The organism is Enterococcus sp. UD-01 (genome assembly GCF_044909655.1).
Taxonomy (GTDB): Bacteria; Bacillota; Bacilli; order Lactobacillales; family Enterococcaceae; genus Enterococcus_L.
The window spans coordinates 1-57,671 of sequence record NZ_JBIYEU010000002.1; the positions used below are offsets into that span (position 1 = coordinate 1).

Sequence of the window (57,671 nt, forward strand, 5' to 3'; positions counted from 1 at the left end):
GCGAATGACACCATGAAAGTTTTTGGAAGCCTAGGAACTCATGTACTAGGAGGAGCCGGCAATGATACACTGACGGGAAATAGTGGTGACGATGTGCTGGAAGGTGGTACTGGAAATGACAACTTGACTGGTAACGCAGGGAATGATGTCTTAGATGGAGGAACAGGAAATGATTATCTGTACGGTGAGGCTGGAGATGATCACTTGTTAGGAGGAGCCGGAGACGACTACCTATCTGGCGGAGCCGGCAATGACATCATAGACGGAGGAAGCGGAAGCGACCGACTGTATGGAGGAGCTGGAGATGATATCTATATCTTTGGAAAAGGGTATGGAAAAGATACAATCAGTGACTATGAAGGGTTAAACACCATTCGCTTTATGAATGGAATTAGTGCAGAGGATATCGAAGTAAGCTACACGGGCACGTTCGATGTCACCCTAACGATCAAAGGAACCAACGATCAGTTGGTGCTAAGTAATTTCAGATACAATGCCAGTTACCGAAACTTCAATTTGAAATTTACAGATGGAAGTACGATGAATCTGTATGACAAAGAAAGTCCGTTTAAAAAAATCATAGGAACAGAAGCGAATGACACCATGGAAGTTTTTGGAAGCCTAGGAACTCATGTACTAGGAGGAGCCGGCAATGATACACTGACGGGAAATAGTGGTGACGATGTGCTGGAAGGTGGTACTGGAAATGACAACTTGACTGGTAACGCAGGGAATGATGTCTTAGATGGAGGAACAGGAAATGATTATCTGTACGGTGAGGCTGGAGATGATCACTTGTTAGGAGGAGCCGGAGACGACTACCTATCTGGCGGAGCCGGCAATGACATCATAGACGGAGGAAGTGGAAGCGACCGACTGTATGGAGGAGCTGGAGATGATATCTATATCTTTGGAAAAGGGTATGGAAAAGATACAATCAGTGACTATGAAGGGTTAAACACCATTCGCTTTATGAATGGAATTAGTGCAGAGGATATCGAAGTAAGCTACACGGGCACGTTCGATGTCACCCTAACGATCAAAGGAACCAACGATCAGTTGGTGCTAAGTAATTTCAGATACAATGCCAGTTACCAAAATTTCAATTTAGAATTTCCTAGTGGAGAAAAGCTGTTTGTAGACGAATTAATCAATCCGTCAAGCTCTTCTAGAAGTGTTTTTCAATCATTATCTCTAGTAAATGAATATAGTTTGAAAACAGAAAATAGTACTATTTTTTCTGATGCAGTTATTGCGAATCAAACAAGTCAAATTATTCAAGCAATGGCAACCTTTGCCCCAAGTGAAGGTGTATCTAATTCACAAAGAATATCTATTGTAGATGAAGAAGCAGCATACAAAGAGAGTATGATGCAAAATTGGGTAAGCTAATGCAACCGAACAATTAAAAAAAGAAGGAAATATCTATTTGCCAAATGTATGCATCCTATTGTTGAAATTTTATAGGGAGCTTACAAAAAAATAGAGCATATCTTTTTCAAGAACGTAAAAAATCTGTTAGCATATATGAGTACTTATTCTTAATACAATTTTGTAAAGGAGATCTTATTATGCATTGGTTATGGGTTTTAATTGTCGGCGGCGTAATTGGCGCGATCGGCGGAGCAATCACAAGTAAAGGGAAATCTATGGGAATTGTTTTCAACATCATCGCAGGACTTGTTGGTTCAGCGATTGGGGAAGCGATTCTAGGTGACTGGGGTCCTCAAGTTGCGGATATGGCTATTATTCCTTCTGTGATTGGTGCTGTTATTTTAATCGCAGTAGTATCATTCTTTTTTGGAAAAAAATAAGCAGCTGTTATAGCAAAGACTAAGGAAGTACTTTTTCAAGTGCTTTCTTAGTCTTTTTTTATTTAAATAATTCTTCAATAAATTCGGTATAGGTTTGTATTTTTAAAAGTCGTTTTAAGATGGAACGATCTGAAAAGGTTTCAATCATAAAATCAAATAAGTGCCGAAATTCTTTGATATCTGCCTGGTTTACGACAATCATGATAATTACCTGCACGGAATGCTTATCCCATTGAACAGGGTGGTCATTCAAAATGATTGAGATGCCGGTTTTTTTGGCGCTCATTTCAACTGCATGCGGCAAAGCAACTGCATTATTAAAGGACGTTGCCGACATTTTTTCTCTTTCTTTAATTAGATCAACAAAATGTGTATCAATATAATTCGTTTGAATGAAGGGCTGACTTAAATGTTCAATATACGCTTCAGGTGAATCCAAATAAATATTTTTTTCAAACCTTTCGGCGTTCAAATAAACTTGGACGCTTTCTTTTAGATTTTCCCGATTCTTTTTTTGTTTTGCCTGAGTGACAGCCTCTTGAATTTTTTCAAAATCCTTTTCAGAACCAAAAGGTGAAATTTGTGTAGCAGGCAATGCTGTTTTTAAATCAATCGTTGATAATACAAGGTCCGCCTGTCGCATTTTTGCCAAGGTTGCTGCATCTAAGCGATAAAAGGTACCGCTAATTGTTAGACTGGATTTAAATGCATCACTGATTTTATAAATGAGGCGCTGGTGCATATCATAGTATTCAGGGGTGTAAATCACACAGGAAAGTTTGTACTCTGTTTCAAATTTTTCCTCGAAATAAGCGCCAATATGTAAAGCAATAAAGGTAATTTCATCATCTGTAATTGGAATGGCGATCTGCTGCTGAATTTGTTTGGCAATGAAAACGGCAATTTCATAAATAAAAGGATAGGACTGTTTAATTTCTTCCGCCAGTGGATTATGTACCTGTTTTCCATTTTGGGCACGAGAAATCAGATTGGATACATGCAATGCTAGGTTTAAAACCAGTTCATCTGAAATATGACTGATAAAGTATTTTTCTGCGACCACTTGTAGCATTTCAGCAACAAAGCTGTAAATGGAAGAACTCATATAATCCCGAATAAATGATTCATTTGCCGGTGAAACTTTGGTCATTAAAAGCAGGGTTAAATTATTAATCTCATACAAGTCCATTTCTACCGCAAAGGCTGATTGAATGTCCTGACCAATCAACAGAGCAATTTGATATTCTACTTGTTCTTTTGAAAAAAGCGAAAAGGAATCTAGCTCGGAGCGCTGTTGATGAAGTAGTCGGTTGACCGCAATTACGATATGTAAAAGTAAGCTGTTAATCGCATAGCCATTCACATAAATATGCTGGCTGCTTAGTCGATCCACGACAATCTTTTGAATTTTATCAACAGGAATTTCTGGAAAAATAGATTGGATATAGTCAGTGGACTGAACGTTTTGTAGGGCCTCATCCTCCAACATCGAGCTGGCCAGCTTTCTAAAACTTGCTTCATCCCCACTTATATGCAAAAGCTGACCTTGCTTGATAATTTTCAAATGATAATCAGCCAGCTTTTTTCGCAGCCGAATAATGTCTTTTTCAATAGTCGGAATACTAACAAAGAGATTTTCAGCTACCTCAAAATAATCGACACTCTGATTTTGAATGAGCAGATTCATCAGATAATTCAGGCGATCCTTCGGTGTGGCCACTTCCGGTTTTATTTGTGCCAAAATATCTTCCAGCTGTAACGTCTCGACGATTTTATAGCCAGAGCGGGAGGATTGAATAATTTCGTGCGTGCAGGATTGATTGATGCGGGTAATATAATTGCGCACAGTTCGTGTTGAAATAGATAACGCTTCAGCCAAATAATTAGCAGCCAGCCATTCCGGCCGTTGAAGCAATAATTTAATGAGACGGATTTCTTTTTTATTTAAAGACACAATCGTTGCTCCTTCCACTACTTAATACCTTCTATTATTCTTTTTTCCTAAAACGATTTCAAGTATAGTTCTTTCCGCTGAAATAGCCGGATCAGGAAAGAAACGTATTTGTGATGAACGGCAAAAAAAGCGATGATAAAGGCAGCAAAAGAAATGGAGGAAAAAGCAATGGAATTGAATGTATTATTGGTTTGCGGTTCAGGTGCCAGCAGTGGTTTTATGGCGGCAAATATGCGTAAAGCAGTGAAGGAGCAGGGACTGGATATAAAAATAACGGCGCGCAGCGAAGCGGAAATTGAAAATTATATTGAAGAAATTGATGCGTTAATGGTTGGTCCGCATTTGGAGTATTTACTGGATGAAATTGATGAACTGATTCACGGACTGCCGGTAAAAGTGATTTTGATGAAAAAAGAGTACTACGCGACCTTGGATGGTCAGGCAGCAGTAGCGCATTTATTAGCTGAACTCGATCATGAATAGCTGGAAAAGGAGGAAGTAAAAATGAATCGGATGATCTATTGGCTGGAGCACAGCTTCTCACCAAAAATGAATAAGGTCAACAATAACCCTTGGATTGTCAGCATTAAAGACTCGATTATGCAGACACTGCCGTTTATCTTTTTAGGCTCAGTCTTTTCCATGTTGGCAATTTTAAATGATTATTTTCCGGGCTTACCTAGTTTTTGGGTGCCGTTTGGCTGGACGATGGGCAAAATTTCGTTGTTTGTCGCGTTTTTGATTCCGTTTAATTTAATGGAAAAAAAGCGGCTGCGTAAGCAGCGGATTGTCGCCGGTATGAGTGGCTTAGTATTGTTTTTGATGATTATTTCACCGCAAATTGAAAAGGATCAGACCATTGGCTTTGGGCATGATGCGCTGGGTGCCGGGGGCATGTTTGTGGCAATCGTTGCTGGTTTAATCGCGGGCTTTGTCTTAGTGATGCTGGGAAAATTCTCCTTCTTTAAAGAAGAATCCGTGATTCCGGATTTCGTTCGAGCTTGGTTTGATTCGATGTTGCCGATTGGAATCATTATTATTTTTGGCTGGATCATTGTTTTAATTATGAAAGTCGATTTGTACAATCTTGTTTTGAGTATTTTTATGCCGCTGTCCAGCTTTATGGAATCGCCAATTGGTTTTGTGGGCATGATGTTTATTATTTGTTTCCTATATTCCATGGGGATTTCCACTTGGGTATTAACGCCGGTTGTTCAGCCGGTATTGTTGAAAGCGATTGCTGAAAATATTGCATTGGTTCAAAATGGTACAGCCAGTGTGGAAACCTTAAATCTGGTAACCAGCAGCACCTTGTATTCTGCGTATCTGTGGATTGGAGGGATAGGCTGTACCATGCCGCTAGTGCTCATGATGATGCGAGCGCGTTCGAAAAAAATCAGTGCTCTGGGCAAGGCTTGCATTGCTCCATCAATCTTTAACATTAATGAGCCGGTGATTTTTGGCGCGGTAGCGTGGAACCCTTTATTGATGATTCCAATGTGGCTGCAAGGGATTATTTTACCCATTGTGATTTATCTATTTACGAAGGTGATCCCTTTTGCCCCGATTCCTAAGGTTCAGTTTGAGCTTTGGTATTGTCCGTTTCCATTTGCCACTTGGTTTACCACTGGGTCGATTACAGGACTGATTCTAATGATTGTCATCTTTTTACTTTCAGCGGCCATCTGGTATCCCTTCTTTAAGGCTTACGATGATCAGGAAACCAAAGCAGAAAATCAAGCAGTGAAAGGAGCCGCTTAAATGGACGACTTTTTAGCACAGCAGGCCATGCAGATTATTTTATTTGCCGGCGATGCCAGAGTCAATTGTAAAAATGCTCTTACGGCAGTGGAAACAACTGATTTCAACGCAGCCACCGCTGAAATGGCAAAGGCTAAACAAAATATTACGGAAGCACACAAAATTCAAACAAACACCATTCAAGGCGAAATGGCCGAGAATAATCCTGTATATCCACATTCATTACTATTTACCCATGCACAGGATACCTTAATGACGATTTACAGTGAAATCAATATTGCGAATCATTTAATCAAAATTGCTCAACAATTAAATGAACGTATTCAGCTGCTTGAAAAACAGCAAGAAAAGAGGGACTAAAATGAAGCAGGTACCAAAAGGCTTTCCAAAGGACTTTTTGTGGGGCGGTGCAGTGGCCGCCAATCAATGTGAAGGTGCGTATAATTATCAGGGCAAAGGACTAAGCGTAGCTGATATCAATGAATTTCGGGCTGATTTGCCCTTAGAAAAGCGCTCAAACGCAGAAATTACCACTAAGTATATTGAAGAGGCTTTAGCAAGTAAAACCGGGATTTTTCCAAAACGTTGGGGCATTAATTTTAAAGAAACCTATCCCGAAGATTTAAAGCTGCTGGGTGACATGGGCTTGAAGCTGTTTCGAACCTCAATTGACTGGTCGCGAATTTTTCCCAATGGGGATGAGTTGGAGCCAAACGAAGCGGGCTTACGTTTTTATGACCAGTTAATTGATGAAATTATCGCAAACGGTATGGAACCGATGATTACGCTCTCTCATTATGAGATGCCGCTGAATTTAACCTTGACTGATACAGGCTGGTATTCCAGAGCGGTGATGGAGCATTTTGTCCGTTATTGTAAAGTGATTTTGAAACGTTATCAAGGCAAAGTGAACTATTGGATTGTGATTAATCAGATTAATTTAATTGGTCACGAATCCTTCAATCATTTAGGAATTGCAGAGGATAAGGTATCTAATTTACTGGAAGCTAAATATCAGGGCATTCATCATATGCTGGTGGCTTCGGCTTTGGTCACAGAATATGCTCATCAAATAGACCCAAGCTATCAGGTAGGGATGATGCTTTGCGGCGGTCCGGAATACGCGGCGACTTGTCAGCCGGAGGATGTTTTAGCAACGTTGAAAATCAATCAGATGCAATACTTCTTTGCGGATGTTTTGCTGAGAGGCTATTATCCGGGCTATGCTTGGCGCTATTTTGCAGAACATAATATTCAGCTTGAATTTGGTGAAGGAGATGAAGCAGCCTTAAAGCATACAGCTGACTACTTGTCATTCTCTTATTACTATACACAAATTTGTGATGCCCAGCATTCTGAGCCTTATAGAAATAAAGAATTGCCGGCGAATCCATGGGGCTGGACGATTGATCCTTTAGGATTGCGTACTTTGTTGAATTCCTTTTATGACCGTTATCAATGTCCGATTTTTATCACTGAAAACGGCATCGGCTGTTACGATCAATTAACAGAAGACGGCAAAATTCATGATGATTATCGCATTGATTATTACAGAGCCCATATTGAACAAATGAAAGAAGCTATTAAAGACGGTGTAGATTTAAGAGGCTATTGTGCTTGGGGACCGATCGATATTATCAGCTGTTCCTCTTCGGAAATGAGTAAACGCTACGGCTTTATTTATGTCGATCAGGACAATTACGGTAAGGGGAGTCAAAAACGTTTCTTAAAGGATAGTTATCACTGGATGAAGCAGGTTATTGCCAGTAATGGCGAGGTTTTATGAAGAGTTTGGGGATGAAAACTATAGAGATTAACTCTGAGAAATAAGAAGGAGTTGCTGCCTCTGCGATTACTTGAGACAAAATATATGTAACTTATTCGTTTTTCTACTTCCGCCGTTTATTTGCATTTACAGTGAGGCTGGGACAGAAGCGTTATGCTCCGAGAAATAAGAAGGAATTCACGAAAATTGCTCTTCAAATTTTTGTTAATTTCGGCTTATTTCCGAAGGAGGTGCTTTTGATCCCGCCGTTTATACGTGTTTAGAGCGTGGAATAAAAGTATTATTTACTTTTGTTTCACACTCATTTACTTTACATAGCAAAATCTTGAGTAAATTTATAGAAAAAAGGATAAAGACAGTCTCACATATGATAAACTAGTTTATGTAGAAAAGTGTTGACGGTGGCGACTTCCGAAAGGTGGTGGTGCTTATGAAAATGAGCGCTAAATCTATGAAAGGAGTAAGCCTTTTGTCTGCATACGAGATATTTCAGACGATTCTAGGATTTGGTATGTTTACCATTGCCTTGATTGGTTTGATTGTTACTATGCTGAAAAACGACAAAAAGAAATGACCGCTCATTAACTTTGGCAAGTTAGCGATCATTTCTAATGATATTAACAAATGCCGCCGTCTTTAACGGCTCTGCATCAGAGAGGTATGTTAGCGCATATCTCTCTCTTCCTTTTTAGTGTACCATGTTCTCTTCGGTTTTACTAGTACATGCATTACTGTAATTTTACATAACAAACAACATTAACGTACAAATAATTCACTGTCGAAAAAAATGGAGAACCTAATAGAATTATAGGTTCATTCACAATATCTTATTTTCTCGTCAGCTTTACCACCACTTCACAGCGGGCGGTTTGAGGAAACATATCCACGGATTGTAAATATTCAACCTGAAAGACTTTGGCTAAATCGACAAGATCCTTCGCTAAAGTCGAAACGTTGCATGAGATATAAACCATTTTTTTCGGTGGTTGTTTTAAAATAGCCTTTAATAATTTTTGATCCAAACCGGTTCTTGGCGGATCGACAATAAGCGCATCCGGCTTAAAACCGTTTTGCAGCCATTTCGGTAACAATTCTTCGGCGCTTCCCACTTCATAATGAGTGTTGGTGACACCTAAACGTTCAGCGTTTAGCTTAGCATCTTCAATAGCTTGAGGAATAATATCCATACCGCGCACTTCCTTCGCTTGCTTAGCAACACTTAAACCAATCGTTCCCACACCGCAATATGCATCTACCACGGTTTCGTTCGGCTGTAGCGCTAAGGCTTTCAACCCTTCATTATACAAAACAGCAGTTTGCTCCGGATTAAGCTGAAAGAAGGCTCGCGGTGAAAGATCGAAGGTTACTTCATTAATTCTTTCTTCGATGCTTTCCTTTCCCCATAAATGAATCGTTTGATCTCCCATAACCAAAGAGGTGCGTTTGTTTTGAACATTTTGCATGATCGAAACAACCTCCGGCAAGAGCTGATTAATTTCGCTAATTAGCGCCATTTTTTGTGGGAATTTTTGTGATTGAGTAATAAACACAACTTGCACTTCGCCAGTTTGTACCCCTACACGGACCATTAACGTTCTGAAAATGCCGCTGTTTTTGCGTTCATTGTAAATGGGCAGCTGGTATTTGTTTAAAAGCTCAACTAACGCATTCATGACTTTGGTCGTTGCCGGCTGCTGTACCAGACAGTCCACAATTGGAACTAAATGATGAGAATCTGCCTGATAAAGACCAGCTTCAATCTCGCCGTCGATTTTGCGCAGCTGGAATTGGGCTTTGTTGCGGTAATTCCACGGATTTTCCATACCGATCGTTTTACGTAATTGATAATGTTCATAATTTTGGGGCTTAAACTTCGTTAAGGCTTGCTTAAGTAAATCTCTTTTGTATTCCAGTTGGCTGGGATACGCTAAATGCTGCAGCTGGCAGCCGCCGCAGGTCTCATAGACTGGACAAGGCGGAATGACGCGCTCTGCTGCCGGCTTGATAATTTTTAGCAGCTGTCCTTCTAAAAAGCGTGGGGATACTTTCGTAATTTCTGCCGAAACCTCTTCTTTTGGTAATGCGCCGGGAATAAAAACAATCGTCTTTTTATAGTAGCCGATTCCTTCGCCGTTGATGCCCAGGCGTTTAATTTTAAGTGAGATTTTTTGTCCTTGTTTTACCGATTGTGTGGTCATGGTCCCATCCTCTTTATTTAAATTAAATATACGGTCTTTGTTCGTCAATCTTTCTTATTTTAGCACATTTTGCTTAGTTTAGCTTCTGTGATTTATATGTTATAGTAGAATATATGTTCTTACTAGAAAGGCGGGGAAGTATGGAAACCATCACGAAGATTACAAAAGATAAAGGTCAATTTTACCTCGTTTGGTTGTCCTCTGGTGAAAAATTACGTGTGTCGGAAGATACTTTAGTTCATCAGCGCTTGTTAAAAGGGCAAGAATTATCTACAGAAATGATTGAGAAAATCAAACAAGCCGGCTCCTATGATGTAGGTTTACAATTGGCGTTAAATTATTTAAGTTATCAGCTGCGGACGAAAAAGGAAATTTTTACATATTTAAAAGAAAAGGAAATCCTGCCGGAAGACCGCAAAAAAATTGTCGCGCGCTTAGAAGAAATGACTCTTTTAGATGATAAAACCTATAGTGAAAGCTATGTCCGCACCTTAATTAGAACCAGTGATAAAGGACCGAAAACGATCGAACAGCAGCTAAAGCAAAAAGGCGTGAGCGAGGAAGATATTCAGTATGGCTTAACCTTTTACAAGCTGGATGATCAACTGGAGGTAGCAAAAGCCACCGCTGCAAAAGCCATGAAACGCTACCGTACCAAGAGCTTCAAAGAAGCCCTGCAAAAGGTGCAACTGCATTTAATGCAAAAGGGTTTTAATCGCGAGGTCATTGATCTCGTGTTTGAGGAGCTGTCCTTTGAAAAGGATGAGGAACAGGAGCTAGAGGTTATTAAAAAAGAAGGAGATAAGCTGTGGGAACGGCATCGCCGCTTAGAGCCCGCCAAGCGCTTTATGAAGGTTAAACAAAGCTTGTACCAAAAGCGTTTTGATTTGGACTTGATCCAGCAATATCTTAGTGAAAAGGAATTGGAAGATGAAGAATGAACAACCTTGGGAAGCCTGGAGTACTGAAACACTTCAGTCGTTTCAAACAGATTTTATTGCGTGGTATGAGCAGGAAAAAAGAAACCTACCTTGGCGTGTTAATTTAGATCCGTATCGGATTTGGATTTCTGAGATTATGCTGCAGCAGACCCGTGTAGATACGGTGATTGATTATTATTATCGTTTTATGGAATGGTTTCCAACAATCAAGGCTTTAGCGGAAGCGCCGGATGATAAGCTATTGAAGGCTTGGGAAGGCTTAGGCTATTATTCAAGAGCGCGCAATTTAAAAATTGCCGCACAGCAAATCATGACAGAGTTTAACGGTCAAATGCCGCAGACAATTGATGAAATTCGCCAGCTAAAAGGGATCGGTCCTTATACGGCAGGTGCGATCGGAAGTATTGCTTTTCAACTACCAGAGCCTGCGATTGACGGCAATGTGATGCGCGTGGTCAGCCGTTTGTTTGAAATCGATGCAGATATTGCCAAAGCCAGTAGCCGTAAAGTATTTGAAGCAGCCATGTACAAGATCATTGATCGCGCTAGACCAGGTGATTTTAACCAAGCAATGATGGATTTAGGCTCAGCAATTTGTACACCCACTTCACCCAAATGCGAGGAGTGTCCCATTCAAAGCTACTGCTTAAGCTACCAGCACAATACAATGAACAATTATCCGGTAAAAACAAAGAAATTAAAGCCAAAAGATGTTTATTACATCGGCGGCATTATTGAAAATAAAGCACAGGAGTTTTTATTAGAACAGCGTGGTACCGCCGGTTTATTGGCTAATATGTGGCTTTTCCCCATTGAAGAAGTAACCAAGGAACAGTTTGAGCTTCTGCAAAAAAACTGGGAAAAAGAAAATCAGCAGCTGATGCTTGATTTTAACGAAGAACCGCTTGTAGCAGAGGAAACCCCAGACCTCTTTGAGGAATTCGAGCAAGTAGTTTGGCAAAAGCGTTCTTTAGGTGAGGTTACCCATATTTTCAGCCATCTGAAATGGCACATTTTAGTCTTTTACGGTCGCCAAACCGGCGTAGAGCAAACCGCTGAAAATCAACGCTGGATCAAGCCGGCTGATTTTGCTAATTTCGTTTTTCCGAAACCGCAGCAAAAAATGCTGGATTTGTTAAAAAAAGAGCAACAAAAACGCTAAATTGCCCATTAATTCAATTTGATCTGCCAAAACAAAACTCCCTAGTATGCAAAGTTGAAAATTATGCTATAATTAAAATGATATCGATGTAATGAAAACCCAAGCGAAAAAGCTGAAACTGATTTTTCGTACGAGGGAAAGTTGGGGGACTATGGCAATTCCAAAAGAAGGTGAATTTGTAACGATTCAAAGTTACAAACACGATGGGCATTTACATCGAACATGGCGTGATACTATGGTATTGAAAACAAGCGAGTATTCCCTGATCGGCGTTAACGATCATACTTTGGTAACAGAGTCTGACGGACGGCGCTGGGTGACTCGCGAACCAGCGATTGTTTATTTCCATAAAAAATACTGGTTCAACATAATAGCGATGATTAGAGAAAAGGGGGTTTCTTATTACTGCAATCTAGCATCTCCATACCTTTTGGATGAGGAAGCACTGAAGTATATTGATTATGATTTGGACATTAAGGTTTTTCCAGACGGCGAAAAACGATTGCTTGATGTTGATGAGTATGAATTTCACAGTAAGCTGATGAATTATCCGGAAGACATTGACTTTATTTTAAAAGAAAATGTGAAGACGCTGGTAGATTGGATTAATAATGAAAAAGGCCCGTTCTCTGATGCTTACGTAGATATCTGGTATCAACGTTATTTGGAGCTATCGAAGAAGTAGCCGATGTAAGATGTTTCTGAAAGAAGATCGGGATAAAAGAATTGCGCTTCATAAGAAATGACGCAGTGCGCTCAAAGCAGCAGCTTTTGTCTTACGATTAAAAAAAAAGTGTACAGCATAACTAAAAGCGAGTTATGTGTACACTTTTTTTGTCAATGAGCAGCTTACAACGCTTTATCCATATGATAATGTTCAATAGCGGCATCAAGAAATTTTTCGCCATGCTTGACGTAGCCCATTTTTTCATAAAAGCCAAGAGCGGTGATTTGTGCGCCTAAGGTAATCGTTTGATAGCCTTGCTCTTTCGCAAATAATTCAGCATTTTCAACAATTTTTTTCCCAAAATCATGACCTCTGTAAGCTTTTTGCACCGCCATTCTTTGTATTTTTACTATTTGATCATCCAACGGCAGCAAGCGACAAGTCGCTACAGCTTGATTATCATCTGTATATAAAACGAAATGAATGCAGGCGGCTTCGTATTGATCGATTTCAATTTCCTTGGGAACTCCTTGCTCCTGCATAAATACTTGATGACGAATGCTTAATGCATCTAAATAAATCGAACTCATGGTATCTTTAGTATGAACAATTTTCATTTTACACCTCAACATCATTTTTTTATCATTATACCTTAAAAATCAAGTTGACAGAAGACAGGATAAAAGTGAAATTTTTTTAGTAAATGGTATAAGGTGCTATCTTATTTTAGATGGCTTGTGCTAAAATCAATAAATAAGTTTTGTTTTATGATAAAGGAGGAGGAAACATCTTTGTTTGAAAAATTACGACAGTCAAAATTATTTTTTTGGTCGGTAGAATTATTAGTGATTGCCACGTTAATTCTAGTATCATCCAAAATTAATTTTCTTTTTGAACCAATCGGCACTTTTTTTTCAACCCTTTTTGCGCCGGTACTGGTAGCGGGATTTTTGTATTATCTTTTAAATCCGATAGTCAATTTACTGATGAAAACGAAAATGAAACGGACAATTGCAGTCTTGATTGTGTTGCTCATTTTAGTTCTGGCGCTTGTTTTACTGCTGGTGACAGTTTTACCTAAGCTGGCTTCTCAGCTTGGCAGTTTAGCGTCCAATATGCCGACCGTTTTTAATAATATAGAAGACAGTGTTTATAAAATGTCCAAGCTGCCAATCTTTAAAGAGGCCGATTTAACCGGCTATATTGAAAAGCTGGATATTTCTTACGGCAATATTATTCAACAATTTTTAAGCGGGCTATCCAGTAGCTTAGGCTCCATTGTTTCAACCGTAGCTTCGACGACTATTGTGATTTTTACGGCGCCGTTTATTTTATTTTATATGTTAAAAGACGGGGAGCGTCTGGTACCGAGTATTGAGCAGTTTTTACCGGAAAAACGTCGTAAAAGTATTTCTGAATTACTTGAAAAAATTAATAAAACCTTAGCCAATTATATTAGTGGTCAAGCGATCGAGTGCTTATTTGTCGGAACCTTTACGGCAATTGGCTATGCGCTGATCGGTGTACGTTATGCCTTTTTATTTGGTGTGATTGCCGGATTTACTAATTTGATTCCATACCTGGGTCCTTACTTAGGTCTGGCGCCGGCTGTCTTTGTGACAGTGTTTGATGAACCGATTAAAGCGGTCTTTTGTTGTGTTGTTGTATTAATTGTTCAGCAAATTGACGGCAACATTATTTATCCTAATGTTATCGGCAAATCTTTACAAATTCATCCGCTGACTATTATCATCGTCCTACTGGTGGCAGGGAATATTGCCGGTCTGTTGGGGATCTTCCTGGGCGTGCCGTTTTATGCGATTGTCAAAACCATTGTCTTTCATGTAATGGGGATGGTTCGGGAAAGCAGGAGTGAAAAGATTGTACTGACGGGCACGAATGAGGGTAGCGAAAATTCAGTGAGTGAAAAATGATAACCAATATTGAAATTCACAGCTGTTTGTGATACGATTTTAACGTGACTACAAAAAGTGGTCACGTTTTTTCTCAATTTTGCAAGCAACTATTTTTTACTAAATGAACATTGAAGACAGTTTTTCCTGTGTTCAGACTAATGATTAAGAGGAGAGATACACATTATGAATGCTGACCCCGATAGTCAGTCGCTTATAGCGCAAATTTTATTATTAATCGTATTAACGTTGATTAACGCCTTTTTGGCTGCATCCGAGATTGCAGTGGTTTCAATTAACAAGAACCGGGTGGAACAAAAGGCAGAAGACGGAGACGCCAAAGCGAAAAAGCTTTTAAAGCTTTTAAATGATCCTACCAACTTTTTATCTACTATTCAAGTAGGGATTACGTTAGTTAATATCTTATCCGGTGCTTCTTTAGCGGATACCTTAGCTTCTCGTTTAGCACCTGTCTTAGGTGGCGGTGCCGCAGCTAAAAGTCTTGCCAACATTATTATATTAGCAATGCTGACCTATGTTTCAATTGTTTTTGGCGAATTGTATCCCAAACGTATTGCGATGAATAAATCAGAAGAAGTTGCGCAAATCACTTCTGGATTTGTTCGGATTTTAGGCTTAATTGCCAGACCTTTCGTTTGGCTGTTGTCAGCCTCAACAGATCTATTGTCTAGAATTACACCAATGAAATTTGATGATGCGGATTCTAAAATGACGCGTGATGAAATGCGTTACATGCTAGAATCAGAAGGTGTTTTGGATAATGATGAATTGGAAATGCTTCAGGGTGTCTTTTCATTGGATACAAAGGTTGCACGTGAAGTAATGGTGCCGAGAACAGATGCGTTTATGATTAATATTGTTGACGATATCGGTGAAAATATTGAGACAATTTTATCTGAGAACTTTTCAAGAATTCCAGTCTACAATGACGATAAAGACAAGGTTATCGGCATTTTGCACACGAAGAATTTATTGAAAGCAGCCCATAAGCAAGGCTTTGACAACCTTGATTTAAAGACTATTATTCAAGAGCCACTGTTTGTTCCGGAAACAATTTTTATTGACGATTTACTGTATGAACTAAAAAGAACACAGAATCAAATGGCTATTTTGCTGGATGAATATGGCGGCGTGGTTGGTTTAGCTACATTGGAAGATTTGCTGGAGGAAATCGTCGGCGAAATTGATGATGAAAGTGATGAAGTCGAAAATCTGTATTCTAAGATTAACGAACACGAATATTTGGTTCAAGGCCGGATGCTGATTGATGAGTTTAACGAAGCTTTCGAAACGGATCTGCACATGAGTGATGTAGATACGATGGCGGGCTATTTAATTACAGCTTTAGGAACGATACCGGATGAAGGTGAAAAGCTGTCCTTTGATATTGGCAATATCACCTTAACCTCAGAGGAAATGGAAGGCACCCGTGTTTTAGTTCTAAAAGTGGTTTTTCATGATGAAGAAACTGTCGATGAAGAGCCGGAAGAAAATCGTCGCTTTTTCCGTAAAGAAATGGAAGACGACGAACCTAGAAGATAAACAAATTAAAAGGATTGAGCCTATTTAGGTTCAATCCTTTTTTTGTTGTGGGCACGTCGCAAAGCTTGATAGAGTCCGATATATTGTTCATCGTTATCTGCAGAGAGACGGAAGATAAACACGGGTAATGGATTTTCTTCTGGCAATAAAAAAGATGAGGTGGATACCATAAAATCAAAAGATGAAAAATCATCATGCTTGTAAGGAACTAATTTGACAAAGTTCAATTCTTCAATAAATTTAGCCAACGGCTGCACTAGTAAATAATTCGACTCTGAAATCAACGCGACACGCACGAAATGATTGCCTTGATAGGTTTCATACACTGGGAAAAGCAAGGAGGCCAGCATATCGGCTAAAGGTACAATTAAGGCTTTTAACCAGCTATAGTCTTTCCGTTTGGCAATTTTTTGGAATAACTTTTTAAATTGGCTAAATAACTGATGATAATAATCACTTTTAGCATAAGGCGAGTGATTAATTAAATGAAATAGCCCCGGATAAGGTTCTTTTATAAGAACTCTGGAGAAAATTAGATTTGCCGTGTTGCCCCACAAAATTTGTTCATTCTCCCATGAAAATTCGGGTCCCATAATTTCTTCACTGAAAAAAGCACAGAATTCTTTAAAGATTTTAGTTGCAGCGTTATTTTCTTTCTGCAAATATATCCGTAATAGTGACAGACGATAATCATTGCTTCTAAAGTAATTCGGTGCACTGATTAACAAAAACGTTGCAAATTGACATTCGGCAGTTAAGCGTTTTTTATCTTGAATCGTTTGTTCCAAAAAATTGCCCAGATAATTAATGTAATCAGGAATATAAGGTTCGATTTCAGCCTTTTTAGTTAAGCCGTAACCAGCTGTGACGCGCAGATAAATAATATCCAGAACTAATGTCAGCTGGCGATTAACCGCATAACTGTAGCTATCGGGAAAATAAGAATCAATCGCTTGGAAAAAACGATCATAATCAATAGTGTTTTTCTCAATTGTCGGCAGCTTAGCACCATATGAAGTGGACCAGATCAGCGCATATAAGGTCATGCGGATCACTCGCTCATTTCCATTTAAGGTGAGCTGCGAAATGTTCCACTTAATTTGATACTGCTTGAAGTACTCATTTAACAGCTTGGACTTACGAACAACCGTTGCTCGGCTATGAAAATTCTTTTCACAAAACTTTTCTAAATCATCTTCAGGATAATAAAGAATTGAAATCAAAAGTTGATAAGGAATACTTTGCGTAATTAAATATTGATAGTATCTGTCATACGAGATCGTTTCAAGATAACAAACGCCATGAGTCTGCAAGAGCTGAAGCTCCTTATTGAGCATCTCAGATAAATCCTGTTGAATGAGTTCCAGAAGATAAACCACGCGACTATAGGAATAATCCGTTTTAGTTTCGTAAAATTTAACACTATGTGTTTCTGTGCCATATGTATTTAAAAGCTTGAACAAGGTTAATTTACGTTTGGCTGTGTCTTCAAGCATGATTTTTTCAATCACTTCAATCGCTCCTTTAAGAAAAATAATCAATAGTGTAAAACGAACAGACCTAAATTGGATATTTTTATTACATAAAAATTATTTAATAACGAATAATCGGTAAAAAACGATGGGAATAAAGAATTTTAGGTAAGTTAAATAACTAAAAATAAATCAAATAAAAAGTAATATTTTATTAGTTTAATATTTGCACATTTTAAGAGCTGACTTTATACTTAAATTAACGAACAAATATTGTTCTTAATAAGCTGTTATCGAACAGGAGCTTATTAAGACAAACATCTTCCCCAATAAAAGAGGTCAAAGCGAAATTATTTTATTTTGTTTTGATCTCTTTGTTTTTATGAAAACAAGGCGAAAGACTTTGAAAATCATAGTGATTCCATGATATACTACATTAGTTGAAGAATAAAGAGCAAGTCGCATTTTCTGATGCATTGCTTTTAGTAGATAAAGAAATAAAAGATTTTTTTCAAGAGAAAGAATAGATTGGAGCAGTAAATGAATAATCCACATTTAAAAGAACAAGTCGATAGTCGTAAGACCTTTGCGATCATTTCCCATCCGGATGCTGGTAAAACGACCATTACAGAGCAGCTATTACTTTTCGGCGGAGCGATCCGTCAAGCGGGTACGGTTAAAGGTAAGAAAACCGGGAACTTCGCGAAATCCGACTGGATGGAAATTGAAAAGCAGAGAGGGATTTCGGTAACCAGCTCTGTGATGCAGTTTGATTATCAAGGCAAGCGTGTCAATATTTTGGACACACCAGGACATGAGGACTTTTCCGAGGATACTTACCGAACCTTAATGGCAGTGGATAGTGCCGTGATGGTCATTGACAGTGCCAAAGGGATTGAAGCACAGACAAAGAAATTATTTAAAGTTGTTAAAAAACGCGGAATTCCGATTTTTACGTTTATTAATAAATTAGACCGCGATGGTCGCGAACCTTTAGAGCTTTTGGAAGAGCTGGAGGAGCTTTTGGATATTGAATCTTATCCGATGAACTGGCCGATTGGCATGGGGAAAGGCTTGGAAGGACTGTACGATATTTACAATAAGCGCGTAGAAATGTATCGTCCGGAGACAAATAATGGCGAACGTTTTATTCCATTAGTAGATGGCGATATTCCAAGTGATTTACCACTGCATAGTCAAAGCGTTTATCAGCAAGTGCTGGAAGAAGTTGAGCTGTTGGTGGAAGCAGGGGATGAATTTGATCCTGAAAAAATCGCTTCTGGTAATCAGACACCGGTTTTCTTTGGTTCTGCGTTAACGAATTTCGGGGTTCAAACCTTTTTAGAAACCTTTTTACAGTTTGCACCATCACCTTACAGTCACAAAACTGAAACAGGCGAAGAAGTTAGTCCGTATGAGGAAGAATTTTCCGGCTTTGTCTTTAAAATTCAAGCCAATATGAATCCTGCACATCGTGACCGAATTGCTTTTGTGCGTATCTGTTCCGGTACTTTTGAACGAGGAATGGATGTGACTTTAGGGCGTACCGGTAAAAAGGTGAAGCTAAGCAATGTAACCCAATTTATGGCGGATGCCAGAGAAAATGTAGAAGAAGCCGTGGCAGGAGATATTATTGGAATTTATGATACCGGCAATTATCAAATTGGCGATACTTTGTATGAAGGAAAATTAAAAGTTCAATATGAAGAGCTGCCTTCTTTCACACCTGAATTATTTATGAAGGTTAGCGCTAAAAATGTGATGAAGCAAAAATCATTCCATAAAGGCATTTATCAGCTTGTACAGGAAGGGGCTATTCAGCTATATAAAACCTATTTAACAGAGGAATATATTATCGGTGCAGTCGGTCAGCTGCAGTTTGAAGTATTCCAGTATCGCATGCTGAATGAATACAATGCTGAAGTGGTTATGACTCCGATGGGCACCAAAATTGCCCGCTGGATCAAACCTGAAGATCTAGATGAACGCATGAGCTCAAGCCGGAATATCTTGGCGAAAGACCGTTTCGATCAACCATTATTCTTATTTGAAAACCAATTTGCGGAACGCTGGTTTGCGGATAAATATCCAGATGTAGAATTGAAGAGCTTGTTGTAAGAAGCTAGGTTCATTGCACTTAATTAAGTGGACAATGTAAAAAAGGTATGAAACAAAAGTGATCTTTGCTTTTGTCTCATGCCTTTCTTTATTTCCCGCTTTGTACAAATATAAGTTATGTGCTATGCTTTTTTTTATTTAATAAATCTATTTAATAAATCTATGAATTTACGCAAAAGAGGGTGACATATATGCTGTTAACCAAAAAATTAATTCACCGTTTATCTGAGCCTTATATTGAAGGGCAAATGACTGCTGGTTATGTTGAATCACAAAGTATGGACAGTATTAGCAGTAAAGCGATTTTATTAGTAAATGACACAACGTTGATGGTTCTATTTCTAAATTTTTTTCAAACGAAGGTGATTCATCAAATGGTCTTTAGCCGCAAGGAAATAGAAAACGAGCAATTAAAAGAAGGTATTACCGGCTTGGATGTTGTTTGGCGCTTTACAATAAAAGATAAAAAATGGCGCTTTCGGATCGTGAAAAATATTCTTACATTAGGAAAAATGCAGCAGCAGTTTATTGAGGAGATACGCAATAGTTAATAGGTTATGTTTGCTCTTACTTTTATTGAAGAAACTATTTTATTGAATAAAAAATAATTCAAAAAGAATGTTTTATATTTGCTATAATAGACATAGAAAATATATTTTTATGATTGTTGGTGATAGAATGTTTAGACCGAAAATTAAAATTTTTGAAAGAGAACAAGCAACGATTTTTCATTTGTTTCAGGAACAGGATTCTGTAGTTATTGAACTTTTTAAAGGGAAAAATGAATTAAAGATACAGAATATCAATAATTATTTCCACAGTACAAAAGAAGATGCACAATATTTTATTGATTTAGTATTTTCATATAAAGATAACTTGATCTATACGGCTACAGATGAAAATTATTGGTGCCCTACTTGTGAGCGGTTAATAAGAAAACACTACGATGCTTTAACAAGTAAGAAAATAAAAGAAATAATGGTAGATTATCGAGAAATAATGTTGTCAGCTGATAGTACGTTTAAAGAAATCATAGCTGCGAATGATCCGATTATTAAGCTACTGCCAAGTGGAAAATATACACTTTCTTTGAGGAAAATATTTCCAACCTTTGGAGAAAGAAAAGTCTTCTCTGACATTGAGGATAGTGTGTTAGAGTCTTCCGTGGATAATTACTTTGACTACATAAAAGGTAGTAATGAGCATATCTCCATTTCTTCATTGACATGTTATATGTTGCCTACCCAAACAGATGATCAATATTCAGAACAGACATTAAATGAATATAGACTAAAGGAATTCTTGGGGCGCGGTTTGGTGATTCATTTTTCAGGATTTTTAGGGTGCTTATTGGATGGACACCATAAAGCAAAAATCGCTTATGAAAGAAATGAACCATTGGAATGTTTAGTGATTGAACCATACATGGAAAATGTTATTTATAAAGGAAGCAATCAACCAGTAGATTCTTATCATATTCCAACGCTTAGCGAACTTTGCCAGATTATAGATTTTAGTGAAGAAAATGATCTGCTGAATTATAACAACTTCAATTTCTTTGTAGAAGCTATTAAATTAAGGGCAAAAGACAATTGAATCTGGTGAAATGGCAAAGTTAATTTCTACATTATTTGTTCTTTATCCTGCAAGATTAGCGGATTTATATGATGTTATTACTAAAATTTATTTGTACAAAGATCTTAAAGAAAAATATTTTATTACTTTATCCTTACTTGAACGTTCCGAAACTATTGAGGAACTGATGCTGGATTTTCTAATTAATGATGATTATGAAAATCAGAAAGTAACCAAAATTTGTGAGGATTATTTTCGCTAATATTGTTTGGTATATTTTAATAAGGAGTACATTATGAAAAATAAAAAAAGAAAGCGACTTTTCAGCTTCTTGTCTATTATTGTGCCACTTGTGTTTTTCACAGCTTGCCAAAAGACAATGGAGCCGGAAGCTGAAAAGGTGGATGAAAAGCTGAATACTACCTTAATTGAAAAATTGGCAGGAACTTGGCAAGCTCAAAATTATGATAACGATACGTACAAAATTGAAGTTTTTAAAACCCATTTACAGCTTAATGGGGAACGACTGCTTTTTCACTATACCCAAGATACAGTACTTTGTACCAAAACAGACGAAGAAAAGGAATTCTATTACGATTTTAAACTTAATGGAGATGAGCTGACCATCTATCGTTGGTTTCCTGATAAGCCGGGAAGTGTCGGCGGAGGCGGTCTTCAGCCGATTGAACTGATCAGAATATCGTAAAAATAAAAAAATGATGCTGCTCATACACAATATGCTGGCAGCATCATTTTTTAGGGATGTTCAACTAAGGTAGATGACAGCGGAATCGAAATTTCAGTGACATCTTTTAGTTCAATAATTGAAATTTGTTTGCGATCGTATTTTTCTTTCGGAATTCGTTTTAAGAAATAACCTAAGACTTCATTTACTTCGGTTTTGCGAACGGCTCTTTTCTTGTTAACGATCAGAATTTCCGCATGAGATGCCGCTTCTGAATAAACAACGGTCGTATTTCCTGCTGAATAAACTTTTACAAAGTATGCATCAGTATTTTCAAGTTGTTTATTAACCAATTGCTTATAGCTGTTGGTTACATTGACTAGTTTCATTCTTTTCACCTCGTTTTCAGTTGGAGTAATTATCACAAACGCACAGAGATGAATTAGCCATTTCTAAGCGTTATTTAAAAAATTTCTTAATTTTATTATAAAATTTTTAAGCGTAAATAAAAAGGAATTTGTTTTGAAAAGACAGAAAAAAGTCAATCAGGCGCACCTGATTGGCTTTTTTACTTATTCTTCTGACGTTGTTTCTGAGGCTTCACTGACTGCAGCGGATTGTCCAGTAACAACGATTTTATCGTTTGCTAATTTCGCTGTTAATTGATGTTCTTGCGGATGATCAAGATAATATTCAGCAATGCCATCCTCGATTTGTTCTTGGATGGTTCTTCTTAGAGGGCGCGCTCCCATGGAAGGATCGTAGCCTAAGTCAACTAATTTTTCTTTTACATCAGTTGGAACGTCAATATGAAGTTTTTGGCGGGCAAGTAATCCGTTGACTTCGTCCAGCATCAAGCTGACGATGTTCATTAGGTTTTCCTTACTTAATGCTTTGAATTCTACTATACCATCGAAACGGTTCAAGAATTCAGGAGTGAAGAAGTTATTTAATTGTCCTAAGACAGAACGAGTAATTCCTTCACGCGCAGCGCCAAAACCAACGTTTGCTTCTATTTTACCTGTACCGGCATTGCTGGTCATGATAATAATCGTATCTTTGAAGCTGACAGTTCGTCCTTGTGCATCGGTTAAACGACCATCATCAAGAATTTGCAGGAACATATGCAAAACATCCGGATGGGCTTTTTCGATTTCATCTAATAGAATTAAACTATATGGATTACGACGCACTTTTTCAGTCAATTGACCCGCTTCTTCATAGCCAACATAGCCTGGAGGTGAACCGATTAATTTAGACACACTGTGTTTTTCCATGTATTCACTCATATCAAAACGAATCATTGAATCTTCCGAACCAAATAGTTCAAAGGCTAATTGTTTTGCCAGCTCTGTTTTACCGACACCTGTTGGGCCAACAAATAGGAAAGAACCAATTGGTCGGTTTTGTTTGCCTAAACCAACCCGATTTCTGCGGATAGCTTTAGCAACCTTATCGACTGCATCATCTTGACCGATTACATGTGCTTTAAGATCGGATGCCAAGTTTTTCAATTGCGTTTGTTCTTTGTCTTTTAGGTCGCCAACTGGAATGCCAGTTTTTTGTTCAACGATCATTTCAATGTTCTTTTCATCAATGACTGGAATTTCTTCATCGCTGATTTGTTTTTCCTTCATTGCTTGTAATTTATTAATTTGGTCGCGATAGTAAGCAGCCTTTTCGAAGTCTTCTTCCGCTGAAGCTTGTTGCTTTTGCTGTTCAGCTTCTGCAAGCTTTGCTTCGATGGTTTTTGGATCAACGATTTGAATGGTTAAATTCATCTTAGAACCAGATTCATCCAAAAGATCGATAGCTTTATCAGGCAAGAAACGATCCTGAATGTAGCGATTAGAAAGAGTCGCTGCTGCTTTAATAGCATCCTCTGTATATTTTACATGATGATAATCTTCATAGCGTTTTTGTAGACCTTTAAGAATTTCAATCGTTTCAGCAACTGTTGGTTCATCCACACGAACCGGCTGCATCCGACGTTCTAAAGCGGCATCTTTTTCAATGATGCGGTACTCATTCAAGGTAGTTGCACCGACCATTTGTAGCTCGCCTCTGGCTAACGCCGGTTTTAAAATATTGCCGGCATCCATGTTGCCGGCACCAGCAGAGCCGGCACCTACAATTTCATGGACTTCATCGATAAAGAGAATCACATTTTCCGCTTGCTTGATTTCTTCAATCAGCTTTTGCATACGTTCTTCAAATTGACCACGAATGCCCGTGCCTTGAACTAAAGAAACGACATCTAAACGAATCACTTCTTTATCTAGAAGCTTTTGCGGCACATCACCGTCAACGATCTTTTGGGCTAAGCCTTCAACAACAGCTGTTTTACCAACACCAGGCTCACCAATTAAGACCGGATTGTTTTTAGTACGACGATTTAGAATTTCAATCACACGCTTAATTTCTTCATCACGACCGACCACAGGATCAACATCGCCTTTGCGTGCTGCTTCTGTAATGTTGATGCCATATTCGCCTAAAAGACCATTCGCTTGACCTGCTCCGCCTCTTGGTGGCATACCGCCGTTAAAGCCGTTGCCGTCGCCAAATTGGGTAGGCGGTACTTGATTGGCCGGATTTTGCTGATCCTGCATTTGACGGGATAATGAGCGGTATAAGTCATCCAAGCTGCCGAAGCCAAATGGATCTTGTTGCGACATCGTGGGTTGATTATCATTTGCTTGTGCTTTTAATTTTTGATAGCAACTTTGGCAATAATCTAATTGCTTTCTTTGACCATTTACATTGGCATATAAATGGATTGTTGCCGGATTTTGTTGACAATTTTGACAAATCATAGGATAAAACACGTCCTTTCAATATAAGACTGATCAATTATCAAAGTCGTTTTTCACTAAAGTCAAAAATCTCTTGACCAATTCTGACCTTTAAAGATATTATAGCATTTTTTTAGTAAGAAGCAAGTATTTGGACTCCTATTTGCCGGATTTTTAAGTACAATAACTTAGTCTTTTTGAATAAATTCTATCGTTGAAATCTGTCAAGCAATATTAAAAAGCTTATTTCTAATTAGACAACTAACCTGATTTGTCATAAAATGAGAACGAATCTGAAAGAAAAGCGGTGAACTACATGAATGAAATCAATTACGAAGAACAACTTAAAGCCTTAAAAGAAGGAACTTTGCCGGAGCTGGTCGTGGACCCGCAAAACTTCATGGCGTTCCGCGAAGTTTGGAAGAATTTACCGGATCGAATGTCAATTGTCGGAGAAGCCGGATTAAATGGACGAATTATTTATCGTTACATAAAGCAAGAGGAATAAAGGTTTGTTTCAATCGACAAAAAATAGGTGAAAAGTGTTGTAAGTACGCACAAAAAATGGTAATCTTAAAAATTGAAAGGGTCTTTTTTGATTGCTGTTTCCAGACGAAACGTGCCGATAAAGGAAAACCCTAACATAAAAAATTATTTTACTTACGAAGGAGACCGATTTATATGGAAAAGAAAGATTTTCACATTGTAGCAGAAACAGGGATTCACGCTCGTCCAGCTACGTTATTGGTACAAACTGCAAGCAAATTTAACTCAGATATCAACTTAGAATACAAAGGTAAATCTGTTAACCTTAAATCAATCATGGGCGTTATGTCTCTAGGTGTTGGCCAAGGTTCAGACGTTACTATTTCAGTTGATGGCGCAGACGAAGCTGATGCTTTAGCAGCAATCGTTGACACAATGAAAAAAGAAGGATTGTCTGAATAATGTCTGAAATGCTAAAAGGAATTGCCGCAAGTGATGGTGTTGCTATCGCTAAAGCTTACCTGTTAGTTCAACCTGATTTGTCTTTTGATAAAAAATCTGTTGAAGATACTTCTGCAGAAGAAAGCCGTTTAGATGATGCTTTAGCAAAATCAACGACTGAATTACAAGCAATCAGAGAAAAAGCAGCGCAAAGTCTTGGCGAAGAAGAAGCGCAAGTATTTGATGCGCATTTGATGGTTTTAGCTGACCCTGAAATGATCGGTCAAATTAAACAAAATATTCAAGATAATAAAGTTAACGCAGAAGCAGCGTTAAAAGAAGTAACAGATATGTATATTGGTATGTTTGAAGCAATGGATGATAATGCTTACATGCAAGAGCGTGCAGCAGATATTCGTGACGTTGCCAAACGTATTTTAGCGCATCTATTAGGTGTAAATCTTCCAAATCCTTCAATGATTAACGAAGAAGTTGTCGTGGTTGCCCATGACTTAACACCAAGTGATACAGCGCAATTAGATCGTACGTATGTTAAAGCCTTTGTAACGGACATTGGCGGACGTACCTCACATTCAGCGATTATGGCTCGTTCTCTTGAAATTCCTGCAATCGTAGGAACGAAAGAAATCACGTCTAAAGTCAAAGAAGGCGATATTTTAGCGGTTAACGGAATTGATGGAGATGTGATTCTTCACCCCACTGACGCTGAAAAAGCTGACTTTGAAGCAAAAGGCAAAGCTTATGCTGACCTTAAAGCTGAATGGGACAAGCTTAAAAATGCTGAAACAGTCACTGCAGACGGCAAGCATATTGAACTAGGCGCAAACATTGGTACACCAAAAGATCTTGAAGGTGTTCACAACAATGGCGCTGAAGCAGTTGGTTTATATCGTACAGAATTCTTATACATGGATTCTTCTGATTTCCCAACTGAAGAAGATCAATATCAAGCATACAAAGCAGTTCTTGAAGGCATGGACGGTAAACCTGTTGTGGTTCGTACAATGGATATCGGTGGCGACAAAGAGTTGCCATATCTACAACTACCACACGAAATGAACCCATTCTTGGGCTACCGTGCGTTACGTATTAGCTTATCTGAATTAGGCGACGACATGTTCCGTACTCAATTACGTGCATTGTTGCGTGCCTCTGTTCACGGTAACTTACGTATCATGTTCCCAATGGTTGCTACTTTGAAAGAATTCAGAGCAGCGAAAAAATTATTCGAAGAAGAAAAAGCAAAATTAGTGGCAGAAGGAACTAAAGTTTCTGATACGATTCAAGTTGGTATCATGATCGAAATTCCTGCAGCAGCAGTTCTTGCTGATCGCTTCGCTAAAGAAGTTGACTTCTTCAGTATTGGAACAAACGACTTGATTCAATACACAATGGCAGCAGACCGTATGAACGAACGCGTTTCTTACCTATACCAACCTTATAACCCATCTATTTTACGTTTAATTAAAAACGTAATTGACTCAGCACACGCTGAAGGCAAATGGGCTGGTATGTGTGGCGAAATGGCCGGCGATCAAACAGCTGTTCCGTTACTAATGGGTCTAGGCTTAGATGAGTTCTCAATGAGCGCAACATCTATTCTTAAAACTCGTAGTTTAATGAAACGTTTAGATACTAAGAAAATGGCTGAACTTGCCAATCGTGCAGTTACAGAGTGCGATACAATGGAAGAAGTCGTTGAATTGGTTGAAGAATATACAAAATAAATTTATACCACTACTATTCAAAAGTTACTTGAATAGTAGTGGTTTTTTATTTTAAAATAAGTAATGTATAAAAGATATAATGGAAATTTTTTAAAACAGACCAAGTTTAGCTAGGGAACTTTAGGTCTTGTTATTAAGAGCTTTTTTCAAATTTTTTTCGATTTATTATATTTAATATAAAGAAATGGAGAGATTTAGATGGTAAGAGAAATTATTTTTCCAAAAATCAGTACAAAAACAGATAAAGGAATAATAACAGCATGGCATCGTGAAGTGGGAGCACAGGTAAAAGCAGGGGAACTTTTATATGAAGTTGAAACTGAAAAGGCTGTTCACGAAGTAGAAAGTCCTATCACAGGTGTTGTATCACAAATACTGGTAACTGTTGGTGATGAGGTGGCAGTCGATGATGTTTTGGCAGAAATAGACGAAAATGAGGTGAAATAATGAAGCAAAACAAACCTCGAGTCCGTTTTAATCATCAGTCGGTTGCTAAAGTTAATCATTTAATGAAGGATTTAAAACTGCATACTGTTTGTGCTGAAGCTACTTGTCCTAATTTAGGAGAATGTTTTGATAGTGGCACAGCAACCTTTATGATTTTAGGGAGTCATTGTTCAAGGAATTGCCGTTTTTGTGATGTGACGTTTGGGAATATGGAAGCGGTTGATCCTGCAGAACCTGAAAACTTAGCTGAAGCGGTACAAAAGATGGGGTTAAAACATGTGGTCATCACTAGCGTGGCTCGAGATGATTTACCTGATGGTGGCGCAGAACAATTTGCTAAGACAATCGCTGCTGTCAGAAAATTGAGCCCGGAAACCACTGTAGAGGTATTAATTCCGGATTTTCAAGGGGATAAGAAAAGTTTAGATTTGGTTATTGCGGCAAAGCCAGAAATCATCAATCATAATATTGAGACGGTTGCAAGATTATCGCCAAAAATTAGACACCGTGCAACTTATCAGCGGTCTTTAGAGATTTTAGCCTATATTAAACAGCAAGCACCCAATATTTTTACTAAAAGTGGCTTGATGCTGGGCTTAGGAGAAAAAGAAGCGGAAGTATCTGAAGCAATGGATGATTGTTTAAACGCGCAGGTTGATTTTCTAACGATCGGTCAATATTTACAACCGTCAAAGCGACATATCAAGCTAGAAGAGTATATTTCAATGAAACAATTTGGTCTATATCGTCAGATGGGGATGAAAAAAGGGTTCAAATTTGTGGCCAGCTCTCCACAAGTACGCAGCTCATATAAAGCACATGAAGCATTACAGGCAGGGGTGACGAAAAAATGATCTATATTGATACTCAATCCACCGATCCTTGCTATAATTTTGCTTTAGAAGAATATTTTTGTACCCAAAACGGACAGGAGGATACTGTATTTTTATTATGGCAAACGCAGCCGACTGTAATGTTAGGCAACTTTCAAAATAGTTATAAAGAATTAAATTTACAGGCGATTAAACGAGATCAGGTTCACGTCGTTCGCCGCAATACTGGTGGCGGAACGATTTATACGGATTTGGGCGGTTTTCAGTTTAGCTTTATCATGAAGGGTGTCACTGAGATGATTGATTTCGGGCAATACATGGATCCGATTATTGCAGCTTTGGCTGAACTAGGTATTGCGGCTGAATACAACAGCCGAAATGACTTAGCGATCGACGGGAAAAAAATCTCCGGCAATGCTCAATGTACAAAAGGAGCATATACCTTGCATCATGGTTCACTGCTTTATGCAACTGACTTTTCTAAAATGGGTGAATACTTAAAGCCGCCAGCCTATAAAATTAAGGCAAAAGGCATCAAATCTGTTAGGGAGCGAACCACGAATATTTCTGAACATTTACCAGAGGCGTGGACTGCCGAAGAATTTAAGCAGCGCTTGATCCAGTCTATTTTAAAACAAGGAGCAGCTACTTATACTTTGAGTACTAAAGACCATCAAGCGATTGAGCAGCTGGCACAAGCAAAATTTCGTTCTTGGGAGTGGACCTTTGGCAAAAACCCTAAGTTTACTTTAGAAAAGGAAAAGCAATGTGTTGGCGGACATATTGAGATTTCGTTAGTGATTGAAGAAGGCCGAATCACGGCTTGTCAAATGAATGGCGATTTTTTTGCTTCTAACGGAGTGAAGAAGTTAGAAGATGTACTTGTGGGTGAACGATTTGAGCGTGCCCGAATTAAAGAACGATTGTTAGAGATTGAAATCGAGAAAATTATTTATCAAGTATCGGCGGAAGAGCTGTTGGCTTGTTTGTTTGAGTAAGTATTTATTTAGGCAAAAGATAAATAACAAGTTATGAATAGATAGTGCTATTAAAAAGCTCTGCGAGGCAGACGGTATAGTCTGTAGAATTAAGATACTAAAAAGTTCTAACGAGCGCACGGAAATATCAAGCAGATAACAAGTTTATAAGGAGCTACCATGAAAAAAATCATTTCTAATCTAAATAAATTTGCCTTGCCGTTACTGTCAGCTAATTTGCTGCAGTTATTAATCGGTCAGTTGGCTCTTTCTTTGGTAGGAAGGCTTGCTGTTGAAAACGTTCCCGTAATTAATACAATTGAAGGGTTGTTATATTCGATTGTTGGTATTCTAGGCGTTTTTTCATTGGCATTTAATATGCTAAGTTCTAAAGCACTTGGCGAAAAAAATCGGGAAAGCTTTGAGCACCTAATTGCATCAGCTTTGCTTGTCAGTGTTTTTGTTGGGGTTATTTTTATGGCCGTTACACTCATTGGAGCAAATTTTTTTCTTCATTCTATTTATCATTTTGAAGGGAAAATTCTTGAAACTGCAAGGGTCTATTTAAACACGATGTCGCCTTATGTATTGCTGATGCTGATAAGTTTTACGTTAACGAATTTAATTAAAGTAGAGAAAAAAACGAATTATATTTTATATGTCTCTTTCGCAGCAGCGTTTCTACAGGTTTTTCTTTCTTATCTGTTTATCAATGGTCTGTTTGGTATTCCGAAGCTCGGTATCTTTGGAGCGGCGTTAGCTACGATACTCTCCTTGCTGTTTACCGTATGCTTTTATTGTTATTTATCAAGGGATTTGCTCTTGAAAAGTTTAAAACAAGCGCCGAATGAGATTCAGAATATTTTAAAGAAAAGTATTCCATTGTTTTTTCAGGAAATACTTGAAGGTATTTTATTTATTGTTATTTTTGAAGCCTTTATATCCAGAATTGGTGTGCTGATCTTAGCCAGCTATTCTATTTTAATGCAGGGATTAAGCTACGCTAAGATGCCGATTGCCGTTTATAGTAACGCAGTGACCGTCTATGCAAGCGAAGCCTACGGAGAACGGAACTTAAAAAAAGTTAGACAATATACAGTTTGGTCTTCTGTGATTATTGCTATTTTATACATAGTCTGTGCCAGTCTATTTTATTTCTTTAATCAATCCTATACTTATTTTTTAACTGAGGATGAACTTGTAGCTGAAAATGTGAAAAAATACGTTGTTTTGGCTATAATGATGATTTTTCCGACAGTTATCTATGAGAATTTTAAATATGCTTTACAGTCACTTGAGAAGGAAAGGCTTGTGCTGGGGCTTACCGGCAGTGTTAATGTGATTGCTATTGGTTTAATGGTGCTCTTATTCAAGCTGAAGTGTTTAAATTTTACCATTCTCTTATCTATTTATGGGATGAATTATTTTATTTTGGGTGTTATTTTTGTGTTTATTTTTTATCGAAGTAGTCTTAGGCAATGGAAGGATTGAGCTTTAAAAGCTGATTAGTTTATAAAAATTTCTTAAAACGGGTATAATTTAACCAATACCTAAAATAATTCGTGTATAGTCAGCAGTAAATCTTTGAGGAGGTTTTTACATGAAGTTTAAGAAAAAAAGTACCTTAGCTTTAGCTCTAATTTTATTTTCAACAAGTATTTACAGCGGTACAGCAGTTTTTGCTGAATCGGACAGCTCGACGGTACAAACCAGTGAAACAGCTACGACGTCGAGCTCCGAGCAGGCGCTCCAAATTAATGCGGTGGCTTTAGGAAATGCCTTAACTAGCGATCAAAAGGACTACACGTTGAATGCTTTAGGAATTAAAGGGGAAACGCCTATTTACACTACGAACGGTGAGGATCTAATGAGCTTTATCCCGGATGGCGGCTTTACAAAGGATTGGGCGGTGTACAGTTCAGTGCGCATGCAGACACAGAAAAAGGGAAGCGGAATTTCAGTCGACATTGCCACACCGGATAAAATTACGAAAATTACAGCGGCACAATATCAAAATGCTGCTTTGACAGCCGGTATTTCTGATGCTAAATTAACCGTTGCTTCGGCTGTGCCCATTGATGGTTCAGGCGCTTTAGCAGGCGTTTATAAAATTGTCGAAGAATCCGGCGGCATTATTAAGCGTGATCGAGTAGAAGTAGCGCAGAATGAAATGGATGTTTTATCCAAGATTACTGAGGAAAACAAAGATAAAGAAGGTTATTCGGATGAAGCCTTGAACGCTGCTCAAGAGCAAGCCAAAACAGAATTGGCGGAAAAAACGGCAGCTGGCGAGAAATTAAGCCAAAGCGACATTCAGCAAACCGTACAAAAAGCCCTGAAAAGTCAAGGAATTGATGACATTATGACCTCTGATCAAGTAAAAGAGCTGACGTCTTTAATGAGTGATATGAAGGATAAAAATATTTTTGAAGACTTTGTTGGTCAATTAGATTTATCAGAAACCAAAAAACAAATTGAAGAAAAATCCAAAGGACTTTGGGAAAACATCAAAAGTTTCTTCAGCGGTTTATGGGATTCAGTGACAGGGAAATAACCAAGAGACAAAAGATAGTAAGAATAGAGACTAGTCAAAACAAACGAAATGTTTTGATATAGTCTCTTTTTTTGCAATGCATTTTGTATATTTGAACATGCTATAGTGAAAGGAAAGAAAGGAGGTGTCTTAACGTGAATTAGCAGTAATTAAATTCGGAGAAAAGTGAATGTTTTTCTTCTGCCTTTGTTTCAAATAAATTGTCCGTAGGTTGCGGACATAACTTGACGTGCAGCTGGTAAAAATTCTAATACACTATAAGCAAGAGGTGAGCAGAATGATTTTTAGTTCAAATGAACATCTAGTTATTAATTTATTGAATTATGAAAGTTTTGTTTCTAGTAACTATTTAGCTGAAAAGCTCTTCGTCTCGACTAAAACGGTTTATCGAATGATTAAAAGAATCAATGAGCTTTCCTATGAGGAATATGATCAAGTTTTGATTATGGCGGAACCGGGGAAAGGATTTAAGTTAACGCCCTTTTTTAGAAAAATGAATATCTATTCCATGATTGATAGTAGTGAAGAAAATAGTTTGCACGATTTAGGATTAACGCTGTTATTTAAATACCCAAAAAGAGTCAAACGAACGATTCTCGATAAAGAATTTTTAAGTGAAAGCTCTAAAGAACGGCGGTTGAACACCTTGCAGGAGCTGTTTAATAAATACACGATAAAATTACGCGCTGATAAAGAATACATTTGGCTGGAAGGAGAAGAACGAACCATTCGCAAAGCCATCAATGCGTTATTTCTCGAAATAAATAAAATCAACAGCTTAAATGAAATCGGTATCAAAATTAATGCGCTCGATCAGTTTTTTATCGATCAGCAAATCACGTTAATTGAGGAAACCTTTCAGGAATACATTAATTATCCCTATGATATCACGATTTACACGCATATTTATATGTTGCTGAAGCGTTATCGGGAAGGCGAGGTGCAATATTTGGACAGTCAGGAGCCGTTGGAAAAGGACGAGCGCTGTCTAATGGAAACGAACGTGAAAATGAAAGCGCTGGCAGAAAAGCTGGTTCATAATCTTGAAGGATATCTTAATCTTACGATGCATCCGCTGGAGATTTATTTTCTGTTTCAAAATATTTATTCATTGAATATTCAAAAAAGAGAAAGCAGCAATGTGGATAAAAAGCTGGCCGAAGAAATAACTAAAAAATATATTGTTGATTTTTTTAACATTACGGATGTATCACTTTTGCCGGCTAGCCGTTCGTTATATGAAGACTTGTATCAGCATGTTTTGCCGATGCTTAGCCGTTTGCGTTTAGGAATCAAAATTGAAAATAATCTGTTGGCGGAAGTGAAGCTGGAATATAAAACGACTTATTTAAAAGTCAAAAAAATTACCCACGCCATTAATAATGAGCTGATGTTTGAAACGAAAGTAAACGAGGCTGAAATCGGTTATCTGACGTTATACTTTGAAAAATACAAGATTGACCGCACGGAGAAAAAGAATTTACTGCTAGTTTGCTCAACAGGAATCGGCACGTCGGAATTATTAAAAATTAGAGTGCAAAACAGCTTTCCTAATTTGACGGTGGTAGCTACGATGAGTCAACGGCAAGCCAAAAAGAATCGTACATTTATTACAAAAAATATTGATTTAATTTTCTCAACCATTCGTTTTCCCTTTGAAGCAGAAGCGATTCCAGTTTTAAATATCAGTCCATTGTTAACTGAAAATGATATCAAAAATATCAATTATATATTGAAGGAGCTTGAAGCCAATGGAAACCATTGAACTAAAAGAAATTATTCATAAAGAACTAATGATTGTGAATTCGACTGCGCGAAATAAGACGGAAGTTCTGACTGAGCTGGGAGCCTTGTTGGCAGAGCAGCAGTATATTAACGATACTGAAAGCTTTTTAGCGGACGTTTATCTGCGAGAAGCGGAAGGTGAAACGGGTATTGGCGAAGGTATCGCGATTCCTCATGGAAAATCAAAGGCAGTTCAGGAAACAACAGTAGCAATTGCAACGTTAAAGCATAGCATTGAATGGGAAACATTGGATGAAAAGGAGGTGGAGGTTGTCATTTTATTTGCAGTCAAAGATTCAGATACGAATACAACCCATATTTTGCTTTTACAAAAGATTGCAATTTTACTGGCAAATCAGCACTTTATTGAAAAGTTGCGCAAGGTTAAGTCTGTAGCTGAGTTATACCAGCTAATTACGGAGGCTTAATGAATAAGAAAGGGGCAAGAAGTAAATGTTAGTAACAGGAAAAGAAATTTTACAAGTAGCGAAAGAACAAGGTTTTGCCGTTCCGGCGTTTAATGCCGGCTCCGGTCAGCTGTTAAATGCGGTCATGGAGGCATGTATCGAAGCACAGTCACCCGTTATGATTGCCATTCATCCGGATGAATTAAGCTTTCTCACTGATAGTTTTGTAGCACAGGTGAAGGACTTGGCTAGTCATACGAAGCTACCGGTTTGTATTCATTTAGATCATGGTGCTAGCTATGAGCAAGTGCTTCACGCCATCCAATTAGGCTTTACCTCGGTAATGATTGACGGTTCACATTTGCCGTATGAAGAGAATGTTGCTCTTACCCAAAAGGTGGTAGCGGCAGCGCATGCAGTCGGCGTGTCGGTTGAAGCAGAACTGGGCACGATTGGCGATACTGGCAATACGGTTGAAGGCGGTGTGAGTGAAATTATCTATACGGATCCTAAGGTGGCACAGGATTTTATTGCCAAAACGAAAGTAGACAGCTTAGCCGTTGCGATTGGCACAGCTCACGGCATTTATCCTAAGGATGTTGATCCAAAGCTGCGTTTAGATATTTTAGAGGAAATCGCGACCTTAACCGATTTACCGCTCGTTTTGCATGGCGGCTCAAGCAATCCGGATGAAGAGATCAGTAAGGCTGTCAAATTGGGCATTAATAAAATTAATATTTCAAGTGATATAAAAATTGTCTTTGCCAATCAGCTACGGGAAGTTTTAAATGCAGGCAATCAGGAAATTCGTGAGCCGAATGTTCTTTTCCCAACTTGTATGGAAGCAACCAAAAAAGTCGCTTTAGACAAAATTAGCCTATTTCAATCAAAAGATAAAGCGCAATATTATTAAAAAAGAGAATGGAGGATAACGAATGAATATCGTAGGAATCGCCGCTTGTACGGCCGGAATTGCTCATACGTACATTGCCAAGGAAAAGCTAATGCAGGCGGCCCAAGCAAAAGGGCATACGATTCATATAGAAACGCAGGGATTAGCAGGAACGCAGGATGCGTTGCAAGCGACAGACATTGCGGCGGCAGATATTGTGATTATTGCCGCTGATATTAAAATCAGCGGACGCGATCGTTTTGACGGAAAGAAAATTGTAGAAGTACCGACAGGCTTAGTGGTGAAATCTCCGAACAAGTTGGTGGAAAAATTAGAGGAAGTGAAGCGTTAAAAAGGAGGAAGATGTTATGGAAATGATCAAGCAAATTGGGTTTAAAAAGCATTTGATGACCGCAATTTCATTTTTTTTACCAGTTGTCTGTGCCTCAGGTTTTTTGTTGGCGATTGGAAACATGACAGGCGGCGCTTCGATTGAAAGCTTCGCGGACGGCTTTAGCTTTGCGGATACAATGACAACGATGGGGGGCTATGGTTTGGGCTTTTTACCGATGATTGTTTCAACGGCGATTGCCTATTCAATTGCAGATAAGCCGGGCATTGCTCCAGGTTTAATAGTTGGCATTGTGGCACACGGTATTGGTACAGGCTTTCTTGGGGGGATTGTAGCGGGGTATATTTCAGGCTATGTCGTAGTGCTGTTGACTTTGTTCATTAAAGTACCGGCGTGGATGCAAGGGCTGATGCCGACATTAGTGATTCCTTTTATCAGCGCGTTTATTGCCGGACTGATTATGTATTATGTCGTCGGCACGCCAATTAACTGGTTTACCGGCTTAATCACGGCTTATTTGAGTAATCTGAATACCTCTTCATTATTTATCTATGGTGCTATTATTGGTGTGCTGGCATCGATTGATTATGGTGGTGCGATTAATAAGGTTGTCTTTGCTTTCGTGTTTGCTTTATTTTCTGAAGGAATTTATGAACCGATTACAGTTTTAATTTTGGCTTCAATGGTCACTCCTTTTGGTTTAACAATGGCTTATTTTATCGGCAAAGTAGTGAAGAAAAATATTTTCAATCGACAGGAAATTGAAACCCTGAAAACGGCTTTTCCGATGGGCATTTGTCAAATTACAGAAGGCTGCTTTCCGATCGTGTTAAATGATTTAGCCCGCAATGTAATTGCGACAGGAATCGGCGGAGCTATTGGCGGCGGTCTAAGTATGCTGTGGGGAGCGGACAGCCATATTCCTGCTTCTGGTATGTTTGCTGTGGCTACAATGACACGTCCTTGGGCTTTCATTGCCGCTTTGCTGATCGGCTCATTAGCACAGGCGGTAGCTATTTTAGTTTTGAAAAAGCAAGTTGATCCAGACGAAGCAGTGATCGTTGAGGAAGAAGAGGAAGACATCTCTTGGGATGAGCTAAAGCTTAATTAACGTTGGAGGAAAAATAAATGACCTATCAAGAAAGAGTGCAACAGCTGTTTTTAGCTTCCGGCATTGCCTTTACAGAAGCTGAATTAGCACAAATCGATTATGCCGATTTTGGCTTAAATAATCAAGAAGTAGAAGGCCTAAATCTGATTATTTATGTAAATAATGAACGCTACTGCGCAAAAGAAATGGTTCTCTTGCCGGGACAAACTTGTCCGGAGCATCGCCATCCTAAGCGCGGCAACGAACCAGGCAAACAAGAAACCTTCCGCTGCCGCAAGGGAAAAGTCTATCTTTACGTAGAAGGACCGGCAACAAAACCGATTCACTGCAGTATTCCTAAAGTGAAAGAAGCGGTTTATCAAGTAAGAAAAGAAATTATTTTACAGCCCGGTGAGCAATATACGATTGACCCGAATATTCGACACTGGTTTCAAGCAGGAGAGGAAGGAGCTATTATTTCCGAATTTTCCTCGCCAAGTGATGATGCGAGTGATGTATTTACCGATCCGCTGGTGCGGAGAGTAGCTGTGGATAAGTGAAGAGAAAAGGAAAGATTTTGAGCTCAGAATAATTCTGAGCTTATTTTTGCTTGTAGGGTAATTAAGAAAGTCAAGTAGGAATCTATTAGGATATTAAACAAACAGCAGTTGTACTTAGAAATAAAACATTATTACTGAAATTAATCTGTAAGTTTATTCAATATATGCTATATTTATATCATACATAAAGTTTTTAAGGTGGGGAAGATTGTAGTGAGGTATGAAGATGACAGTATCCAAGTTCAATTGAAAGAATATGAATTTTCAGAAGAAACAATTGATAAATTGAAAGATCCATTTGAAACAAATTATCCCATTTTGTATATTCTTTACAATACTGATAAAAAAAAGATGCCGGAAGCGTATATTGGACAGAGTCGCCGCTTTAATAAACGAATGGAGGAGCATCTTAAAAGTAATAAAAAATCGAAAATGAAAAAAGTGATTATGCTTGGCCATGAAACATTGAATGTCTCAGCTGCATTAAACATAGAGACAAATCTTATCAGTTGCTTTATTGCTGATGAAAAATATACAGTTGAAAATCGTAGTCAGATAAAAGGAAGTGAATCGCATAATTATTATGAGAAAAAATATTATGATGAATGTCTATTTCCCAAAATATGGAATCGCTTAAAAGATGAAAAAATTGTGACCCATAGTGTAGAGTTTTTGAGAAATAAAGATACATTTAAATTATCGCCTTTTCGGGGATTATCTCCCGAACAGCAAGATCTAAAAGAAAAGGTAATTGATTTTTGTAAGCGTGGCGTAACTGATGCAGACAACAACTCTCATGTGTTTTTTATTGCGGGGGAAGCTGGAACTGGCAAAAGTGTTGTTTTAAGTTCAATATTTAAAACAATTCAGGATTTAGCCGAAAACAAAGCATCAACAAATTTTAATATGAATAATAATTACCTTCTAGTAAACCATAATGAAATGCTAAAAACCTACAAAAAAATAGCAGAAAGTTTACCTAATTTAAGGAAAAAGGATTTCATGAAGCCGACTAGTTTCATCAATGACGTTGATAAGGGGAAAATAGAACAGGCTGATATTGTTTTAGTTGATGAATCACATTTATTATTATCTACTAAGGATAAATACAACAACTTTGAATTTGAAAATCAATTAGAAGAGATTATTAAAAGGAGTAAAGTAACAATTGTTGTATTTGATGAGAAACAGGTTTTAAAGCTCAAAAGTCATTGGGATGTTGACAAGCTTATGGAAATAAAAAATAAGTTTCCAATTTATGAAGAGTATCATCTAACTACACAATTTAGGATGAAAGCTGCTCCAGAAATTGTTCATTGGGTTGATTCTTTTGTAAATAGAAAAATTTTATCTTTCCCCAGAATAAAGAAAAGGGAGAAGCTTCAAACAGAGAAAAGATTTGGTGATGAAGATTTTGATTTTCGTTTCTTTTCTAGTGCAGAAGACATGCGGTTGGAAATTGCCGCTAAAAATCAAAAGTATGGATTAAGTAGAATCGTCTCAACGTTTGATTATACACATAAAAAAGATGGGGAAGATTATTTAGTAGAAGAGGGTACCTTTTCTGCACCTTGGAATCGTACGGATTATAAGAAAAGTTGGGCAGAAGAAGAAGCAACAATTAATGAAGTAGGTTCAATATACACGGTACAAGGTTTTGATTTAAATTATGTTGGTGTGATCTTGGGACCTTCGATTGGTTATGATCCTGAAAAAGATGAAGTAACAATAGATATTGATAAATATAAAGATTCAGAAGCATTTAAGAATCGTGAAGGCATTGATAATATTGAAAAAGCAAAGGAACAAATTATTATGAATTCAATCAATGTTTTATTAAAACGAGGAATCAATGGTTTATATATTTATGCAAGTAATGATAAGCTTAGAGAGAAATTAATGACGATTCAAAAGGAGAATAACAATGAATGAATTAATCGAGCAAATTAATCAGTTTAGAGAGGATCGAGACTGGCGCCAATTTCATAACGCAAAGGATTTAGCTATTTCAATTTCTTTGGAAGCCTCTGAATTACTTGAGAATTTTCAATGGAAAACCAGTGAGGAGGCGAAAAGGGAAAATGTTGAGCAAGAGTTGGCTGATGTACTAATTTATAGTTTAATGCTAGCCTCTGATTTGGATTTAGACGTCAAGCAGATTATTGAAAATAAATTAAAACTGAATGGTCAGAAATATCCTATTGAGAAAAGTAAAGGAAATAAAGAGAAGTATACAGAATTATAAATAGCTTGTAATTAGGAAAGATCGCAACATTTAATTTTCATTATATTTACCGTTTTTTATTCTTAAGAAGAAAAATAAGTATATTAATTAGGAAAAAAGCTTTCACTCTCTTCACATTATGATAAAATTAATTATTGTAAGCATAAATAATTAATTAAGGAGAATGAAAATGAAAAAGGTAACAATGGGGATTATCTGTTTTGCAATGGGCGCTTTGCTACTTAGCGGATGCAGTAAGCCTAATAATAAGGCTACTGTAAAAAGTGAAGCTAGTACACAACAGTCAGCTAAAAAATCAAGTGAAAGTAAAAAAGAAAGCTCAGAATCTTCCACAAGTGAAAGTACAAAAGAAGCAAAAGTTTCTGAATCAAGCGCATTTAAATTAATGATTGAAGGCGCTCAATCACAAGTACCAAAGCTGAAAGAGCAGTATGAAGGCATGTATTCGGATATTTCTATCACAGAAGGTGAAAACAATACCGTCGTTTACACATATACCTTCAGTGAGGCTCCGGTGGGAGAAGTTGATGCTGAAGCTCTTAAACCAACGCTGGTTAAAGGCTTAAAATCAACGATGGATGCGGCAAAAGTAATGATTCCAGATATAAAATTTCAAGTTATTTACTTAAATCCGGATGGATCAGAAATCATGAACTTCGTAATTACACAGGCTGATACGGATCAAGTTCAGGCTGACACGGCTGAGTAAAAGTATAAATGAATAGAGACAACCACCGAAAGTTAGAGAATAAGCTGACTTTTGGTGGTTTTTGTTTTGTTATTTGAGTAGAAACTAAAAAAATTTATTTTTCCATTTGACAAGCCTTCATGCATTTGTTACTATAATTAAAAATTAATAAACAAACACGAAGATAAAGAAAGTAAAATTCTGTGGAATTTCTAACAGAGAGCCTTGGTAGCTGAAAAGAGGCGGAAGAAAACGAATTTGAAAATGGCTTTTGAGTGGGTATTTCGAGAATTTTTCTAGAGATACACGGCTGTTCCCGTTAACATGAACCTCGATATCAAGCCAAGGCAGCGTATCGGAGTAGAGGTGGGAATCGTAAGGTTTGCACAAATTAAGGTGGTACCATGTATGTTATTACATCCTTAAAAGAGTCTAGGACTCTTTTAAGGATTTTTTTTTATTTTTTTGAAAATGGAGGGAAACGATTATGTGTCAATCAGCAGCGCATCATTATGAAATTGTAGGTAGTTTTTTACGGCCAGAAGCTTTGAAGCAGGCGCGTGAAAAGTTTGAAGCAGGGACGATTACTGCGGCAGAATTAAAAACGGTAGAAGATCAGGCGATTCGTGACTTAGTGGCGAAGCAAAAGGAAATTGGGTTAAAAACGATCAGCGATGGAGAATTTCGTCGCAGTTATTGGCATTTGGACTTTTTCTGGGGCTTTAAAGGGATTGAGCATAATGTGATGGATCAAGGCTATCTGTTTCACGGGGAAGAAACCCGGGCCGATTCTGCTCGCGTAAATGGCAAAATTCAATTTAATCCGGAGCATCCTGTGTTTGAAGAGTATCAATTTTTAACAACGATTGCTGATGGAACACCGATTCGCCAAAGTATCCCGGCACCAGCTCAGCTAGTTGCCGAATTAGTTCGAGGCTCAAATGAAGAAAAGCTAAATGAATTTTATACGGATCGGGAAGTATTGTATCAGGATATTGCTAAGGCATACCGGGAAACCATTTTAGCGCTTTACGATTTAGGTTGTCGGGATGTGAAGCTGGATGATTGTACGTGGGGCATGCTTGTGGACAAAAGTTTTTGGCAAACGATGACCAATGGTGATTATGATACGCAGCAGCTGCAGGACTTATATTTGCGTTTAAATAATGCTGCGATTACTGATTTACCGGAGGATCTACATGTGACGACGCATGTTTGTCGGGGAAATTATCATTCCACTTGGGCCACTTCCGGCGGTTATGAACCCGTTGCAGACACCTTATTAGGTAATGAAGCAGTAGCAGCTTTCTTCTTGGAATTTGATGATGATCGATCTGGTGATTTTGAACCTTTGCGCTATGTTCCAGAAGAAAAGCAGGTTGTTTTAGGTTTGGTTACTAGTAAAGACGGCAAGCTTGAGGACAGAGAGTCATTGATTGCACGGATTAAAGAAGCAAGTCAATATGTGCCGCTGGAGCGTTTAAGCTTAAGCCCACAATGTGGTTTTGCTTCGACAGAAGAAGGAAATATTTTAACCGAAGAAGAACAATGGGCCAAATTAAAATTAATTATTGATGTAGCTGACGAAGTCTGGGCGAAATAAGTGACGGTTTATACTAAAAAATGAAGGGATGGATTAATATGGCAGAAGTAGAAAGTTTTACCTTAGATCATAATCAAGTGATTGCACCTTACGTTCGTGTAATCACTACCGAAACTGGGGCGAAAGGGGATGAAATTACCAATTACGATTTGCGTTTTGCGCAGCCGAATCAAGCAGAAATTCCAACTGCCGCGATTCATACACTGGAACATTTATTAGCTGCTTTGCTACGTGATCGTTTAGACGGTATTATTGATGTTTCGCCTTTTGGCTGTCGGACGGGTTTTCACTTGATTGTCTGGGGCAATTATTCAGCGGAGCAGGTGGCTATAGCCTTGAAGGAAACCTTGACGAAAATTGTTGAGGAGATCCAATGGTCAGATGTTCAGGGAACGGATGCGAAAAGCTGTGGAAATTATAAGGATCACTCACTTTTTTCTGCCAAAGAATGGGCAAAATTAGTGCTGGAACAAGGGATTAGTGTGTCTGCTTTTGAACGCCAGCCTGTATAGGAGGTTAATCGATGACCTTTGCGGAATTAAAAAGTCAGGTCGTGTTAGTGATTGGCGGTGCACAAGGAATCGGCAAAGAGGTCTGTCAGACCTTTATCAAGGAAGAAGCCATTGTCATTGATGCAGATGTAAAATATACACAAAGATTCACAAAAATTGCAGAACGGTATTATCAGGCAGCACTTGATTTAAGAAATGAAGCGGAGCTGATTCAGCTGATTTCTTTGCTGGAGCAGGAATCACTCATTCCAGAGATTTTAGTTCATGTCGCTGGGATTTCTACGATGGATTATTTTCTGGAAAGTCAGACTGTGGATTATGATCAAGTATTTGCGGTGAATACCAGAGGCGTTTATCTTACCTGTAAGCATAGTGTGGCGGCAATGAAAAGAGCGGGGAAAAGCGGACGTGTGATTATTATTGCTTCTCAAGCGGGCAAAAATGCTTATCGGGGTATGTCCGCTTATGTTGCCTCCAAGCATGCGGTGCTGGGATTAACGAAAAATTTGGCTTTGGAGGTCGCACCCGATCAAATTTTGGGAAACGCCGTTTGTCCAGGCATTATTGAAACAGAAATGAAGTGGCGGGAACGCATCGAAGGCGGTCAACTGCGTGGTCTGACCGCAGCGGAAATTGCAGCAGAGGATGCGTCGCAGGTTCCGTTGGGAAGAACAGGTACACCTCAGGATGTAGCAAATGTGGTCTTGTTTTTGGCAAGTAATTTAGCAGCCTATATGACAGGACAGGCGATTAATGTAACCGGTGGGATGACGATGCATTAGGTAGGAGGAAGTTATGAAAAAGGGAATGCAGGGAATACTTTTAGCAGCGGCCTTTTTACTTGTCGGCTGTAAACAAACTGAAAATAGTCAAGCGCAGGATCAAGAGAATGTAACAAAGGTAGTGATCGGTTCCACTGGCAGTGACGCAGAGATTTGGCAGTTTATCGCTGATTCTGACTTAGCAGAAAAAGCGGGCTTGAATATTGAAGTAAAAGAGATTGACGGCGGTCCGCAGTTAAATAATGCTACAGTGGAAAAGCAAGTCGACGTGAATGCCTTTCAGTCCTTAGGGTATCTCGTTAGCTTTAATAAAGACAGCGATAATAGCTTGGTTCCAATTGTGACGACTTACATGGAACCGATGGGGATCTATTCAGACAAGTATCAATCTGTCAAAGAAATCAAAGACGGGGCGCTTGTTGCTTTGGCAGATAATACGGCCAATACAGCGCGGGGCTTGCGTTTGTTGGAAGCGGCGGGTTTAATTAAACTGGCGGACGATTTTGATGCCGGGACAGGCTCTACCTCGGATATTGTGGAAAATCCTAAGAAGCTGGATTTTAAATTAATCGATGATACGACAGGACCGCGGATTTTAAAAGATGTTGACTTAGCACTGATCAGCAATACGGTCGCTTTTGAAGGCGGGTTAAATGTGCTAAAGGATGCTATTTTCAAAGAAGAAATTGATAAAAATACTAAACCAAGCATCAACGTACTGGCGACAACCAAAGCAAGAAAAGATGATCCGGCGCTACAAAAATTAGGTGAGCTGTATCATACCAAAGAAGTAAAAGACTATATTCAAAAAGAGTTCGGCGGTACGAAGGTTGAAGTTAAAGAAGATATTGAAACACTGTGGAGGGATGTCCAGTGAGAATCGTTATCGCAACAGCCATGAAGGAAGAACTGGCGCCCTTTAGAAGTAAGTATCAAACGGAGGTCATACTGGAGCGTGGTAAAACAGTCATTGAAAAGGTGGTTCAAACAACCCAAAATGAGTTGTTTCTAATGGAAACTGGCATTGGGAAGGTCAACGCCGCTGCAGCCGCAAGCCTTGCTTGTGAGCAAATCAAACCTGAATTGATCCTCAATACTGGTTCAGCGGGCGGTTTTTCAGATCAATTAGCTATCGGTGATGTGGTGTATGCGACCGACTTGCTGTACAGCGATGTTGATGCAACAGGCTTTGACTATGCCTATGGTCAAGTACCGCAAATGCCTGCAAGCTATCCCTTAGCATTTGAATGGCAGCAGCTCGTGGATTCTGTGCCCCGGCCGTCAGCATATCAGCTGCACCAAGGTCTAATTGTTACAGCTGACTCTTTTATGAGTGAGCCTACAGTTGTAAAGACCCTTAAGGAACGCTTCCCCAAGGCGTTGGCGTCTGATATGGAAAGTACGGCGATTGCGCAAATCGGAGATTTTTATAACGTACCGGTTTTGAATATTCGAGGGATTTCCGACATTGCCGGACAAGCCGCAGCGGCTAGCTTTGATACCTATTTAGACCAAGCCGCTCAGCATGCCTTTGAACAGACAGAACAATTCCTGCAGCTTATTGAGAAAAAATAAAAAAAGTGGTGGGCGGGACAAAACTAAAAAACAGTTTTGTCCCGTCCACCACTTACGAATAAACGGTGGCCCAAAGTCAGGTTCTTCGGCAATTTCATAAAATTCAATCAATATAAAAAACATATTGTTCGTCTTTTACTCCAATTGCTCGAACCTAAACGACTTTTGGCTCAACCTCTTTTTAGCTATTCAAATCTTAAGCAAATCGGGGTTTTGTCCACGGGATCTTGCCCCATAATGGCAGTAATGCCGAACAATTCCTGCAAAACAGGTGCTGTCATTACATCATGCGGAGTACCTTGATAATGAATTTCTCCGTCTTTCATGGCAATCATATAATCGGCGAAACGTGCCGCCAAGTTTAAATCATGTAACACCATGACCACGGTTAAGCCCATTTCTCGGTTTAAACGCTGTAATAATTTCAATACTTCCAGCTGGTGCCCCATATCCAAATAAGTGGTTGGTTCATCCAGTAGGATAATCGGAGTCTTTTGCGCCAAAGCCATGGCGATCCAGACCCGCTGCTTTTGTCCGCCAGATAAATATTGAACATTGGTATCGGCTAACTCACAAAGTCCGGTTTGGTCCAGTACTTCATTAATAATTTGTTCGTCCTCCAACGACTTTTTCTGCAAAAGTCCTTGATAAGGATAGCGACCGACCGCCACAATTTCTTTCACCGTCACATCTTCCGGAAAGCTGGCTCCTTGCGGTAAAAATGCCAGCTGTTGTGCGATTTCTTTGCTGGATAACTCTGATATATTTTTTTGATTTAAGAAAATTTCGCCAGCATTGCGATCTAAAATTCGACCTAAACCTTTCAGCAAAGTAGATTTGCCACAGCCATTTGGACCAATAATAACTGTCATTTGTTTCTCTAAAAAGCTGACGTTTAATGATTGAACGATTGTCTTTTGCGGATAGCCTAGCGCTAACCCGCGTCCTACCAGAACTTCTTTTGTCATTGATTTCCCTCGACTTCACTAAACCAGCGCAAATAACGACTAATCACAGTAAAAACTACAGACATATGATTTTCTCCTTCTGCTAGGTAAAAATCACAGGCTTTCGTTAGCTGCTTCTCTTCAAAAGATGCAAACGCTCTTGTCGCCAACGCTACCATGTCGCCTTCCAGAGAACCGACACTCAACAGAACACGGCGGTTTTCTAAAAATGCTCCTGCGCTAGCTTCCAATTTAGGAAAGTATGCTTCCTGATCCCACCACAGGGAAGGACTGACAGCTAAATAATCAGTTAAAAAAGTCAGCTCTTTTCGCAATAAAGCCTCCATTACACATAAACCGCCCAACGAATGGCCAAATAAGCCAACCTTGCGGGAGTCAATCGAGAACTCAGCTGCGACAACCTGATGTATTGGTTCAAGCTGCTCAAAGAAAGCATCAATTCCGCCGCCAGCCGGCATTTGACTGCGAATATCTGTAGGATCAGCTGGCTTTAATTTTGGCGGTGTGTAGTCAATAAAACGGCGCTCACGATGAAAAGGAGCTTCTGCGTGGTAGCTGATACCTACAATCAGCATCGGCTGAACGCCAGTTTTCGGAGAATTACGTTTTTGAAGTTTAACCGCTTCAGCAATCATAACCGTAAAAGCATCGCCATCTAAAACATATAAAACAGGTAACTTTTGTCCTTTTTCTATATTCTCAGGATAAAAAATATCCAAATAATAATCAGCTACTTGCTTTGTTATTGTATTCATTTAGCCAATTCTCCTTTCTTTTGTTGATTTGTCAGATAAGCTAGAATCAGGTAAGGAATTCCCAATAAGCCCATCATGGCGTTTAAAGGCAATTCATTTGGCGCAAAAACATTTTTAACAAAGGTATCACACAAGATAACCAAGCTCATTCCATTCATAAAGACAAAAGGAAGATACAGCTTGGATTGACGCCGAACGAGCTTTGCAGTCAAATGCGGTACCAATAGACCAACGAAGCTGACATTGCCTGCGATCAAAACACTGGCACAAATCAGGATTGCTGCTAATAGAATGAAAACTACCCGCCAGCGTCCTGTTGCAAAGCCAATATTTTGTAATTGAACATCTGAATAACGCATCAGCTCCAGCTTTTCTTTAAATAAAAAGATCAAAGGCACTGTAACTAAAACCCATGGCAAAAGCTGTAGTACCAGCTTCCAGTTCCCTTGACTAATCGATCCTTCCAGCCAGTTATTAACTCGTGAATAATCATCCGCATTAATTTTCAAAGAAAAGTAAGTCGTTAACGCTGAAAAACCAGTACTGATACCAATACCATTTAAAATAAAGCGCTGCATACTCATACCAAAACGCTGAACCGATAAAGCAAAATTTAAAATTAAAGCCAGTAAAGCACCCAATAAACCAAAAAATACCAGCGATACACTTTGCGCCTGTGTTGCTTCAGTAAAATAACTACCAACAATAAAATAATAAAAAACACTACCAAAAGCTGCCCCGGAATTAACACCTAGTAAACCGGAGTCCGTAATCGGATTACGGGTCATGGCTTGTAAAACATATCCAGCTATCGCCAAAGCCCCGCCGACTAAAGCCGCTAAAATTAAACGCGGCAAACGAAATTCCCAAAGAATTAGTTTTGCCTGATCAGCGCCTGTTTGATGAACGACCAATTGCCAAAGATCACTAAAAGAAATCTCAAAGGTGCCGGAAGTGATGGAAAGCCAAGCTGCAAAAATCAATAGAATAAAGGGGACAGTTATTTTTAAATAGTTAACCATTCTGTCGCACACCTGCCCCTCTGCGAATTAAATAGAGGAAAATGGGTACACCAATTAAGGCAATCACAACACCCACCGGCGTTTCAAAAGGATAATTAACAAAACGAGATACATAATCACTAATCAAAACCAGCAGACTGCCAATAATAGGTACAAAAAAAATGGTAATAGAATACCGTTTCCCAAGAATCAGCTTCGCTATATGAGGGACAATTAATCCGATAAAAGATAAACGACCAACAATCGCTACACTAACACCCGTTAAAATCACAACGACCAAACTATAAAACCTCGCCCAACGCTTCCGATTCATCCCTAAGGAAACGGTGATTTCTTCGCCATACGCATAAACATCCATCTGCTTTCTAAAAATAATCAATAAAATAATTAAAATCAGCAATATAGGTAGAAAATAAATGACATCATTAAAAGTCACCCGATATAAACGGCTATTGTGCCAGGAACTAACGGACTGCGCTAAATTATAAAAGCTGACTAAAAAAGTGGTCACACTACTTAACAACATACTTACCACAATCCCAATCAATGGAAAAGACAGCTGTGACTGATTAATGAAAGCCATTCGATTGACCACGCTGATTAAGCCATATGCCAAAAATGAGCCGAGAATTGAAAAGATAATCCTTTCAATCGTAGTCAGCTGCGGTATGAAAATCATACTAACAGCAATCAGCAAAGCTGATCCGTCACTAACGCCCATTAATGACGGATCGGCTAAATCATTTTGGTAATGCAACTGCATAATAAAACCACTAAGCGCCAGACTGGCACCGACCAGACTGGCAACTAAAACCCGAGCTAAACGAGACATCATAATCACCTGATTTTGGTCAGTTGCATCGTAATGGAAAAGGGCTGCTTTTAAAACACTAAACGCCTGATTCATTTCAAACGTTAAAGAGAGGAAGCTAAACAACAAGAAGGCGCAAAGAGCGCCTGTTCCCCAAAACCAATAGCTGCTTTTCATAAACTGTCTAGTCTCCCTGCTTCAGGACTTGTTTGTTCATGGCTTTAAGCATGACTTCTTTACTTAAATACGTACCACCTTGATAGCCGCCGTCCACAATATTATAAAATACCTGTTTATTGGCAACAGCCGGAACACTCTTCCAGATAGCATCCTTTTTCAAGTCATCAAGAGCCGAAGTGAAGCCTTCATTTTCCGAATCCATAAATTGAACAATAATGATGTCCGCATCAATCTTAGCTAATTGTTCCGGTGAAATAGTTGTTTGCCCATCAACATCAGTCACTTCCTTGGGAACAGCAAAGCCTAAATCCTTATAGAGCATTGGATTGTAGTAATAATCCGTTCCATAAATACATAACTCACCTTCACGAATTCTAAGAAGCAAAATTTTCTTATCAGAAACATCACTGTGATCCGCTTTAAAAGACTTCAAATCGTTTTTATAGTCAGTGATTAATCTGTCTGCTTCATCAGCTTTTCCGGCTAATGTTCCCATCAGCTTTAAATTCGCTTCCCAATCATTCGACTTATGGGAAACGTTGATAGTAGGTGCGATCTTATTTAAATTATTCGTTACATCATCATCGAACTTGGTACTGCCTAAAATTACATCAGGAGATAAAGCGGTAACGGATTCGACATTTGGGCCGAATTTATCGCCGACATTCGCAACTTTGTCGCCCATTTGCTTTTTCAAATAACTTGGGATTTCACCGCCAACAGTAATCGCTCCTAACGGTTTAACATCAAGTGCAGCTGCATCCTCCATGGCTTCCAAGCTAGCGGTAATAATTTTTGATGTTGGAAATTTCACTGTATAATCCGTGTCTAAATAATTAATCGTTTCTTCCTTGGCAGTGGTACTCACTTTTGTTGAAGACTCACCCGTTGCTGTTGTCCCATTATTTTTACCACAGCCTACCAACACAAGCGATAAAGCGATAGCGCTTACCCAAATCATTTTTTTCTTCAAAATAAAATGCCTCCTTTAAAATTTAATTGATAATGATTCTCATTATCATTAGTTTTTATTTTAACATTACAATTTGTCTTTGACAATATACGAAAAAAATTCAACAGTTCGAGTCAATCTTTTGGGATAAGTGCGAATGTACGGAGTCTTTTCATTATTTTCCCCTAATATTTTGAGTATAAAAAGCATATATTTTTTAAGTGAAATTCGCTATGATAGAAATAAGGGGAAGTTCTGATGTTAACAGTCAAACGGTTAGTTTATTAAAAAAGCAAATGTCTTTTTTAATGCCGCTGATGTAAATGAACATTTTTCGGCAACTAAAATAGCAGAGAAATTTGCTGTTTAGCGCAATCCAGCCTGTCATTATCTTAATCAGCTGATAGATGAAGATCTATTGGTTAAGATTAATAGATGCCTCTTTATTTTTTTATAAACAAGTTTTTAAACAGCCACATTATCCGCTGGCACACCCGCTTTATCAACATTGTAGGACGTTAGGGCGGAGCAGCCTCTTTTTGACCGTAAGCTGAATTTTTTCAATTAATAATTAGTAGTCACAGTAGCTTGTCGCAAACGATTGAATAATTAAAAATGGTAGCGCTTTATTATAAGGGTGGCTTGCCGTTACTGCTGACAGGAGAAAGCAGCACATGGAAAAATGTTTTTAACGTTGGCGGTATCAGTTTTGGCTGGCTAATGATTTACTGGTAGTGGATGTCTTCTTTATTACTATAAATTGGGCGCAGTATACGAATAATTTTGAGCTTTTAATTAGGCACTTGTTTGAACATTTTAAAGGAGTCTTCATAATATTTTATTGAAGCGACAGAATCGAGTGAGGAAGAAACGGAGTTTTAAATCCATAAGAGGGAAGAAAAGTAGATAAAGTAAAACGTGGATCAACATTCTCTTATTGAACGTTTGATTCACGTTTTTTGTTTTTATTATTATTTATTAAGTTATTTTTACATAATAGGATATTTTTAATAATTGTTTTTTAAAAGGGTTTTCCTGTAATTAAGCAAAACAAGAAAACAGTACTCATTTAAATGCATTTATGTGGTACATACCTATCATATCGGTTCTTTTTTTGAAAAGCAATAGTAAATTTTCGGAATTATTCTCATGTTTTTTATTAACTATTTAAAAAAATGAGAATTGTTATTTTTAATAGACTCTAAATAAGCGAATAAGCAAGTAATCTGGTTGTTTTTTACAGCCGTCAGTTTCGCCGTCAGAATATGGAAAGGATTTGATCAAGTGGCTAGAGGAGAGAATATTTATAAACGCAAGGATGGTCGTTGGGAAGGAAGATATCCGAAAGGACGTAAGGCCGATGGCAGGCTGCATTACGGCTATATTTATGGCTATTCTTATCGTATTGTTAAGGAACGATTAATTGAAAAAAAGGCGGAGCAGATCAAGCTGCCATCCCTCTCAATTAGACAGTTTCAAGGTGTCTTTGCACAATGGGTAAACTACTGGCTGGCAGAAATCATGCGCAGCAAAATTAAAGAAAGTACCTATGCCAGCTATACAAATAAATTTCAATTATATATTTTACCACTGCTAGGAAAGCTTTCGTTGGAAAGGATAACAGCTGCAGACATCGAGCAGGTTATTTCTGTTCAACAACAAAAGCTTTCAATTAATTCTATACATATTATTTTCGGTTTAATGAATAGTTGTTTTGAAGCTGCGAAGGAACGAAACTATATAAGTATAAACCCCTGCAAACAAGTCCATTTACCTAAAAAAGAAAAGCGTAAAGTGCAAGCCTTAACCCGTGCGCAGCAAGCGCTGATTGAAAAAGAAAGTATGAAAACCAGTAAAGGTCTGCCGATTATTCTAGCATTGGAAACTGGAATGCGGATTGGCGAAATTTGCGCTTTAAAATGGAACGATATTGATTTTGAACGTTCTGTTTTGGAAGTAAAAAAGACCAAGCAGCGGATAGCCGTTCCTTTTCATCCCACCAATCGTACCAAAATCGTGGAAACAGCACCAAAAACAATAACAGCTGCACGGATCATCCCGCTGTCAAAAAAAATCAAGGCATTGCTACTGTGTGTTCAAGCTCAGGCAGTAACGCCGTATGTGGTGGAAAGTAACGGACATGATGTAGAGCCGCGAACAGTCAGTTATCGCTTTGAACAAATAAAAAATGCAGTTGGGCTGAAGGCTGTTACCTTTCATGCATTGCGGCATACCTTCGCCACGCGCTGTGTAGAAGCAGGAGCCAATATTGCAGCGATCAGTTCATTATTGGGACATTCGTCCATTAAATTGACGCTTGATACATATACATCCTCGTTTATTGAAGAGCAACGTGCAGTTATTGAAAAATTTTCTGAAAATATGTAATTACTCAGCCGTTATTTCTATTTATAGAAATAATGGTTTTTTTATTTTAACAAGAGAAAAACAGCGCCGTCATCTTCGCCGTCAATCAGGAGAATAAAGCATATAAAAGCAGGGCGTTTCAAGAAGTTTCTTGTTTTGCTTAATAACAAGAAAAAAAGGGGCAAAGGAAAGTAAATCCGATAGTCATTATAACAGCTGAAGAAAAAAAAGACATTTATTTGCACTGATACAGCAAAAGAAATGAGCATCTAAGGTTGTTATCTGAACAAGATTGCTTTACTGAATAAGTTGAAGAGTGAAGCAATGTAAAAGGAGGTGAACAATATTAATAAAAAGGGGCAGCTGAGCTTGTGGCTGACTGCTGTAATAATAATGATTGTTAGCAATTTATTTATGCTGAGTGGCAAAAACGTTCAAGCAGTAGAACCCGGCGTTAGCGCGAAAGATGTTAGAACGAGTACAGATGTAATTCGTGCTTATTTTAATTGGAACAATTCATGGCAGACGAATAATACGATAGCTATAAAAAGTGAGATAAATGATGCGGATGTTACCTGGATTCCTCTGCTTTTTCCGTACAATCGTTCTTTAGACATAAAATATACGTTTAATTTGACAGCAGGAGATACGAAACCACAAATTAATTCTAGTGCATTTACGTATGCTTTACAGACATCCATAACAGAAAGTTCTTGGCCGGAGTTTTACGGCGTAGACCCGACGATCAATTATGAGTATACCAATCCCGGTTATTGGCAAGGAATACCAGCAAATAATAAGGGGCGTTTTACATCAACGGTGACTAATTGGGATGAAGGAATCGTTCATTGGAGCGGCTGGCCAGCTAGTGACAGAAAATCTTCAGCTTACGTCATGTATCCCAAAGGGAAAACAACAGCCGAGCGATTGATTTATGTTTTCGATGATTTGGTACCCAATGAAACGTCGCTAAGAATGACAACAAATGTCAATATTAATTACGGTTCTTTCGCGAAAATTCCCAATGTGAGTTTTGATGTCCACGGTGTTGGGTGGGAAATCGAAGTGCCACAGCTTGTAAAAGGTGTATTTAAAGATGTTGATGATCCCCAAGGGCCATCATTAGCAGCAGAAGAAGTTGCAGGCTATTCAGGGAAAATAGGAGATAGTATCACACTGAAAAATAAAGATATTGTTGGTTATCATTTTGTCGGTTCTCAAATAGTAACCGGTTCTAAAGTAAACAAAGTATTTAGATCAGAAAGCTATACGCCAGAAAACTATCCTTATGATAATAGCAATTTTAGTGTAGCTGCTCAAACAAGCGATACAAGCTGGACTACTTCGCTGGATACTCAGCAAAGAGGAATTATTTGGTGGTATAAAAAAGCTGAACCGCTGCCAGAGATAAAAAAGGAAGCCGACAAGCCAGAAGTCAGCGTAGGCCAAGCAATTACCTACAAGCTGACCGTTTCAAATACAGGAAATGGTCCGTTAACACAGCCGCTCATCAGCGACCGCTTACCCAAAGATTCTATCACGAAACCCGTCGATGTAACGCTTGAATTAGCCAATGGTACAAAACGTAAGCTTTTAGAAGGAAAAGCCAATGCCAACGCCCAAGGGGAATATTATGAATATTTCCTACCTGCAGAAAATCCCGCAGCTGAAAACTTGCTGCAGATCCATCTTGGTGATGCTTTAAAAGTCAATGAAATAAAAAACATTACTTATACAACAACATTGACGAAGGGAATAAACGGCGAAACCAAGGTTAATACGGCTACTTTAACCGGCGCTAATACTACGGCACAGCCTAGTGCCAGTGCTTCTATCTTAGTAAATAACGGTACATTGAAGTTAAACGTTCCTGATACAGTTACCTTCGGAGAAGCGAAATTGCCGAAAAGTATCGGTACCAATCTTCAGAGAAATTCTGGTTTTCAAATTTCAGTCGTAGATAGTCGAGTACAAAAGGATGATTTCTATGTGACCGCGATCGAAAGCCAGCCTTTTATTAATAAGAAAACGGGGATTTCAGTGACAGCGCCGCTGATTTTTAAAGAAGCGGATAATACGGAATGTAAAATTTCAGCTTCAGATTCTGCGATCGTTTTTCAACCAAGCGTTAAAATACAGACCGGAACAGTCAATTATCAAAGTGCGTGGGCTGCGGATCAAGGCTTAATGTTCAAGGTTCCCGCTACTGCCCAATTCGGCACCTATAATGGGGAAATCACTTGGAATCTACTTACAGCGCCCTAAAAAGGAAAAGAGGATAAGCAAATGAAAAAATACATCGTTAGTTTATTATTGCTGGTCTTGATTCTTTTTAGCGTTCATCCCGCGTTCTCCTATGCGGACAGCGCGGGAAGCCAAGGAGATTTGACCTTTGTAGAGGATGAACAAAAAAGCAGTGAAACCAGCCAAGCGTTCACTCAAAAACCAGCATCCGTTCTTCGTTTTCCTAATACAGGAGAAAAAGCACACTTTTTATGGATTATTTCAGGCACAATCATCGGCTTTTTTAGTCTATACCTGATAATAATAAAACAACAATCTAGGAGGAAATAAAAAATGAAAAAGAAAAAAATACTTGTTTTGAGCGCTTTAGCAACAACTGGAGTATTAGCAGGAACTTTGGGAGCAGCGAGTCAAGCTTCTGCTGCAGTAGCTGATACTGCAACAACTAAAGGGGATGTTACGTTTGTAGAAAATACAGATCCGATTGATCCAGTTGATCCGGAAAATCCAGATAAACCGATTGACCCAGACGAACCAAATCCAGGAACTCAAAATGGACCATTGCGAATCATTCATGTATCTAATTTTCACTTTGGCCAGCAAAAAGTTACTTCTAAATCGATGGATTATTCCGCTGCTTTGGAAAAAGCAAATGATGCAGGCGGTACAGCGACAACCTATGCAAATTCAGTTCAGATCTCTGATGAACGCGGAACAAATGCCGGCTGGAAGGTTCAAGTTAAACAAGAGGATCAATTCACTTCGACAACAACAAACACTAAATTAACAGGGGCAAAAATTACGTTAAAAAATACCACCATCGAAAAAGGTGCCAGCAACACAGCTCCGGCAGCAACTGCAGCAGCGGGCGATATTGTCCTAACCCCAGACGGGACTACAACCTCTGATATAGCGACAGCCGCCGTTAATGCCGGTATGGGAACGCAAGTAGCCCGTTTTGGTACAAAAGGCAGTACCGCTGAATCAAGTGTTCAGTTAAATGTTCCAGCCAACAGTAAATTAGTGAAGGAAAAATATGTGACGAATCTGACTTGGATTTTAAATGATTCACCAGCATAATCAACGGCTTTAACAAAAGAGAAGTTGAGACATCGGTCAAGAGCTCTGACTCTAACGCTGACAGTCGTCTCAGCTTTTTTTCATTTTTTGGAAAGGAAGGGTAAAATGTTAAGAAAAATTTCACAGACGCTGATGTTGCTTGTTTTGTTCATTTGTGTTGCTACACAAACGGCTTCAGCAACAGCTGACACTGAAAATCAAACGGGAGCATTAGCTGTTCGGCCGATTATTCCTGACAATCAACGGGACAAATCCAAAACCTATTTTGATTTACATATGACTCCGGGACAAAAACAAACACTGGAAGTCGAACTTACCAATAACTCAACCGAAGAGATCGAAGTAGAGCTTCAAACGAATGATGCGACCACAAATAATAATGGCATTGTGGAGTACAGCAAGACAAATAAAAAACGAGATGCCAGTCTAAAAACCGGTTTCTCTGAAATTGCGACAACAGAAGAAATTGTAAAAGTTCCAGCAAAAACAACGAAAAAAGCAGCGATTAAGTTAGCAATGCCTCAGGAACAATACGATGGTGATATTTTAGGTGGTCTGTACATAAAACAAAAAGACCAGCCGGAAAAAGCCACAAAAGATCAGCAGGGAAATGCAGTCGTTAACCGCTTTGCTTATACTATAGGCGTTGTATTAAACGAAACCGATGCAGCAATTCCAGCAGAACTAAGACTTTTAGATGTCAAAGCCGCTCAAACCAATTATCGCAATAGTATCAATGCCACGATTCAAAATACAGCGCCAACAATCATCAAAGAATTAAAAATAAAAGCGGCAGTCTACCGTAAAGGTGCCGAAAAACCACTGCTGGCTAAAACGACCGAACATATTCGGATGGCGCCCAATTCTCACTTTGATTATGCACTTAATCTGGATAATAAGCCCTTTAGTAGCGGCGCTTATTTGTTTAAGGCAACAGCTTCATTAGGAGAGCAAAAATGGCAGTTGGAAAAAGAGTTTAAAATCTCCTCCAAAGAAGCGAAAACCTACAATGAGCAGGCAGTGGAGCTTGAAGACCCGTATCCTTGGTACTTCATTTATCTGATTGGGGCATTGCTTCTGATCTTTTTAACGATTATCGGTATCTTGTTCTACAAACTACAAAAAGGCAACAAAAACAAAAAAAGAAAGCCGAGGAACCCCAAAAATACTGCCTCCAAAAAACAAAGGGAGCCGCAAAAAAAAGGCAAGAAACAAGTCCAACCAAATAAACAGCTGAAGAAACGAAAAAAATCTTCATCTGCTTAATACTAATAAAAATTTATTGAATAAAAAGGGTGATATAGTATACTATTATTTAGTGGTGGAGGTCGACTGGCAAAGATCAGCGCTCGTCTTCCATTGGTCTTTTGTCCGTTAGCTACACGAAAGACAAAACTAAATAAAAAGGAGAAAAAATAGATGTTGATTGTTTGGGGTAGTAAAGGCTTTGAAAAAAATTTGGGAGATACAATTATTCAGCATGAATGCGGGAATTGCAACAATCATGTGACAATGCAGGGAAAAGAACTTGGGCGAAAATTCACGTTGTTTTGGATACCAATTTTTACAATGTCATCGAGCCATTATTTATTATGTCCGGTTTGTGGGGCTGGAAAAGAGCTGTCCAAGAGAATGTTAGCTACCTACATGGTCAATTCCGAGGACTGAAAAATTGAAAGTAACGTGCGAAGTTAGCAATAGTTCATCGTAGACTTTAAAAAGCATTTTGAATAAATGAAGCTGTAAAATGCTCTTTATTTCATTCAAATTTAACAAAGAAAGATCTATCAACAAAAAATCGCTCCTCCTGATTGACTAAAATGTTTACATTTTCTAAGTGATAGTGTACTATTTAAAGGTATGCATAACATAAATTCATGTATAAATTAAAGTTATTCGGAGGGAAACAAATGTCTGCGAAATGGGAAAAAAAAGGCACCAATGATGGTGTGTTAACTTTTTCAGTTGATCAAACCCTAATTGAAAAAGGCTTGAAACAAGCATTCGATAAAGTCAAAAAAAATCTTAACGTACCTGGTTTCCGTAAAGGGAAAGTGTCACGTCAAGTATTTAACCGTATGTACGGTGAAGAAGCGTTATATGAAGATGCTTTAAACGCTGTTTTACCAGAAGTATACGAAGCTGCTGTTAAAGAAGCAGGCATCGATCCTGTATCACAACCTAAAATTGATGTTGAAAGCATGAATAAAGGGGAAGATTGGGTCATTACAGCTGAAGTGACTGTTAAACCTGAAGTGAAATTAGGCGAATACAAAAACTTAACAGTTGAAAAACAAGACCGTGAAGTAACGGATGCTGATGTTGATGCGCGCATTCAGCGTGAACTAGAAGCACAAGCTGAATTAGTGATCAAAGAAGACGAAGCAGCAGAAAACGGCGACACAGTAGTTATCGACTTTGAAGGCTTCAAAGACGGCGTTGCTTTTGAAGGCGGCAAAGGTGAAAACTACTCATTAGAATTAGGCTCTAACTCATTCATCCCAGGCTTTGAAGAACAATTAGTCGGTAAAAAAGCCGGTGAAGAAGTAGAAGTAAAAGTAACCTTCCCAGAAGATTACCAAGCTGAAGATTTAGCTGGTCAAGAAGCTGTCTTCCAAGTCAAAGTTCATGAAGTAAAAGCAAAAGAATTACCTGAATTAGATGATGAATTTGCAAAAGACGTGGATGATTCTGTAGAATCATTAGCTGAATTAAAAGAAAAATACCGCAAAGAATTAACAGAATCTAAAGAAGCGGCAGCAGCTGAAGCGAAAGACGAAGCAGCTATTCGTCAAGCAGTGGACAACGCTGAAATCGTTGATCTTCCACATGTAATGGTTCATGACGAAGTTCACCGTTCAATGGATGAATTCTTAAATAATATGCAGCGTCAAGGTATCGCTCCTGACAT

The 57,671-nt window shown here is 38.5% G+C and carries 57 protein-coding genes and 1 other annotated feature (1 of these 58 running past the window's edge); of the genes, 46 read left to right on the plus strand and 11 right to left on the minus strand.

All coding sequences use genetic code 11. The annotated features are described in order from the left end of the window. Both ABH902_RS02395 and ABH902_RS02400 read left to right on the plus strand, forming a co-directional pair. The coding region (locus ABH902_RS02395; RefSeq protein WP_404588936.1) for a calcium-binding protein at nucleotides 1–1,392 on the plus strand (1,392 nt) is incomplete at its 5' end. 179 nt (nucleotides 1,393–1,571) lie between these two features. Beyond that, entirely contained in the window at nucleotides 1,572–1,814 is a 243-nt protein-coding gene (locus ABH902_RS02400; protein ID WP_404588937.1) for a GlsB/YeaQ/YmgE family stress response membrane protein, read from the plus strand. A 58-nt stretch (nucleotides 1,815–1,872) separates the two neighbouring features. Here ABH902_RS02400 and ABH902_RS02405 read toward each other — a convergent pair whose 3' ends face one another. Further along, nucleotides 1,873–3,768, minus strand: a complete 1,896-nt coding sequence (locus ABH902_RS02405; RefSeq protein WP_404588938.1) for a BglG family transcription antiterminator — start codon at nucleotides 3,766–3,768, stop codon at nucleotides 1,873–1,875. Between the two features lie 168 nt (nucleotides 3,769–3,936). Between ABH902_RS02405 and ABH902_RS02410 the strand changes: the two genes are divergently transcribed. The 5 genes from ABH902_RS02410 to ABH902_RS02430 all read left to right on the plus strand — a co-directional run bounded on the left by ABH902_RS02410 (nucleotide 3,937) and on the right by ABH902_RS02430 (nucleotide 7,889). Beyond that, nucleotides 3,937–4,251, plus strand: a complete 315-nt coding sequence (locus ABH902_RS02410; protein WP_404588939.1) for a PTS sugar transporter subunit IIB — start codon at nucleotides 3,937–3,939, stop codon at nucleotides 4,249–4,251. 21 nt (nucleotides 4,252–4,272) lie between these two features. Then, on the plus strand, nucleotides 4,273–5,529 hold the full coding sequence (locus ABH902_RS02415; RefSeq protein ID WP_404588940.1) for a PTS sugar transporter subunit IIC: 1,257 nt from the start codon (nucleotides 4,273–4,275) through the stop codon (nucleotides 5,527–5,529). After that, nucleotides 5,530–5,889, plus strand: a complete 360-nt coding sequence (locus ABH902_RS02420; RefSeq protein ID WP_404588941.1) for a PTS lactose/cellobiose transporter subunit IIA — start codon at nucleotides 5,530–5,532, stop codon at nucleotides 5,887–5,889. Nucleotide 5,890: 1 nt separating this feature from the next. Then, the gene (locus ABH902_RS02425; RefSeq protein WP_404588942.1) at nucleotides 5,891–7,315 is read left to right on the plus strand and encodes a glycoside hydrolase family 1 protein; all 1,425 of its coding nucleotides are present in this window, start codon (nucleotides 5,891–5,893) and stop codon (nucleotides 7,313–7,315) included. A 430-nt stretch (nucleotides 7,316–7,745) separates the two neighbouring features. Further along, nucleotides 7,746–7,889, plus strand: a complete 144-nt coding sequence (locus ABH902_RS02430; RefSeq protein ID WP_404588943.1) for a putative holin-like toxin — start codon at nucleotides 7,746–7,748, stop codon at nucleotides 7,887–7,889. 253 nt (nucleotides 7,890–8,142) lie between these two features. On the opposite strand, the gene rlmD is transcribed toward ABH902_RS02430, so the two are convergent. After that, the gene (gene rlmD, locus ABH902_RS02435; protein WP_404588944.1) at nucleotides 8,143–9,513 is read right to left on the minus strand and encodes a 23S rRNA (uracil(1939)-C(5))-methyltransferase RlmD; all 1,371 of its coding nucleotides are present in this window, start codon (nucleotides 9,511–9,513) and stop codon (nucleotides 8,143–8,145) included. A 140-nt stretch (nucleotides 9,514–9,653) separates the two neighbouring features. On the opposite strand from rlmD, the gene recX reads away from it, so the two are divergent. From recX to bph, 3 genes are all read left to right on the plus strand, one after another. Continuing rightward, entirely contained in the window at nucleotides 9,654–10,454 is an 801-nt protein-coding gene (recX, locus tag ABH902_RS02440; RefSeq protein ID WP_404588945.1) for a recombination regulator RecX, read from the plus strand. Further along, nucleotides 10,444–11,616, plus strand: coding sequence for an A/G-specific adenine glycosylase (gene mutY, locus ABH902_RS02445; RefSeq protein WP_404588946.1), 1,173 nt, complete (start codon nucleotides 10,444–10,446; stop codon nucleotides 11,614–11,616). The genes recX and mutY overlap by 11 nt, the downstream gene beginning before the upstream one ends. A gap of 151 nt (nucleotides 11,617–11,767) precedes the next feature. Further along, the gene (bph, locus tag ABH902_RS02450; RefSeq protein ID WP_154778075.1) at nucleotides 11,768–12,301 is read left to right on the plus strand and encodes a biofilm phosphatase Bph; all 534 of its coding nucleotides are present in this window, start codon (nucleotides 11,768–11,770) and stop codon (nucleotides 12,299–12,301) included. Nucleotides 12,302–12,465: 164 nt separating this feature from the next. On the opposite strand, the gene ABH902_RS02455 is transcribed toward bph, so the two are convergent. Then, the gene (locus ABH902_RS02455; protein WP_404588947.1) at nucleotides 12,466–12,900 is read right to left on the minus strand and encodes a GNAT family N-acetyltransferase; all 435 of its coding nucleotides are present in this window, start codon (nucleotides 12,898–12,900) and stop codon (nucleotides 12,466–12,468) included. Nucleotides 12,901–13,074: 174 nt separating this feature from the next. Here ABH902_RS02455 and ABH902_RS02460 point away from each other — a divergent pair, with 174 nt between their 5' ends. Together ABH902_RS02460 and ABH902_RS02465 are read left to right on the plus strand one after the other, a co-directional pair. Beyond that, nucleotides 13,075–14,217 (plus strand): AI-2E family transporter, encoded by a 1,143-nt coding sequence (locus ABH902_RS02460; RefSeq protein WP_404588948.1) that lies wholly within the window; start codon nucleotides 13,075–13,077, stop codon nucleotides 14,215–14,217. 165 nt (nucleotides 14,218–14,382) lie between these two features. Beyond that, nucleotides 14,383–15,759 (plus strand): hemolysin family protein, encoded by a 1,377-nt coding sequence (locus tag ABH902_RS02465; protein WP_404588949.1) that lies wholly within the window; start codon nucleotides 14,383–14,385, stop codon nucleotides 15,757–15,759. Nucleotides 15,760–15,779: 20 nt separating this feature from the next. On the opposite strand, the gene ABH902_RS02470 is transcribed toward ABH902_RS02465, so the two are convergent. Beyond that, nucleotides 15,780–17,270, minus strand: a complete 1,491-nt coding sequence (locus ABH902_RS02470) for a helix-turn-helix domain-containing protein (protein ID WP_404588950.1) — start codon at nucleotides 17,268–17,270, stop codon at nucleotides 15,780–15,782. Between the two features lie 501 nt (nucleotides 17,271–17,771). Between ABH902_RS02470 and ABH902_RS02475 the strand changes: the two genes are divergently transcribed. From ABH902_RS02475 to ABH902_RS02495, 5 genes are all read left to right on the plus strand, one after another. Further along, a complete protein-coding gene (locus ABH902_RS02475) occupies nucleotides 17,772–19,349 on the plus strand; it encodes a peptide chain release factor 3 (protein ID WP_404588951.1) in 1,578 nt (525 codons plus the stop codon). 191 nt (nucleotides 19,350–19,540) lie between these two features. Next, the gene (locus ABH902_RS02480) at nucleotides 19,541–19,900 is read left to right on the plus strand and encodes a hypothetical protein (RefSeq protein ID WP_404588952.1); all 360 of its coding nucleotides are present in this window, start codon (nucleotides 19,541–19,543) and stop codon (nucleotides 19,898–19,900) included. 109 nt (nucleotides 19,901–20,009) lie between these two features. Beyond that, nucleotides 20,010–20,945 carry a hypothetical protein gene (locus ABH902_RS02485; protein WP_404588953.1) on the plus strand — a complete coding sequence of 312 codons (936 nt, stop codon included), beginning with the start codon at nucleotides 20,010–20,012 and terminating at the stop codon, nucleotides 20,943–20,945. A 10-nt stretch (nucleotides 20,946–20,955) separates the two neighbouring features. After that, the gene (locus tag ABH902_RS02490; protein WP_404588954.1) at nucleotides 20,956–21,186 is read left to right on the plus strand and encodes a hypothetical protein; all 231 of its coding nucleotides are present in this window, start codon (nucleotides 20,956–20,958) and stop codon (nucleotides 21,184–21,186) included. 33 nt (nucleotides 21,187–21,219) lie between these two features. Next, nucleotides 21,220–21,630 (plus strand): hypothetical protein, encoded by a 411-nt coding sequence (locus ABH902_RS02495; RefSeq protein WP_404588955.1) that lies wholly within the window; start codon nucleotides 21,220–21,222, stop codon nucleotides 21,628–21,630. A 50-nt stretch (nucleotides 21,631–21,680) separates the two neighbouring features. On the opposite strand, the gene ABH902_RS02500 is transcribed toward ABH902_RS02495, so the two are convergent. Next, nucleotides 21,681–21,998 (minus strand): DUF1827 family protein, encoded by a 318-nt coding sequence (locus ABH902_RS02500; RefSeq protein ID WP_404588956.1) that lies wholly within the window; start codon nucleotides 21,996–21,998, stop codon nucleotides 21,681–21,683. Between the two features lie 183 nt (nucleotides 21,999–22,181). After that, nucleotides 22,182–24,425, minus strand: coding sequence for an AAA family ATPase (locus tag ABH902_RS02505; RefSeq protein WP_404588957.1), 2,244 nt, complete (start codon nucleotides 24,423–24,425; stop codon nucleotides 22,182–22,184). A gap of 295 nt (nucleotides 24,426–24,720) precedes the next feature. Here ABH902_RS02505 and ABH902_RS02510 point away from each other — a divergent pair, with 295 nt between their 5' ends. From ABH902_RS02510 to ABH902_RS02615, 22 genes are all read left to right on the plus strand, one after another. After that, nucleotides 24,721–24,912, plus strand: coding sequence for a hypothetical protein (locus ABH902_RS02510; RefSeq protein ID WP_404588958.1), 192 nt, complete (start codon nucleotides 24,721–24,723; stop codon nucleotides 24,910–24,912). Between the two features lie 173 nt (nucleotides 24,913–25,085). Beyond that, the gene (locus ABH902_RS02515) at nucleotides 25,086–25,352 is read left to right on the plus strand and encodes a phosphocarrier protein HPr (RefSeq protein ID WP_154778085.1); all 267 of its coding nucleotides are present in this window, start codon (nucleotides 25,086–25,088) and stop codon (nucleotides 25,350–25,352) included. Beyond that, nucleotides 25,352–27,079 carry a phosphoenolpyruvate--protein phosphotransferase gene (gene ptsP / locus ABH902_RS02520; RefSeq protein ID WP_404588959.1) on the plus strand — a complete coding sequence of 576 codons (1,728 nt, stop codon included), beginning with the start codon at nucleotides 25,352–25,354 and terminating at the stop codon, nucleotides 27,077–27,079. The genes ABH902_RS02515 and ptsP overlap by 1 nt, the downstream gene beginning before the upstream one ends. 198 nt (nucleotides 27,080–27,277) lie before the next feature. Beyond that, nucleotides 27,278–27,526, plus strand: a complete 249-nt coding sequence (locus ABH902_RS02525) for a biotin/lipoyl-containing protein (protein ID WP_404588960.1) — start codon at nucleotides 27,278–27,280, stop codon at nucleotides 27,524–27,526. Beyond that, nucleotides 27,526–28,380 carry a lipoyl synthase gene (lipA, locus tag ABH902_RS02530; RefSeq protein WP_404588962.1) on the plus strand — a complete coding sequence of 285 codons (855 nt, stop codon included), beginning with the start codon at nucleotides 27,526–27,528 and terminating at the stop codon, nucleotides 28,378–28,380. Before ABH902_RS02525 ends, lipA begins: the two co-directional genes overlap by 1 nt. Beyond that, complete coding sequence (locus ABH902_RS02535) at nucleotides 28,377–29,357, plus strand: lipoate--protein ligase (protein WP_404588964.1); 981 nt, start codon at nucleotides 28,377–28,379, stop codon at nucleotides 29,355–29,357. The genes lipA and ABH902_RS02535 overlap by 4 nt, the downstream gene beginning before the upstream one ends. A 159-nt stretch (nucleotides 29,358–29,516) precedes the next feature. Further along, nucleotides 29,517–30,827, plus strand: coding sequence for an MATE family efflux transporter (locus ABH902_RS02540; protein ID WP_404588965.1), 1,311 nt, complete (start codon nucleotides 29,517–29,519; stop codon nucleotides 30,825–30,827). A gap of 109 nt (nucleotides 30,828–30,936) precedes the next feature. Continuing rightward, entirely contained in the window at nucleotides 30,937–31,890 is a 954-nt protein-coding gene (locus ABH902_RS02545) for a DUF1002 domain-containing protein (protein WP_404588967.1), read from the plus strand. Nucleotides 31,891–32,167: 277 nt separating this feature from the next. After that, a complete protein-coding gene (locus ABH902_RS02550; protein WP_404588968.1) occupies nucleotides 32,168–33,655 on the plus strand; it encodes a BglG family transcription antiterminator in 1,488 nt (495 codons plus the stop codon). Then, complete coding sequence (locus ABH902_RS02555; protein ID WP_404588969.1) at nucleotides 33,642–34,103, plus strand: PTS sugar transporter subunit IIA; 462 nt, start codon at nucleotides 33,642–33,644, stop codon at nucleotides 34,101–34,103. Before ABH902_RS02550 ends, ABH902_RS02555 begins: the two co-directional genes overlap by 14 nt. A 25-nt stretch (nucleotides 34,104–34,128) precedes the next feature. Further along, the gene (locus tag ABH902_RS02560) at nucleotides 34,129–34,995 is read left to right on the plus strand and encodes a ketose-bisphosphate aldolase (protein ID WP_404588970.1); all 867 of its coding nucleotides are present in this window, start codon (nucleotides 34,129–34,131) and stop codon (nucleotides 34,993–34,995) included. A gap of 22 nt (nucleotides 34,996–35,017) precedes the next feature. Beyond that, the gene (locus ABH902_RS02565; protein ID WP_404588972.1) at nucleotides 35,018–35,326 is read left to right on the plus strand and encodes a PTS fructose transporter subunit IIB; all 309 of its coding nucleotides are present in this window, start codon (nucleotides 35,018–35,020) and stop codon (nucleotides 35,324–35,326) included. A gap of 16 nt (nucleotides 35,327–35,342) precedes the next feature. Continuing rightward, complete coding sequence (locus ABH902_RS02570) at nucleotides 35,343–36,437, plus strand: PTS fructose transporter subunit IIC (protein ID WP_404588973.1); 1,095 nt, start codon at nucleotides 35,343–35,345, stop codon at nucleotides 36,435–36,437. 17 nt (nucleotides 36,438–36,454) lie between these two features. Beyond that, complete coding sequence (locus tag ABH902_RS02575) at nucleotides 36,455–36,976, plus strand: D-lyxose/D-mannose family sugar isomerase (RefSeq protein ID WP_404588974.1); 522 nt, start codon at nucleotides 36,455–36,457, stop codon at nucleotides 36,974–36,976. A 213-nt stretch (nucleotides 36,977–37,189) separates the two neighbouring features. Then, on the plus strand, nucleotides 37,190–38,908 hold the full coding sequence (locus ABH902_RS02580; protein ID WP_404588975.1) for a DNA/RNA helicase domain-containing protein: 1,719 nt from the start codon (nucleotides 37,190–37,192) through the stop codon (nucleotides 38,906–38,908). Further along, the gene (locus ABH902_RS02585) at nucleotides 38,901–39,221 is read left to right on the plus strand and encodes a nucleotide pyrophosphohydrolase (protein WP_404588976.1); all 321 of its coding nucleotides are present in this window, start codon (nucleotides 38,901–38,903) and stop codon (nucleotides 39,219–39,221) included. Before ABH902_RS02580 ends, ABH902_RS02585 begins: the two co-directional genes overlap by 8 nt. 169 nt (nucleotides 39,222–39,390) lie before the next feature. Next, a complete protein-coding gene (locus ABH902_RS02590) occupies nucleotides 39,391–39,930 on the plus strand; it encodes a DUF4854 domain-containing protein (RefSeq protein ID WP_404588978.1) in 540 nt (179 codons plus the stop codon). Nucleotides 39,931–40,081: 151 nt separating this feature from the next. Continuing rightward, nucleotides 40,082–40,336, plus strand: a binding site (T-box leader). A 60-nt stretch (nucleotides 40,337–40,396) separates the two neighbouring features. Next, nucleotides 40,397–41,512 (plus strand): 5-methyltetrahydropteroyltriglutamate--homocysteine S-methyltransferase, encoded by a 1,116-nt coding sequence (locus tag ABH902_RS02595; protein ID WP_404588979.1) that lies wholly within the window; start codon nucleotides 40,397–40,399, stop codon nucleotides 41,510–41,512. 38 nt (nucleotides 41,513–41,550) lie between these two features. Beyond that, entirely contained in the window at nucleotides 41,551–42,024 is a 474-nt protein-coding gene (locus tag ABH902_RS02600; protein ID WP_404588981.1) for an S-ribosylhomocysteine lyase, read from the plus strand. An 11-nt stretch (nucleotides 42,025–42,035) separates the two neighbouring features. Continuing rightward, the gene (locus tag ABH902_RS02605; RefSeq protein ID WP_404588982.1) at nucleotides 42,036–42,806 is read left to right on the plus strand and encodes an SDR family oxidoreductase; all 771 of its coding nucleotides are present in this window, start codon (nucleotides 42,036–42,038) and stop codon (nucleotides 42,804–42,806) included. Between the two features lie 13 nt (nucleotides 42,807–42,819). Then, nucleotides 42,820–43,683 (plus strand): MetQ/NlpA family ABC transporter substrate-binding protein, encoded by an 864-nt coding sequence (locus tag ABH902_RS02610; protein WP_404588983.1) that lies wholly within the window; start codon nucleotides 42,820–42,822, stop codon nucleotides 43,681–43,683. Then, nucleotides 43,680–44,381: a 5'-methylthioadenosine/adenosylhomocysteine nucleosidase gene (locus ABH902_RS02615; protein WP_404588984.1), complete on the plus strand. Its 702-nt coding sequence runs from the start codon at nucleotides 43,680–43,682 to the stop codon at nucleotides 44,379–44,381. The genes ABH902_RS02610 and ABH902_RS02615 overlap by 4 nt, the downstream gene beginning before the upstream one ends. Nucleotides 44,382–44,566: 185 nt before the next feature. On the opposite strand, the gene ABH902_RS02620 is transcribed toward ABH902_RS02615, so the two are convergent. The 5 genes from ABH902_RS02620 to ABH902_RS02640 are packed head-to-tail and all read right to left on the minus strand — an operon-like array spanning nucleotide 44,567 to nucleotide 49,090. Next, on the minus strand, nucleotides 44,567–45,349 hold the full coding sequence (locus ABH902_RS02620) for an ABC transporter ATP-binding protein (protein ID WP_404588985.1): 783 nt from the start codon (nucleotides 45,347–45,349) through the stop codon (nucleotides 44,567–44,569). Then, complete coding sequence (locus ABH902_RS02625; protein WP_404588986.1) at nucleotides 45,346–46,104, minus strand: alpha/beta hydrolase; 759 nt, start codon at nucleotides 46,102–46,104, stop codon at nucleotides 45,346–45,348. Before ABH902_RS02625 ends, ABH902_RS02620 begins: the two co-directional genes overlap by 4 nt. Continuing rightward, the gene (locus tag ABH902_RS02630; RefSeq protein ID WP_404588988.1) at nucleotides 46,101–47,126 is read right to left on the minus strand and encodes a FecCD family ABC transporter permease; all 1,026 of its coding nucleotides are present in this window, start codon (nucleotides 47,124–47,126) and stop codon (nucleotides 46,101–46,103) included. Before ABH902_RS02630 ends, ABH902_RS02625 begins: the two co-directional genes overlap by 4 nt. Beyond that, nucleotides 47,119–48,114 (minus strand): FecCD family ABC transporter permease, encoded by a 996-nt coding sequence (locus tag ABH902_RS02635; protein ID WP_404588989.1) that lies wholly within the window; start codon nucleotides 48,112–48,114, stop codon nucleotides 47,119–47,121. Before ABH902_RS02635 ends, ABH902_RS02630 begins: the two co-directional genes overlap by 8 nt. Before the next feature lie 7 nt (nucleotides 48,115–48,121). Then, nucleotides 48,122–49,090 (minus strand): ABC transporter substrate-binding protein, encoded by a 969-nt coding sequence (locus ABH902_RS02640; RefSeq protein ID WP_404588990.1) that lies wholly within the window; start codon nucleotides 49,088–49,090, stop codon nucleotides 48,122–48,124. Between the two features lie 1,263 nt (nucleotides 49,091–50,353). Here ABH902_RS02640 and ABH902_RS02645 point away from each other — a divergent pair. The 7 genes from ABH902_RS02645 to tig all read left to right on the plus strand — a co-directional run. Further along, a complete protein-coding gene (locus ABH902_RS02645; protein WP_404588991.1) occupies nucleotides 50,354–51,457 on the plus strand; it encodes a tyrosine-type recombinase/integrase in 1,104 nt (367 codons plus the stop codon). 315 nt (nucleotides 51,458–51,772) lie between these two features. Continuing rightward, entirely contained in the window at nucleotides 51,773–53,701 is a 1,929-nt protein-coding gene (locus ABH902_RS02650) for a DUF11 domain-containing protein (protein WP_404588992.1), read from the plus strand. A gap of 21 nt (nucleotides 53,702–53,722) precedes the next feature. Then, nucleotides 53,723–54,010, plus strand: coding sequence for a hypothetical protein (locus ABH902_RS02655; protein ID WP_404588993.1), 288 nt, complete (start codon nucleotides 53,723–53,725; stop codon nucleotides 54,008–54,010). A gap of 3 nt (nucleotides 54,011–54,013) precedes the next feature. Next, on the plus strand, nucleotides 54,014–54,760 hold the full coding sequence (locus ABH902_RS02660; protein ID WP_404588994.1) for a WxL domain-containing protein: 747 nt from the start codon (nucleotides 54,014–54,016) through the stop codon (nucleotides 54,758–54,760). A gap of 105 nt (nucleotides 54,761–54,865) precedes the next feature. Next, nucleotides 54,866–56,026: a DUF916 and DUF3324 domain-containing protein gene (locus ABH902_RS02665; RefSeq protein ID WP_404588995.1), complete on the plus strand. Its 1,161-nt coding sequence runs from the start codon at nucleotides 54,866–54,868 to the stop codon at nucleotides 56,024–56,026. Nucleotides 56,027–56,179: 153 nt separating this feature from the next. Next, nucleotides 56,180–56,428 carry a zinc-ribbon domain-containing protein gene (locus tag ABH902_RS02670; RefSeq protein WP_404588997.1) on the plus strand — a complete coding sequence of 83 codons (249 nt, stop codon included), beginning with the start codon at nucleotides 56,180–56,182 and terminating at the stop codon, nucleotides 56,426–56,428. A gap of 242 nt (nucleotides 56,429–56,670) precedes the next feature. Continuing rightward, on the plus strand, nucleotides 56,671–57,671 hold the 5' portion of the coding sequence (gene tig / locus ABH902_RS02675; protein ID WP_404588998.1) for a trigger factor. The gene runs 283 nt beyond the window's last position; 1,001 of the gene's 1,284 nt are visible here — the first part of the coding sequence; the start codon lies at nucleotides 56,671–56,673; its stop codon lies beyond the right edge, outside the window.

Bases quoted from the DNA above. Each gene is read 5' to 3' on its own strand.
- ABH902_RS02400 (WP_404588937.1), top strand. From the start codon at position 1,572: ATGCATTGGTTATGGGTTTTAATTGTCGGCGGCGTAATTGGCGCGATC.
- ABH902_RS02410 (WP_404588939.1), top strand. From the start codon at position 3,937: ATGGAATTGAATGTATTATTGGTTTGCGGTTCAGGTGCCAGCAGTGGT.
- ABH902_RS02415 (WP_404588940.1), top strand. From the start codon at position 4,273: ATGAATCGGATGATCTATTGGCTGGAGCACAGCTTCTCACCAAAAATG.
- ABH902_RS02420 (WP_404588941.1), top strand. From the start codon at position 5,530: ATGGACGACTTTTTAGCACAGCAGGCCATGCAGATTATTTTATTTGCC.
- ABH902_RS02425 (WP_404588942.1), top strand. From the start codon at position 5,891: ATGAAGCAGGTACCAAAAGGCTTTCCAAAGGACTTTTTGTGGGGCGGT.
- ABH902_RS02430 (WP_404588943.1), top strand. From the start codon at position 7,746: ATGAAAATGAGCGCTAAATCTATGAAAGGAGTAAGCCTTTTGTCTGCA.
- rlmD (WP_404588944.1), bottom strand. From the start codon at position 9,513: ATGACCACACAATCGGTAAAACAAGGACAAAAAATCTCACTTAAAATT.
- recX (WP_404588945.1), top strand. From the start codon at position 9,654: ATGGAAACCATCACGAAGATTACAAAAGATAAAGGTCAATTTTACCTC.
- mutY (WP_404588946.1), top strand. From the start codon at position 10,444: ATGAAGAATGAACAACCTTGGGAAGCCTGGAGTACTGAAACACTTCAG.
- bph (WP_154778075.1), top strand. From the start codon at position 11,768: ATGGCAATTCCAAAAGAAGGTGAATTTGTAACGATTCAAAGTTACAAA.
- ABH902_RS02455 (WP_404588947.1), bottom strand. From the start codon at position 12,900: ATGAAAATTGTTCATACTAAAGATACCATGAGTTCGATTTATTTAGAT.
- ABH902_RS02465 (WP_404588949.1), top strand. From the start codon at position 14,383: ATGAATGCTGACCCCGATAGTCAGTCGCTTATAGCGCAAATTTTATTA.
- ABH902_RS02475 (WP_404588951.1), top strand. From the start codon at position 17,772: ATGAATAATCCACATTTAAAAGAACAAGTCGATAGTCGTAAGACCTTT.
- ABH902_RS02480 (WP_404588952.1), top strand. From the start codon at position 19,541: ATGCTGTTAACCAAAAAATTAATTCACCGTTTATCTGAGCCTTATATT.
- ABH902_RS02485 (WP_404588953.1), top strand. From the start codon at position 20,010: ATGATTGTTGGTGATAGAATGTTTAGACCGAAAATTAAAATTTTTGAA.
- ABH902_RS02490 (WP_404588954.1), top strand. From the start codon at position 20,956: ATGGCAAAGTTAATTTCTACATTATTTGTTCTTTATCCTGCAAGATTA.
- ABH902_RS02495 (WP_404588955.1), top strand. From the start codon at position 21,220: ATGAAAAATAAAAAAAGAAAGCGACTTTTCAGCTTCTTGTCTATTATT.
- ABH902_RS02500 (WP_404588956.1), bottom strand. From the start codon at position 21,998: ATGAAACTAGTCAATGTAACCAACAGCTATAAGCAATTGGTTAATAAA.
- ABH902_RS02505 (WP_404588957.1), bottom strand. From the start codon at position 24,425: ATGATTTGTCAAAATTGTCAACAAAATCCGGCAACAATCCATTTATAT.
- ABH902_RS02510 (WP_404588958.1), top strand. From the start codon at position 24,721: ATGAATGAAATCAATTACGAAGAACAACTTAAAGCCTTAAAAGAAGGA.
- ABH902_RS02515 (WP_154778085.1), top strand. From the start codon at position 25,086: ATGGAAAAGAAAGATTTTCACATTGTAGCAGAAACAGGGATTCACGCT.
- ptsP (WP_404588959.1), top strand. From the start codon at position 25,352: ATGTCTGAAATGCTAAAAGGAATTGCCGCAAGTGATGGTGTTGCTATC.
- ABH902_RS02525 (WP_404588960.1), top strand. From the start codon at position 27,278: ATGGTAAGAGAAATTATTTTTCCAAAAATCAGTACAAAAACAGATAAA.
- lipA (WP_404588962.1), top strand. From the start codon at position 27,526: ATGAAGCAAAACAAACCTCGAGTCCGTTTTAATCATCAGTCGGTTGCT.
- ABH902_RS02535 (WP_404588964.1), top strand. From the start codon at position 28,377: ATGATCTATATTGATACTCAATCCACCGATCCTTGCTATAATTTTGCT.
- ABH902_RS02540 (WP_404588965.1), top strand. From the start codon at position 29,517: ATGAAAAAAATCATTTCTAATCTAAATAAATTTGCCTTGCCGTTACTG.
- ABH902_RS02545 (WP_404588967.1), top strand. From the start codon at position 30,937: ATGAAGTTTAAGAAAAAAAGTACCTTAGCTTTAGCTCTAATTTTATTT.
- ABH902_RS02550 (WP_404588968.1), top strand. From the start codon at position 32,168: ATGATTTTTAGTTCAAATGAACATCTAGTTATTAATTTATTGAATTAT.
- ABH902_RS02555 (WP_404588969.1), top strand. From the start codon at position 33,642: ATGGAAACCATTGAACTAAAAGAAATTATTCATAAAGAACTAATGATT.
- ABH902_RS02560 (WP_404588970.1), top strand. From the start codon at position 34,129: ATGTTAGTAACAGGAAAAGAAATTTTACAAGTAGCGAAAGAACAAGGT.
- ABH902_RS02565 (WP_404588972.1), top strand. From the start codon at position 35,018: ATGAATATCGTAGGAATCGCCGCTTGTACGGCCGGAATTGCTCATACG.
- ABH902_RS02570 (WP_404588973.1), top strand. From the start codon at position 35,343: ATGGAAATGATCAAGCAAATTGGGTTTAAAAAGCATTTGATGACCGCA.
- ABH902_RS02575 (WP_404588974.1), top strand. From the start codon at position 36,455: ATGACCTATCAAGAAAGAGTGCAACAGCTGTTTTTAGCTTCCGGCATT.
- ABH902_RS02585 (WP_404588976.1), top strand. From the start codon at position 38,901: ATGAATGAATTAATCGAGCAAATTAATCAGTTTAGAGAGGATCGAGAC.
- ABH902_RS02590 (WP_404588978.1), top strand. From the start codon at position 39,391: ATGAAAAAGGTAACAATGGGGATTATCTGTTTTGCAATGGGCGCTTTG.
- ABH902_RS02595 (WP_404588979.1), top strand. From the start codon at position 40,397: ATGTGTCAATCAGCAGCGCATCATTATGAAATTGTAGGTAGTTTTTTA.
- ABH902_RS02600 (WP_404588981.1), top strand. From the start codon at position 41,551: ATGGCAGAAGTAGAAAGTTTTACCTTAGATCATAATCAAGTGATTGCA.
- ABH902_RS02605 (WP_404588982.1), top strand. From the start codon at position 42,036: ATGACCTTTGCGGAATTAAAAAGTCAGGTCGTGTTAGTGATTGGCGGT.
- ABH902_RS02610 (WP_404588983.1), top strand. From the start codon at position 42,820: ATGAAAAAGGGAATGCAGGGAATACTTTTAGCAGCGGCCTTTTTACTT.
- ABH902_RS02620 (WP_404588985.1), bottom strand. From the start codon at position 45,349: ATGACAAAAGAAGTTCTGGTAGGACGCGGGTTAGCGCTAGGCTATCCG.
- ABH902_RS02625 (WP_404588986.1), bottom strand. From the start codon at position 46,104: ATGAATACAATAACAAAGCAAGTAGCTGATTATTATTTGGATATTTTT.
- ABH902_RS02630 (WP_404588988.1), bottom strand. From the start codon at position 47,126: ATGGTTAACTATTTAAAAATAACTGTCCCCTTTATTCTATTGATTTTT.
- ABH902_RS02635 (WP_404588989.1), bottom strand. From the start codon at position 48,114: ATGAAAAGCAGCTATTGGTTTTGGGGAACAGGCGCTCTTTGCGCCTTC.
- ABH902_RS02655 (WP_404588993.1), top strand. From the start codon at position 53,723: ATGAAAAAATACATCGTTAGTTTATTATTGCTGGTCTTGATTCTTTTT.
- ABH902_RS02660 (WP_404588994.1), top strand. From the start codon at position 54,014: ATGAAAAAGAAAAAAATACTTGTTTTGAGCGCTTTAGCAACAACTGGA.
- ABH902_RS02665 (WP_404588995.1), top strand. From the start codon at position 54,866: ATGTTAAGAAAAATTTCACAGACGCTGATGTTGCTTGTTTTGTTCATT.
- ABH902_RS02670 (WP_404588997.1), top strand. From the start codon at position 56,180: ATGTTGATTGTTTGGGGTAGTAAAGGCTTTGAAAAAAATTTGGGAGAT.